General features: G+C 70.2%; 46 protein-coding genes and 2 pseudogenes (2 of these 48 running past the window's edge). 27 read left to right on the top strand and 21 right to left on the bottom strand.

Annotation, left to right across the window (positions count from 1 at the left end):
- From IQ210_RS33355 to IQ210_RS33345, 3 genes are all read right to left on the bottom strand, one after another.
- Positions 1–275, bottom strand: partial view of a GAF and ANTAR domain-containing protein gene (locus IQ210_RS33355; RefSeq protein WP_194082909.1) — the start only. 589 nt of this gene lie to the left of the window's left edge; the window shows 275 of its 864 coding nt (coding positions 1–275); its start codon is at positions 273–275; the stop codon falls past the left edge of the window.
- 72 nt (positions 276–347) lie between these two features.
- A complete protein-coding gene (locus IQ210_RS33350) occupies positions 348–1733 on the bottom strand; it encodes a DUF2252 domain-containing protein (protein WP_194082908.1) in 1386 nt (461 codons plus the stop codon).
- A gap of 198 nt (positions 1734–1931) precedes the next feature.
- Positions 1932–2240, bottom strand: coding sequence for a hypothetical protein (locus tag IQ210_RS33345; protein WP_126271494.1), 309 nt, complete (start codon positions 2238–2240; stop codon positions 1932–1934).
- Between the two features lie 150 nt (positions 2241–2390).
- Between IQ210_RS33345 and IQ210_RS33340 the strand changes: the two genes are divergently transcribed.
- From IQ210_RS33340 to IQ210_RS33330, 3 genes are all read left to right on the top strand, one after another.
- Positions 2391–2750: an arsenate reductase family protein gene (locus tag IQ210_RS33340; RefSeq protein WP_194082907.1), complete on the top strand. Its 360-nt coding sequence runs from the start codon at positions 2391–2393 to the stop codon at positions 2748–2750.
- Positions 2751–2808: 58 nt separating this feature from the next.
- Positions 2809–3600 carry a hypothetical protein gene (locus IQ210_RS33335; protein WP_194082906.1) on the top strand — a complete coding sequence of 264 codons (792 nt, stop codon included), beginning with the start codon at positions 2809–2811 and terminating at the stop codon, positions 3598–3600.
- Positions 3601–3720: 120 nt separating this feature from the next.
- Positions 3721–4374: an RlpA-like double-psi beta-barrel domain-containing protein gene (locus IQ210_RS33330; RefSeq protein WP_194082905.1), complete on the top strand. Its 654-nt coding sequence runs from the start codon at positions 3721–3723 to the stop codon at positions 4372–4374.
- 3 nt (positions 4375–4377) lie between these two features.
- Here the strand turns inward: IQ210_RS33330 and IQ210_RS33325 are convergent, their stop codons facing one another.
- Positions 4378–5238: an alpha/beta fold hydrolase gene (locus IQ210_RS33325; RefSeq protein WP_194082904.1), complete on the bottom strand. Its 861-nt coding sequence runs from the start codon at positions 5236–5238 to the stop codon at positions 4378–4380.
- A 66-nt stretch (positions 5239–5304) separates the two neighbouring features.
- Between IQ210_RS33325 and IQ210_RS33320 the strand changes: the two genes are divergently transcribed.
- From IQ210_RS33320 to IQ210_RS33285, 8 genes and pseudogenes are all read left to right on the top strand, one after another.
- A complete protein-coding gene (locus IQ210_RS33320) occupies positions 5305–5763 on the top strand; it encodes a MarR family winged helix-turn-helix transcriptional regulator (protein ID WP_194082903.1) in 459 nt (152 codons plus the stop codon).
- Between the two features lie 266 nt (positions 5764–6029).
- Entirely contained in the window at positions 6030–7058 is a 1029-nt protein-coding gene (gene glnII, locus IQ210_RS33315) for a glutamine synthetase (protein ID WP_194082902.1), read from the top strand.
- Between the two features lie 89 nt (positions 7059–7147).
- A pseudogene (locus IQ210_RS33310) lies at positions 7148–8112 on the top strand (DUF6891 domain-containing protein).
- Between the two features lie 314 nt (positions 8113–8426).
- On the top strand, positions 8427–8996 hold the full coding sequence (locus tag IQ210_RS33305) for a winged helix-turn-helix domain-containing protein (protein ID WP_194082901.1): 570 nt from the start codon (positions 8427–8429) through the stop codon (positions 8994–8996).
- A gap of 72 nt (positions 8997–9068) precedes the next feature.
- Positions 9069–10091 (top strand): SDR family oxidoreductase, encoded by a 1023-nt coding sequence (locus IQ210_RS33300; protein WP_194082900.1) that lies wholly within the window; start codon positions 9069–9071, stop codon positions 10089–10091.
- A gap of 52 nt (positions 10092–10143) precedes the next feature.
- Positions 10144–11421 (top strand): sensor histidine kinase, encoded by a 1278-nt coding sequence (locus IQ210_RS33295; RefSeq protein WP_194082899.1) that lies wholly within the window; start codon positions 10144–10146, stop codon positions 11419–11421.
- Positions 11406–12059 carry a LuxR C-terminal-related transcriptional regulator gene (locus IQ210_RS33290; RefSeq protein WP_194082898.1) on the top strand — a complete coding sequence of 218 codons (654 nt, stop codon included), beginning with the start codon at positions 11406–11408 and terminating at the stop codon, positions 12057–12059. The genes IQ210_RS33295 and IQ210_RS33290 overlap by 16 nt, the downstream gene beginning before the upstream one ends.
- Before the next feature lie 180 nt (positions 12060–12239).
- Positions 12240–13811, top strand: coding sequence for a DUF1996 domain-containing protein (locus IQ210_RS33285; RefSeq protein ID WP_194082897.1), 1572 nt, complete (start codon positions 12240–12242; stop codon positions 13809–13811).
- Positions 13812–13870: 59 nt separating this feature from the next.
- Here the strand turns inward: IQ210_RS33285 and IQ210_RS33280 are convergent, their stop codons facing one another.
- A complete protein-coding gene (locus IQ210_RS33280) occupies positions 13871–14293 on the bottom strand; it encodes a hypothetical protein (protein ID WP_194082896.1) in 423 nt (140 codons plus the stop codon).
- Between the two features lie 115 nt (positions 14294–14408).
- Here IQ210_RS33280 and IQ210_RS33275 point away from each other — a divergent pair, with 115 nt between their 5' ends.
- The 5 genes from IQ210_RS33275 to IQ210_RS33255 all read left to right on the top strand — a co-directional run bounded on the left by IQ210_RS33275 (position 14409) and on the right by IQ210_RS33255 (position 19598).
- The gene (locus IQ210_RS33275; RefSeq protein WP_194082895.1) at positions 14409–14909 is read left to right on the top strand and encodes a tetratricopeptide repeat protein; all 501 of its coding nucleotides are present in this window, start codon (positions 14409–14411) and stop codon (positions 14907–14909) included.
- Between the two features lie 49 nt (positions 14910–14958).
- Entirely contained in the window at positions 14959–16881 is a 1923-nt protein-coding gene (locus IQ210_RS33270) for a hypothetical protein (RefSeq protein WP_194082894.1), read from the top strand.
- Positions 16882–16960: 79 nt separating this feature from the next.
- Positions 16961–17839, top strand: a complete 879-nt coding sequence (locus tag IQ210_RS33265) for a metal-dependent hydrolase (RefSeq protein ID WP_194082893.1) — start codon at positions 16961–16963, stop codon at positions 17837–17839.
- On the top strand, positions 17839–18852 hold the full coding sequence (locus IQ210_RS33260; RefSeq protein ID WP_194082892.1) for a PDR/VanB family oxidoreductase: 1014 nt from the start codon (positions 17839–17841) through the stop codon (positions 18850–18852). The genes IQ210_RS33265 and IQ210_RS33260 overlap by 1 nt, the downstream gene beginning before the upstream one ends.
- Before the next feature lie 56 nt (positions 18853–18908).
- A complete protein-coding gene (locus IQ210_RS33255; RefSeq protein ID WP_194082891.1) occupies positions 18909–19598 on the top strand; it encodes a TetR/AcrR family transcriptional regulator in 690 nt (229 codons plus the stop codon).
- Here IQ210_RS33255 and IQ210_RS33250 read toward each other — a convergent pair.
- The 4 genes from IQ210_RS33250 to IQ210_RS33235 all read right to left on the bottom strand — a co-directional run bounded on the left by IQ210_RS33250 (position 19595) and on the right by IQ210_RS33235 (position 28718).
- Complete coding sequence (locus IQ210_RS33250; protein WP_194082890.1) at positions 19595–19945, bottom strand: 5-carboxymethyl-2-hydroxymuconate Delta-isomerase; 351 nt, start codon at positions 19943–19945, stop codon at positions 19595–19597. The genes IQ210_RS33255 and IQ210_RS33250 overlap by 4 nt on opposite strands.
- Before the next feature lie 66 nt (positions 19946–20011).
- Entirely contained in the window at positions 20012–21631 is a 1620-nt protein-coding gene (locus IQ210_RS33245) for a fused response regulator/phosphatase (protein ID WP_194082889.1), read from the bottom strand.
- Positions 21632–21707: 76 nt separating this feature from the next.
- Positions 21708–27110, bottom strand: a complete 5403-nt coding sequence (pulA, locus tag IQ210_RS33240) for a pullulanase-type alpha-1,6-glucosidase (protein WP_194082888.1) — start codon at positions 27108–27110, stop codon at positions 21708–21710.
- 225 nt (positions 27111–27335) lie between these two features.
- Entirely contained in the window at positions 27336–28718 is a 1383-nt protein-coding gene (locus IQ210_RS33235) for an alpha-amylase (RefSeq protein ID WP_194082887.1), read from the bottom strand.
- A gap of 223 nt (positions 28719–28941) precedes the next feature.
- On the opposite strand from IQ210_RS33235, the gene IQ210_RS33230 reads away from it, so the two are divergent.
- Positions 28942–31008, top strand: a complete 2067-nt coding sequence (locus tag IQ210_RS33230; protein ID WP_194082886.1) for a carbohydrate-binding module family 20 domain-containing protein — start codon at positions 28942–28944, stop codon at positions 31006–31008.
- A gap of 61 nt (positions 31009–31069) precedes the next feature.
- On the opposite strand, the gene IQ210_RS33225 is transcribed toward IQ210_RS33230, so the two are convergent.
- From IQ210_RS33225 to IQ210_RS33205, 5 genes are all read right to left on the bottom strand, one after another.
- Positions 31070–31636 carry a dihydrofolate reductase family protein gene (locus IQ210_RS33225; RefSeq protein ID WP_194082885.1) on the bottom strand — a complete coding sequence of 189 codons (567 nt, stop codon included), beginning with the start codon at positions 31634–31636 and terminating at the stop codon, positions 31070–31072.
- Between the two features lie 162 nt (positions 31637–31798).
- Entirely contained in the window at positions 31799–33478 is a 1680-nt protein-coding gene (locus IQ210_RS33220; RefSeq protein ID WP_194082884.1) for a glycoside hydrolase family 13 protein, read from the bottom strand.
- Positions 33479–33683: 205 nt separating this feature from the next.
- Positions 33684–34604 carry a sugar ABC transporter permease gene (locus tag IQ210_RS33215; RefSeq protein ID WP_194082883.1) on the bottom strand — a complete coding sequence of 307 codons (921 nt, stop codon included), beginning with the start codon at positions 34602–34604 and terminating at the stop codon, positions 33684–33686.
- A 13-nt stretch (positions 34605–34617) separates the two neighbouring features.
- Positions 34618–35622 (bottom strand): carbohydrate ABC transporter permease, encoded by a 1005-nt coding sequence (locus IQ210_RS33210; protein ID WP_194082882.1) that lies wholly within the window; start codon positions 35620–35622, stop codon positions 34618–34620.
- 104 nt (positions 35623–35726) lie between these two features.
- Positions 35727–36995 carry an extracellular solute-binding protein gene (locus IQ210_RS33205; RefSeq protein ID WP_194082881.1) on the bottom strand — a complete coding sequence of 423 codons (1269 nt, stop codon included), beginning with the start codon at positions 36993–36995 and terminating at the stop codon, positions 35727–35729.
- Between the two features lie 415 nt (positions 36996–37410).
- Between IQ210_RS33205 and IQ210_RS33200 the strand changes: the two genes are divergently transcribed.
- Both IQ210_RS33200 and IQ210_RS33195 read left to right on the top strand, forming a co-directional pair.
- On the top strand, positions 37411–38457 hold the full coding sequence (locus IQ210_RS33200) for a LacI family DNA-binding transcriptional regulator (protein ID WP_265680485.1): 1047 nt from the start codon (positions 37411–37413) through the stop codon (positions 38455–38457).
- 131 nt (positions 38458–38588) lie between these two features.
- Positions 38589–39452, top strand: coding sequence for a phosphatase PAP2 family protein (locus IQ210_RS33195; RefSeq protein WP_194082879.1), 864 nt, complete (start codon positions 38589–38591; stop codon positions 39450–39452).
- Here the strand turns inward: IQ210_RS33195 and IQ210_RS33190 are convergent.
- On the bottom strand, positions 39415–40305 hold the full coding sequence (locus IQ210_RS33190) for a LysR family transcriptional regulator (protein WP_194082878.1): 891 nt from the start codon (positions 40303–40305) through the stop codon (positions 39415–39417). The genes IQ210_RS33195 and IQ210_RS33190 overlap by 38 nt on opposite strands.
- A gap of 71 nt (positions 40306–40376) precedes the next feature.
- On the opposite strand from IQ210_RS33190, the pseudogene IQ210_RS33185 reads away from it, so the two are divergent.
- A pseudogene (locus IQ210_RS33185) lies at positions 40377–41150 on the top strand (DMT family transporter); the annotation flags it as partial.
- A gap of 124 nt (positions 41151–41274) precedes the next feature.
- On the opposite strand, the gene IQ210_RS33180 reads toward IQ210_RS33185, so the two are convergent.
- Entirely contained in the window at positions 41275–44253 is a 2979-nt protein-coding gene (locus IQ210_RS33180; RefSeq protein ID WP_194082877.1) for a bifunctional [glutamine synthetase] adenylyltransferase/[glutamine synthetase]-adenylyl-L-tyrosine phosphorylase, read from the bottom strand.
- A 99-nt stretch (positions 44254–44352) separates the two neighbouring features.
- On the opposite strand from IQ210_RS33180, the gene IQ210_RS33175 reads away from it, so the two are divergent.
- Both IQ210_RS33175 and IQ210_RS33170 read left to right on the top strand, forming a co-directional pair.
- Complete coding sequence (locus tag IQ210_RS33175; protein ID WP_194082876.1) at positions 44353–44862, top strand: pyridoxamine 5'-phosphate oxidase family protein; 510 nt, start codon at positions 44353–44355, stop codon at positions 44860–44862.
- 24 nt (positions 44863–44886) lie between these two features.
- Positions 44887–45321, top strand: coding sequence for a VOC family protein (locus IQ210_RS33170; RefSeq protein ID WP_194082875.1), 435 nt, complete (start codon positions 44887–44889; stop codon positions 45319–45321).
- Between the two features lie 10 nt (positions 45322–45331).
- Here the strand turns inward: IQ210_RS33170 and IQ210_RS33165 are convergent, their stop codons facing one another.
- Positions 45332–46693: a glutamine synthetase family protein gene (locus IQ210_RS33165; RefSeq protein WP_079306476.1), complete on the bottom strand. Its 1362-nt coding sequence runs from the start codon at positions 46691–46693 to the stop codon at positions 45332–45334.
- Between the two features lie 348 nt (positions 46694–47041).
- On the opposite strand from IQ210_RS33165, the gene IQ210_RS33160 reads away from it, so the two are divergent.
- The 5 genes from IQ210_RS33160 (at position 47042) to IQ210_RS33140 (ending at position 53602) form a co-directional block, all read left to right on the top strand.
- On the top strand, positions 47042–47704 hold the full coding sequence (locus IQ210_RS33160; RefSeq protein ID WP_194082874.1) for a DUF3105 domain-containing protein: 663 nt from the start codon (positions 47042–47044) through the stop codon (positions 47702–47704).
- Positions 47701–48321: a DUF305 domain-containing protein gene (locus tag IQ210_RS33155; RefSeq protein WP_194082873.1), complete on the top strand. Its 621-nt coding sequence runs from the start codon at positions 47701–47703 to the stop codon at positions 48319–48321. The genes IQ210_RS33160 and IQ210_RS33155 overlap by 4 nt, the downstream gene beginning before the upstream one ends.
- Before the next feature lie 223 nt (positions 48322–48544).
- Positions 48545–50452, top strand: a complete 1908-nt coding sequence (locus tag IQ210_RS33150; RefSeq protein WP_228048809.1) for a S53 family peptidase — start codon at positions 48545–48547, stop codon at positions 50450–50452.
- 83 nt (positions 50453–50535) lie between these two features.
- Positions 50536–52587: an NAD(+) synthase gene (locus IQ210_RS33145; protein WP_228048861.1), complete on the top strand. Its 2052-nt coding sequence runs from the start codon at positions 50536–50538 to the stop codon at positions 52585–52587.
- Positions 52588–52741: 154 nt separating this feature from the next.
- A complete protein-coding gene (locus IQ210_RS33140; RefSeq protein ID WP_228048807.1) occupies positions 52742–53602 on the top strand; it encodes a hypothetical protein in 861 nt (286 codons plus the stop codon).
- Between the two features lie 23 nt (positions 53603–53625).
- Here IQ210_RS33140 and IQ210_RS33135 read toward each other — a convergent pair whose 3' ends face one another.
- From IQ210_RS33135 to IQ210_RS33120, 4 genes are all read right to left on the bottom strand, one after another.
- A complete protein-coding gene (locus IQ210_RS33135; protein ID WP_194082870.1) occupies positions 53626–54852 on the bottom strand; it encodes an MFS transporter in 1227 nt (408 codons plus the stop codon).
- A 79-nt stretch (positions 54853–54931) separates the two neighbouring features.
- Positions 54932–55981 (bottom strand): endonuclease/exonuclease/phosphatase family protein, encoded by a 1050-nt coding sequence (locus IQ210_RS33130; protein WP_194082869.1) that lies wholly within the window; start codon positions 55979–55981, stop codon positions 54932–54934.
- 189 nt (positions 55982–56170) lie between these two features.
- Complete coding sequence (locus tag IQ210_RS33125) at positions 56171–56824, bottom strand: TetR/AcrR family transcriptional regulator (RefSeq protein ID WP_322657239.1); 654 nt, start codon at positions 56822–56824, stop codon at positions 56171–56173.
- A gap of 59 nt (positions 56825–56883) precedes the next feature.
- Positions 56884–57671, bottom strand: the final stretch of a protein-coding gene (locus tag IQ210_RS33120) for an MFS transporter (protein ID WP_194082868.1). Its footprint extends 811 nt past the window's final position; 788 of the gene's 1599 nt are visible here — the last part of the coding sequence; its start codon lies beyond the right edge, outside the window — the gene reads right to left on this strand; the stop codon is at positions 56884–56886.

The following is a 57671-nucleotide window of genomic DNA, read 5'->3' as shown; positions in this document are numbered from 1 at the left end:
AGCGGCTGCGGGGTGTCCCGTTGGTGTGTCCAGGTGGTCAGCCGGGCCACGTAGTCGTCTTGCAGCCGGGCCGCGGTGAGATGGCAGGCCGCGGTTGCCCGGTGGAGTGCCGCGACCCGCGCGTGGACGTCTCGGAGGGTCTCGGTGGGCGCCTTGTCGGCGAGGGCCGTGTGCCGTTCGGCACAGCTGGTCTCGTGCGCCGAGCGGGCGCGCGCCACAGCCGCTCTGCGCTCCGCGGAAGCCAGCAGCTCCCCGGCCCCTCCTCCGGTGGGCATAGCGGAATCGTACGCCTGGACGCCGCAGGCGGAGGCGGCCGTTCGGCCTCTGCCCCGCCACGTCCGAGCGGGTCACACCTCCGGTGCCGCCGTCACCACGCCCGCGGCGATCGCGGCGCCCAGGGTGGTGTGGTCGGTGGTGGTCTGGCCGGCGTAGGAGCGGGCGAACTCGGCGATCGCGTGGTCGAAGGTGTCGCCGCCGCCCAGGTAGGCGGCGATGGCGATGCGGTCGCCGGAACGGGCGTGGGCGCGGGCCAGGGCGGTGCCGCACAAGCGGGCGTACGTGGTGAGTTCCGCGGGGCTCATCCCGGCGACCTCCGCCGAGCCCTTCATGTCGCGCAGCTGCCGCCAGTAGTAGGCGCGTCCCTGCGGTCCGCTCATCCAGCCCAGGAAGATGTCACTGGCGGCCTGGAGCAGTCGCTGGCCGGCGACGACCCGGTGCCCGGGGTGGACGTACGGCCCGCTCGGCAGGTGCTCCTCCAGTACGGACTTCCGCGCCTCCTTGATCTGCAGGAACAGCGGGTCGTCCGCGTCCCGGCCGGCCAGCAGCACGATGAAGCAGCGGGTGCCGACGCTGCCGACGCCGACGACCTTGCGGGCGGCGTCGACGAAGCGGTAGCGGTCCAGGAGGAGGCGGCGTTCCTCGGAGAGGGTGGAGCGGTAGTCGCTGAAGATCTTGCGCAGGGCGGCCATGTCGGGGACGCCGGCGGGTTCGAGGAGCGGCGGGTCCTGGATGATCCGGCGGCGCCCGTCGACGACCTCGGTCAGCTTGCCGAGCGCCTGGAGGCTGGTGCGGCGGCGGGCCCGGGTGAGGGTCGACTGGGCGCGGCGGCGATGGCGGGTGGAGCGGACCAGGGGGAGCAGGGTGTCGGCGTCCAGACGCTCGTACCAGACGGCCAGTTCGCCGAGCCGGGAGAGCCGGCGCATCGACGTGCGGTACGCGGCGGTCGCCTCCACGGCCGCGCGGTGCGCCTTCGTCTCGCTGTGGCCGTTCTCGCGGGCGGCCACGACGACGCTCGCGGCGAGGCGTTTGACGTCCCACTCGAAGGGGCCGGGGAACGTCTCGTCGAAGTCGTTGAGGTCGAAGAGGAGTGCGCGTTCCGGGGAGGCGTAGAGGCCGAAGTTGAGGAGGTGGGCGTCGCCGCAGAGCTGCACGGTGAGGCCGGTGTGGGGCCGGGCGGCGAGGTCGGTGGCCATCACGGCGGCGGCGCCGCGCAGGAAGGCGAACGGGGAGGCCGACATCCTGCCGTATCTGATCGGCAGCAGCTCCGGCAGGCGGTCACGGCCCTGGCGTTCCAGGACGGCGACGGGGTCGGGGCGGTCGAGGGAGGGGACCCAGCCGGCGTGGGCTGAGCGGGGGACGCGTTTGCGGGCGGCTCGTCCTTGGGCGGCGCGGTCGCTCGGGCTGCCGGAGTTTCCGGCGAGGCCGGGGGCACCGGGGTTTCCGGGGGCGCTCATCCGCCGTGCCTCTGCATCGCGCCTCCCGATTTCGCCGTGCCGGCTGACCCCTGGTGTCGGACACCTCCTGATCGCAGGGAAGCGTGGGACGGGGGCGGGCGCATGTGGAGTACGGCGATCGGGTGACGGGGGCGAGGGCGGGACATGAGCGACGGGTGCCGGGGACCGCGCAGAACACGGCACCCGGCACCCCACGGCTCACCGCGCGTATCGCATCAGCGCCCGCACCATGTGGCACGTCGTGTCCGACGGCGGGTGCACGCCGATCGTCTCCGCTGTGCTCCGTATCTTCTCGTTGCGCGCCTGGTTCGGCAGGTACACGCCCGAGTCGAGCAGGGCGATGGCGAGCCGCATCGCCTTCAGGCGGCGGTTGTGCGTGATGTACCACTCGCGGGGCCGGCCCGGCGGCAGCGGGCGCTTCTCCACGGGGGCGTACGGCAGGTCGAGCAACACCGGGTGCTGGACGGTCGACTGGGTGGGCAACGGCTTCAGAGCGGCAGCGGGCACAGGCATCCTCCTGTCGCGGTGAGGGTGTCGGAACGGGGGTTCGGCAGCCCCCCAACACCCTCGAACATGTCTTCTAGTGTACCGCCAGGCACTGACAAAATGCCCTGGCCACAGGCGCTTTGAGAGGACCTCAGGGGTACCTTTGACCCCATGGAGATCTGGATCAACCCGGCCTGTTCCAAGTGCCGCAGCGCCATCAGCCTGCTTGATGCCGAGGGGGCCGACTACACCGTCCGCCGCTATCTGGAGGACGTGCCGAGCGAGGACGAGATCAGGGCCGTGCTCGACCGGCTCGGCCTCGAACCGTGGGACATCACCCGCACCCAGGAGGCCGACGCCAAGGAGCTCGGGCTCAAGGACTGGGCGCGGGACGAGACTTCGCGGGAGCAGTGGGTCAAGGCGCTCGCCGAGCACCCCAAGCTGATCCAGCGGCCGATCATCACGGCGGACGACGGCACGGCGGTGGTCGGCCGCAGCGAGGAGGCCGTCCGGGACGCTCTGTCCCGTTAAGCAACTGGATGTCGGGCGGCGGGAGTTCAGGGGCCGCACGCTGTTACCCTCCGCCGCCATGACCTTCGGTGATCAAGGAATGCCGTACGGAGCCGTGGACCCGTACGCCCAGTGGGTGGCGGAGCAGGAGCGGATACGCAGACGTCGGCGCACCCGGCGGGTGGTGGCCGCGGGGACGGGTGTCCTGCTCGTCGCGGCGATCACCGCGGGGGCCGTGCTGTACACGGACGGGGACGACCGGGGCGTAGCCGCCGCGGCCTCTTCCCCGGCGGTCCCCTCCGTCTCCGTCACGCTCCCCTCCGACGCGCCCTCCTCCCTGCCCTCGTTGCTCTCCCGGCCGGTCATCCGCCCGGAGCAGGCCTTCCCGGCGAAGAGCGTGCGGCTGGCCGACGGTTCCCGCTACGAGCGTGTCGACCTGGCCACCACCTCCGACTGCGCCGAGGGCATGGCGCCGGAGCTGGCCGCGCTGATCGCCCAGGGCCAGGGGTGCGAGCGGCTGACCGCCGCGCTGTTCACGGACGCCGACCGGCGCTCGCAGGTGACGGTGACCGTGCTGAGCTTCCGGCGCGTCGAGGACGCCTCGTCGGTGTTCGCGATGGCGTCGATGGACCCGGTGACCTATCAGGTCGTGTCGCTCGATCCGCCGCCCGAGGCCGGGCTGCCGACGGTGCCGCCCGGGTCGGCGGGGGTGTTCCGGCGGCTGATGACCGTGCGGTCCGTGGTGTTCGCCAACGGGCAGTGGGGGGACGGCTCGGAACAGGACGAGGCCGCGATCACCGAGCAGACGGAGGACCTTCTCCAGTACGTCGACGACAACGTCGTCGCCTACGAGGACCCGGACTCGGTGTGAGGCGCAAGCGAAGTCCGCTGTGACGTACGTTACTTCAGTGACTCCTGTAACCGCTGAGTAACCTCGTTCGGTATCTCGTACATAGCGGCGTACGCTCCCCTACCTCTTCAGGAGGCGCGCATGTCGCGCAGGAGAACCCTCAGTACGGGCAAGAAGATCGCGCTGTTCGTGGGCGCGGCGTCGGTGGCGGGCGGTGGGGCCTTCGTCATGGCGAGCACGTCGAACGCCTCCCAGGCACAGCAACCGCAGACGAAGGCGGCCGACTCGGGCGTCTGCCAGGGGCTCGCCACCGCCCTCGGCAACAACCAGAAGTTCATCGACGGCCAACGCGCCGCTCCGGACGCGCAGTCGGCGGCCCGGATCGCCAACCGTGAAGCGGTCATCGAGCAGATCAAGGTGCAGCAGAAGGCGTCCGGGTGCGCCGTTGGGGAGTCGGCTCAGGGCTCCCAGGCGGCGCAACCGGCGACTCCGGCCGCACCGAGCGCAGCGCCCAGTGCCGCCGCGAGCGCGCCGGCCGCCGCCTCGGGGCAGCAGGTCTGCAACGGCTCCACCGTCACCCTCTCCGGTGAGGGCGGGGCGCCCGCCGCGTCCAGCAACCAGTTCCCGGCGGGGACGAAGCTGAAGGTCACCAACCTGGACAACAACAAGTCCACGACGGTGGAGGTCACTTCGGTCTCGGGCAGCTGTGTCCTGTTGAACAACGCCGCCTTCGAGCAGGTCCGGGAACCGGGCAAGTTCCTGATCCGGCGAGCCGTGATCGAGAAGGTGGGGTGAGGTTCAACGACGTAGGAACTCCGTGAGGCGGCGGCCCAGTTCGGCGGGTGCCGACTGCGGCAGCGCGTGATGGGAGACACCGGGGACCACCACCGTCTCGACGCGCGGCATCAGTTCACCCGCCCTCGCCGTCACCTTGTACGTGTCATGTGTCCTGCTGTTCGCGGCCACGAGCAGCAGGACCGGCACGTCAAGCCCGCGCAGGGCGTCGGCCGACGGGCGCGGGCCGGTCACCGGCTTCGTCACGGAGGGGAAGCCGGCGGCCGTCTCCTGGAGGCGGAGCCAGTCGGGGTCGAGCGGCACTCCCCCGGTCTCCCACTTCAGGAAGGCCCGGACGCGGTGGGGCGCGGGCCGCAGCAGCATCGGCAGGGCGTGCAGCAGATACGCCGGGCGGTATCCGGCGAAGCACTGGGTGGGGTCCAGCAGGAACAGGCTGCGTACGCGTCCCCGCACGCGCGCGTTCAGGGCGTGGTGCAGGGCGACGAAGGCACCGTACGAGTGCCCGCCCAGGTCCGTCTCCTCGATGTCGAGGCCGTCGAGGACCGCGTCCAGCCATGCCGCCAGGTCGGCGACCGTACGGGGGTGACGGTCGGCGGCCGGGACGCTGCGGCCCGCGTCGCCGATCAGGTCGACGGCGTGGACGCGGTGGGTGCGGGCCAGGTCGGCGGCCTGGGCGTACCAGGACGCGGAGGTCGCGCCCCCGCCGGGCAGCAGGACGAGCGGGGGCGCGCCGGCCGGTCCGCACACGGTGACGTGGGTCGTACCGAAGGGCGTGGGGACCCGGACCGCCTCGCGCTCCGCGGGCCACTTGGCCATGACCTTGTCGTAGGCCGCCTGGAAAGCGTCGTCGTCGTACGTGCTCATCGAGCCCTCCCCTATTATCTCGTTGAGCGAGATGTTCGACGAGCGAGACAATAGCCGAGGAGCGGCATGAGCGGCACGACACCCCAGGGTTCCGAGATGGAGATCGTCCATCTGCTGCGCGCGGTCACCGTCGAGCTCGGTCTGCACAGCGCCCGGTTCGCGCAGCGCCACGCCATGCACCCGACGGACGTGCGGGCCCTGATCGCCCTCATGGACGCCGCACGCGCGCGTGAGGAGATGACGGCCGGACGGCTCGGGGCCGCGCTCGGCCTGAACTCGGCGGGCACGACCGCGCTGGTCGACCGGCTGGAGCGGGCCGGGCACGTCCGACGGGTGCGCGGGGAGCGGGACCGGCGCAAGGTCGTGATCGAGGTGAGCGAGGAGGCCGTCGAGCTCGGACAGGCCTTCTTCGGGCCGCTGATCGACCGGACCGTGGGACTGCTGGAGGGGTACGACGAGCGGGAGAAGGCGGCGATCCGGGGGTTTCTGCACGGGGTGCGGGACGCGGCGGCGGGGCAGGACTGAGCCGCCAACCCCATCGCATACGAGCCGGCCCGGGCGGTCCGCCTGTCGGCTTTCCGTGCCGCTCTCCTCTCACCGCCCCGCCCTCACAGCGTGAGACGCGCCACAGAACGACCAGGTAACACGGGGTTCACATTCGAGCAATGACCGGGAAATCGCCTGTTGACAGGCTCGCGCACATCAAGCGCGGCGTTTCAGTGCCGCAGCGCCGCAGCACCCCGCAGCACCCGCAAGTGCGCCTAGAGACCCACCCCCGAAGGATGTGGCCCGTGACCTTCAAGGCTGAGTACATCTGGATCGACGGCACCGAGCCGACGGCCAAGCTCCGTTCCAAGACGAAGATCCTGGCGGACGACGCCAAGGGCGCGGAGCTGCCGATCTGGGGCTTCGACGGGTCCTCCACCAACCAGGCCGAGGGGCACTCCTCGGACCGCGTGCTCAAGCCGGTCTTCTCCTGCCCGGACCCGATCCGCGGCGGCGACGACATCCTGGTCCTGTGTGAGGTCCTCGACATCGACTTCACGCCGCACTCCTCCAACACCCGTGCCGCGCTGGCCGAGGTCGCCGAGAAGTTCGCCGCCCAGGAGCCGATCTTCGGCATCGAGCAGGAGTACACCTTCTTCAAGGACGGCTACCCGCTCGGCTTCCCCAAGGGCGGCTTCCCGGCCCCCCAGGGCGGCTACTACTGCGGTGTCGGCGCCGACGAGATCTTCGGCCGTGACGTCGTCGAGGCGCACCTGGAGAACTGCCTGAAGGCCGGTCTCGGCATCTCCGGCATCAACGCCGAGGTCATGCCCGGCCAGTGGGAGTTCCAGGTCGGCCCGCTGTCCCCGCTCGAGGTCTCGGACCACATGTGGGTGGCCCGCTGGCTGCTCTACCGCACCGCCGAGGACTTCGGCATCTCCGCGACCCTCGACCCCAAGCCGGTCAAGGGCGACTGGAACGGCGCCGGCGCGCACACCAACTTCTCCACCAAGGCGATGCGCGAGGGCTACGACGCGATCATCACCGCGTGCGAGTCGCTCGGTGAGGGCTCCAAGCCGCTGGACCACGTCAAGAACTACGGCGCCGGCATCGACGACCGCCTGACCGGTCTGCACGAGACCGCCCCGTGGAACGAGTACTCCTACGGTGTCTCCAACCGTGGCGCCTCGGTCCGCATCCCGTGGCAGGTCGAGAAGGACGGCAAGGGCTACATCGAGGACCGCCGTCCGAACGCCAACGTCGACCCGTACGTCGTGACGCGCCTGATCGTCGACACCTGCTGCTCCGCGCTGGAGAAGGCCGGCCAGGTCTGAGCAGCACGCTTGTAGCTTCCTGAGGGGCGTCCACCTTCGCGGTGGGCGCCCCTCGGCGCGTTGTCAGTGGGGTCTGCCATGGTGGGGGCATGGAGATCGACGAGGGCCTGCTCGCCATCAAGGTGGAGACCGAGAACTGCCAGACGCACACCCGGATTTCGGCGGCGCGCCTGCGGGAGCTGGTGCACCGCATCGGGGGTACCGGCGACCACTTCCTGATCGTGCAGCGGATACCGGACCGGCCGGCGGTCTTCATCCAGGTCGCCCACGAGCCGGGTGGCGTCTACGAGTTCCAGCACCGCACCGGCCCCGTCCCGTACATGTGGGTCACCGAGGTCACGGACCCGGACCTGGTAGCGGACGTCATGGCGCGCTGGGCCCGGCAGGAGGACGGCTGGGACACGGGGATCGTCTGGCAGCGCGACGAACTCGGGGCGCCCCAGGAGGTGCCCACGCCGGACCCGGAGGTCGCCGCCGAGGCCGAGGAGCAGGTGCGCGAGATGCTCGCCGACGGCTACCTCGGCATCGAGGAGATCATCCGCGAGACCGCCTATCTCCTGGAGGACCGGTTGTCCGCCGCGCAGGCCCGGCCGATCGTGGAGCGGCTGTGGCTGATGGGGGTCCCCCCGGTTCGAGCGAAGCCGAGAACTGGGGGAGGGTCGAGGAGCAGGAGTCCTGGACCGAGCCGACCGACCCGGACCGGCTGGAGCGGGCGTTCGCGGCCCTGGAGCGGGCCGGCATCGTGGCCCGCGAGAACTTCACCTGCTGCCGCACCTGCGGAATGGGCGAGATCGGCGCCGAGATGGCCGACCGGGAAGGGGGCGCGCGGGGCTTCGTCTTCTTCCACCACCAGTGCACCCGCAGCGCGGCCGAAGGACACGGACTGTCCGTCTACTACGGCGACTTCGACAACACCCCGCAGGGCAAGGCCGCGGTCGGCCGTGAGATCGTCGCCGCCCTCGACTCCGTGGGACTGTCCACCCAGTGGGACGGCGATCCGTCCAAGGCCATCACCGTCACGCCCCTGAACTGGCGCAAACGCCTGGTGGGGTGACGTACGCAACGTCGGTTTCCCGTCAAGGAAGCGTCCAAGCTGTGAGAGGAGGGTCCTGTTGCGGGGCTGTGTCTGCTTCAATGTGGGCATGGCCAGCTTCCAGAACCCCACCGCGACAGGTCGCCATGACCTCGAGCCGTTCTGGCCTTCCCGTCAGCACCACGACTTCGACCGGGTGTGTTGCCGCGCGATGAACGCGCGGGCCCTCTAAAGCCGTACACACCCCGTCCGGCCTTCGGCCAGCGCGCAGTCGATCCACGTCTTGGGACGACCCGTCCCCGGGACGACCTTCTCGCGCGAAAGAGCTGACCCTCATGGCGACCACTCGTTCCCTGTCCCCCGCCCCCTTCGGCACCGCCCCGGCCGAGCACGGCCCCCGGCACCGGCTCCGGGCCGTCGGCCCCGACGACGTACTGGACGTGGCCGACTTCCTGCCGCCGGGTGCCACCTGGCTGCCCGCCCCGCAGCACGCGCTGCCCACGCTGCCGGGCCAGCCGCCGATGATCGGCTACCTGGTGCTGGTCCCGGCCGACCAGCAGCCGCCGCTGCTGCCGACCGAGCCGGACGCCGCAGGCGTCGGCGGTGCCGGCGACCCGCTCGTCCGCATCGACACCGTGCAGCGCACCGCCGAGGTGAACGGCGTCGAACTCGACCTCACGTACCTGGAGTTCGAGCTCCTCGCCCACCTCGTCGCCAACCCGCACCGGGTGCACACCCGCGACCAGCTGGTCACGACGGTGTGGGGCTACGGCCACGTGGGCGACGGCCGCACCGTCGACGTCCACATCGCCCGGCTCCGCCGCAAGCTGGGCGCCCAGCACCGGCAGGCGATCCAGACGATCCGCCGGGTGGGCTACAAGTACGCGCCGCCGACCGGCCGCTGACCTCACGGAAAGCTGTCTGCTGACGGCAGAGGCCCGTTCCGGACGGCCGCCCCACCAGGCAGAGTCTCCCCCATGAGACTTCTGGTGCTGGGCGGTACGGAGTTCGTGGGGCGGGCCGTCGTCGAGGCGGCGCTCGGGCGCGGCTGGGACGTGACCGTCTTCCACCGGGGACGGCACGCACCCGTGGCCGGGGTGCGGTCGCTGCACGGCGACCGCACCGCGCCCGACGGGCTCGCCGCCCTCGACGGCACGGACACCTGGGACGCCGTCGTCGACACCTGGTCGGCGGCGCCCCGGGCGGTACGGGACGCGGCGCGGCTGCTGCGGGGCCGCGCCCAGCGGTATGTGTACGTGTCGAGCCGCTCGGTGTACGCCTGGGCACCGGCCACCGGGCTCACCGAGGACGCTCCCCTGGTGGAGGGCGCCTCGGCCGACGCCGAACAGAGCGACTACGCCCGTGACAAGCGGGGCGGCGAGCTGGCCGCGACCGAGGCCTTCGGCGCGGACCGCTCGCTGCTCGTCCGGGCGGGACTGATCCTCGGGCCGTACGAGAACATCGGGCGGCTGCCCTGGTGGCTGAACCGGATCGCGCGGGGCGGGCCCGTGCTCGCTCCAGGGCCGCGGGATCTTCCCCTCCAGTACATCGACGTCCGCGACCTCGCCGACTGGGTGGTGGGCGCTGTGGAGCGGGAGTTGAGCGGGCCGTACAACCTGGTCTCGCCGAGCGGCCACGCCACCATGGGCGGTCTCCTGGAGGCCTGCGCGAAAGTGACCGGCGCCGACGCCGAGCTGCGCTGGACCGACCCGGAAATCGTCCTCGGCGCCGGCATCGAGCCCTGGACGCAGCTGCCGGTGTGGGTGCCGCCGGGCAGCGACCTGCACGCGGCCCTGCACTCCGGTGACGTCACCAAGGCGCTGGACACGGGGCTGAGTTGCCGTCCCGTCACCGAGACCGTCGTCGACACCTGGAGCTGGCTGCGGGAGATCGGCGGCACCGCGCCGCAGCGGCCGGACCGGCCCGCGGTGGGACTCGACCCGGCGCTGGAGGCGAAAGTCCTGGGCCTCGCGGGGGGTGTACCTGACACCACCCCCTGACCGGGTGGCCAAGCCCCGTGACCCGGCCCAGGCCCTCGGCGAGACTGCTGCCATGAGCATCGAGACACAGCACAGCGGCGCCCGCGGCGATGGGCTTACTTGGGCACGGACCTCGGGTCTGGCGGCGGTACGGGGGCTCGGGCTGGCGCTGGTCGCGCTGCCGGGTGCCATTCTGTGCTTCGTGCTGTCGCTGGTGTCGATCGCGCTCATCCCGATCGGCGTCGGGATCGTCACCACCCCGTGGGTGCTGACCGGGGTACGGGCGTTCGCGGACTGGCGCCGAGTGGTCGCCGCCGAGTGGGGCGAGGTGCGCATCCCGTCGGCGTACCGGCCGCTCCCGGCGAACGCCAACCCCTGGGGGCGCACCTTCGGCATGCTGGCCGACCCGGCGACCTGGCGGGACCTGCGCTGGCTGCCGGTCGACATGACGGCGGGGTTCCTGACCGCGCTGCTGCCGGCCGTGCTGCTGATCTACCCGGTGGAGGGGCTCGCGCTGGCCGCCGGGCTGTGGCGGGCCTTCCCGGACGGGTACTGGTACGCCTTCGTGCCGGTCACCGGGCAGGCCTCCGCGTTCGGCGCCGGTGCGCTGGGGCTGGTCTTCCTGCTGCTGTTCCGGCTGCTCCCCGCGCCCGTGCTGCGCGCCCACTTCCGCCTGACGCGCGCTCTCCTCGCTCCCAGTCAGGGTGAACTCGCCGAGCGGGTGCGGGTGTTGACGGAGACCCGGCAGGACGCCGTGGACACCTCCGCCGCCGAACTGCGGCGCATCGAGCGGGACCTGCACGACGGGGCACAGGCCAGGCTGGTCGCCATGGGCATGGACCTCGGCACCATCGAGCTGCTCCTCGACAAGGACCCGCAGAAAGCGAAGGAGCTGCTCGCGCAGGCCCGCAAGTCCTCCGTGGACGCCCTCGCCGAGCTGCGCGACCTGGTGCGCGGCATCCATCCGCCGGTGCTCGCCGAGCGCGGACTGGGCGACGCCGTGAGGGCGTTGGCGCTGCGGCTGCCGCTGCCGGCCGAGGTGACGGTGGAGCTGCCCGGGCGGGCGGACGCGCCGGTGGAGTCGGCGGCGTACTTCGCGGTGAGCGAGGTGCTCACCAACGCCGTGAAGCACGCGGACGCCGAGCGGCTCTGGATCGACCTGCACCACAAGGACGGCACGCTGCGGATCAGCGTCACCGACGACGGCAAGGGCGGCGCGGTGATCGGGGCCGGGTCGGGCCTTGCCGGGGTCGAGCGGCGGCTCGGTACATTCGACGGCGTCCTGGCCGTCAGCAGCCCCGCGGGCGGTCCCACCATGGTCACCATGGAGATCCCTTGCGCGTTGTCCTAGCCGAAGACCTGTTCCTTCTGCGGGACGGTCTTGTCCGGCTGCTGGAAGCCCATGACTTCGAGATCGCCGCCGCCGTGGAGTCCGGCCCCGAGCTCGCCCGCGCGCTGGCCGAGCTGGAGCCGGACGTCGCCGTGGTCGACGTACGGCTGCCGCCCACGCACACCGACGAGGGGTTGCAGTGCGCGCTGGCGGCCCGGCGGGCCAGACCCGGGCTGCCCGTGCTGGTGCTCTCGCAGCACGTGGAGCAGCTGTACGCGCGGGAGCTGCTCGCCGACGGCACGGGCGGGGTCGGCTATCTGCTGAAGGACCGGGTGTTCGACGCGGCGCAGTTCGTGGACGCCGTGCACCGGGTGGCGGCGGGCGGCACCGCGATGGACCCGCAGGTGATCCAGCAGCTGCTGACCCGGCGGGCGGCCGCCGACCAGCCGCTGGGCCGGCTGACCCCGCGGGAGCTGGAGGTGCTGGACCTGATGGCGCAGGGCCGGTCCAACGCGGCGATCGCGGGACAGCTCGTCGTCACAGAACGGGCCATTGCCAAGCACACCTCCAACATCTTCGCCAAACTGGACCTCGAGGTGTCGGACGACGACAATCGTCGCGTTCTGGCGGTCCTCGCCTATCTGGACCAGGGCCGGTGAGCGGCCGCTGATTTTCCGTAACTTCCGCTGCTCAAGCGGCTGTTGGGGCGCGACTGCCGAGTAATCCTCTGATTTTTATGAGAGACGCGTGAACACCCGTGGGACCGCGTCCGTATGGAACGACGCCGCTTCACTCCTGTCGGGCGCCTCGATGCCCCGCAAGGAAGTCAGAGGAGTTCCATGGGACGCAACAATCGCAAACGCCGTACGTCGATGACCACCAAGGTCGTGGCCGGATCGGCAGCCCTAGCGCTCGGTGGGGGCGGGCTTGTCTGGGCGAACTTCTACGCATCGGCTCACGAGTCGAACTCGGGGCAGAACCAGGTGAAGGCCGCCGGGGCACAGATCGCCACGATCCAGTGCCCGGACGTCGGCCAGAAGCTGACGAACGTCCCGAACGGCGCCCGGAACGGCGTGAGTACGGAGCTGGCGAACCTCGACAAGCAGATCACCGAGGCGTACGCCCGGCTGGCGTCCACGCGCCAGGCGCAGGCGGGCGACTCCGGGTTCGTGCAGAACGCGATCCTCGGCCCGCTGAAGGACAAGCGGACCGCGGCTCTGGACCGCATCCGGATCAACATCCAGCGGGCCGGCGGGCAGGTCTCGAACCTGTCGCAGCTCGCGGGATGCACCGGGGTCCCGGCCGAGCAGCCGGAGACCAACGCCGGTGAGGGTGACCAGAACCAGAACGGCGACGGCCAGCAGCAGGGTGACCAGAACCAGAACGGCGACGGTCAGCAGCAGGGCGACGGCCAGGACCAGGGTCAGGACAACGGTCAGGACCAGGGCAACGGCCAGCAGCAGAACGGCCAGGGCGGCAACGGCCCGACGGCCGACGACTTCGTGGACATCACCCAGGTGCAGGCCAACGCCCAGCTGGGCGTGGGTCAGAACGGCCTGCCCGCGAACGGGCGTTCCGGCTCCCGGGGCACGTTCACCACGAAGTGCGGCACCAACGGCAACGACAACCACAACACGGACAACGTGATCGTCGCCCCCGGTGTCAGCAACGGCGCCCACCACCTGCACGACTACGTCGGCAACCAGAGCAACGACGCCTTCGCGAGCGACCAGGAGCTGGCGGCGGCCCAGACCAGCTGCCAGAACCAGGGCGACAAGTCCTCGTACTTCTGGCCGGTGCTGCGCCTCCAGGACGGCACGCAGGACTTCGACCAGAACGCCGCCGGTGGTGGCACCGAGGGCAACGTCGGCAAGATCCTGCAGCCCGCCCAGGCCCAGCTGAAGTTCGTCGGCAACAAGAAGGGCAAGGTCGTGGCGATGCCGACGGCCCTGCGCATCATCACCGGTGACGCGAAGGCCTTCGTCAACGGCAACGCGAACGCCAACGTCAACTGGAGCTGCACCGGCTTCGAGAACAAGGTGCAGCTGCACGACAAGTACCCGATCTGCCCGCAGGGCAGCCAGGTGGTGCGCACGACCAACTTCCAGAGCTGCTGGGACGGTCAGAACATCGACAGCGCCAACCACCGTACGCACGTGGCGTTCGTCCAGGCCGACGGCTCCTGCGCCAACGGTTTCAAGGCGATCCCGCAGCTCCAGGTCCGGCTGGTCTACAACGTTCCCGCCCCGACCATCGAGAACGGTCAGGTCGTGAACCCGTACGCGGTGGACTCCTTCCCGGAGAACCTGCACAAGCCGGTGACCGACCACAACGACTTCATCAACTTCTTCTCCACGAGGACGATGAACAAGATGGTCAACTGCATCAACACCGGCCAGAAGTGCCAGTGAGCTAGCGCATGAGAGAGCCGGCGGTGGGATTTCCCACCGCCGGCTCTTTCGTGTTGTGTTCAGTGGCCGGAATGCGCGGTGTGGTCCTGGCCTTCCTCGATGTCCCCGCCGAGCGTCTTGCGCAGCGCCGCGGTCACCGTCTTCGTCTCGCCGACGGCCACCCACTTGCGGCCGACCAGGTAGTGACCGCCGTAGTCCTTGGCCCCGTTGATCCACTCGCGCTGGCCGCGATCAGTGGCGAAGGTGGCCAGGATGAACTTGCCGTCGGCGTCGCTCTTGCGGCACGAGCCCTGGCGGAGTTCGTCGGCGTCGATCTGGATGGTCGGCTTGCAGCCCACCTCGGCGGCCAGGTGTTCGAGGCTGCCGCTCGCCGTCTCCGGCACGGCGGCCTTGTCGTCACCGTCGCCGCCGGAGCCGCAGCCCGCCAGCACGAGGACCGCCGCGGCGGCCGTCGCCGCGAGCATCGGTCGGGTCAACCTCATCTGTTCCTCCGGAACCTTCCCGTGGGCCTGGGTGCCCGTCCCCTTCCATACGGCCGGGGAGCCCGGTGCGCTCAAATCGGCTGCCCCAGGGGTACGTACGTGCGAAAGTGTGCCGGTGAACGAGAACTGGGAACAGCGAGTGACGGCCACCTGGGCCGGCTTCGACGACTATCCCGAGGAGCGGGCCGCCGACTTCCGCGCGGTGATCGACGCCCTCGTCGCCGAACTCCCCGAGGACAGCCCGCTCGGCCCCTTCGAGCAGGCCTGCGCCTGGGACTCGACCGGCCACTCGGACAAGGCGGCCCCGCTGTACCGGGAGGCGCTGGCGCGCGGGCTGTCCGGCTACAAGGGGCGCCGCGCGAAGATCCAGTTGTCGAGTTCACTCCGGAACATCGGCCAGGCCGAGGAGGGCGTCAAGCTCCTGACCCCCGAACTGGACGCCCCCTCCGACGAGTTGGACGACGCCGTACGAGCGTGTCTCGCCCTGTGCCTGTCCAGCCTCGGCCGCGACCGCGAGGGCCTCTCGCTGGTCCTCGGCGCCCTCGCTCCCCATCTGCCGCGCTACCAGCGGTCGATGGCGAACTACGCGCGCGCACTGGTCGACCCCGACGACTGAGTCACCCGGTCGGCGGTGACCAACGCACGATTCGCTCGTTCTGCTGAACGTGCAGTCACAGGATGTCGCCCCGCGCCCCGCACCGTCCGCCTCCGCCGAGCCGTTCGTCGACGTCGAACAGGCCGAGGCCGCGCTCGTCGAGCACTACCCACGGCTGGTCCGGCTGGCCTACCTGGTGCTGCCGCCGGGCCTCGGCCGCAACCGGCGGGTCCTGACCGCGCACGCCCTCACCCAGCGCGCCCTGCCGCGCGGCCGGGCCTCGACGCCGGCCATCCCGGCCCAGTCGACCGGCCGCGACGGCGACCCCGGGTACGCCTTCGTCCGCCTCCAGGTGCTGCGCACCGCGCTGGAGGCGGGCCTGCCGCTGACCTACCGGGCCTGGCCCAAGCGCTCCCAACTCCCGCCGCTGCTCCCCCAGGTGTGGGGACTCCGGCTCTTCCCGCGCTCGGGCGGCGCCGACGAACTCGCCCTGGACCAGCGGCTGTCCGCGCTGTCGAGTGAGGCCCGCGCCGCCTACGTCCTGCGCGGTCTGGAGCGGCTCCCGGACGGCGACGTCCGCCGGGTGCTGACCGAGGCCGGGGTGGCGGACCCGGACGAGGCGCTGGAGGAGGCCGCCGAGGTGCCCGCGCAGTACGCCCTCCTCGACTCCCCCGAGTTCGACCCCTGCTCGCTCCAGGCCCGCCCCACCGACCTGATGCGCCGCAGGCAGCACACGAAGGCCGCGCTCGCCGCCGCCGCGGCGGTCGCCGTGTGCGGGGCGCTGCTCGGCCTGCCGGGCGACGGCTGGGGCCCCGACGGCGCCGCCGCGCCCGCGTACGCGCAGAACCCGTCCGCGCAGGCCGCCCTCGACCCCGCCAACCTGACCCGGGTCCCGGCCACCGCCTGGCAGGCCGCCTCCCGCAACGACTTCTCCGTCTGGCCCGCCCGCGGCGAACTCGCCCACGACACCGCGCTGCTGCGCCGCGCCCTCGCCGTCTGGGCCCGCCCCGGCGAGACCGTCCAGGTCTCCGCGACCCCCGGCACCCCGTCCGGCGGCCCCTCCGGCCCGCCGCAACTGCTGTACGCGGGGCTCGTCGACAACGCGCGCGTGGTGATCCTCTACGACGGTCTGCGCATCGCCCGCTACGCCGAGCCCAAGGACGGCACCAAGGGCGCCGCCCTCGACTTCGCGCGGGTCGACGGGGCGACCCCGGGCGAGGCGAGCGCGGTCGTGCTGGGCCGGGCCGACGGCAACGTCCGCTATCTGCTGGCGCCCTGGGTGAAGAAGGCCGCCGAGCGCGACCTGCTCAAGCCCAACTCCGGTGCGATGGACCTGACCCTGACCAAGGGCGTCACCTCGCCGCTGGCCGGCCCCGCCCAGCAGAACGGCGGCTGCACGTCCTGGAACGTCCTGCAACTGACGGACCGCTCCGGCACCCGCCTGATGAGCGACCTCGGCGAACTGGTCCCGGCCCGCCTCACCACCGGCCGCCCCGGCGCGGTGCACGAGGCGTCCGGCGCGGAGGCGCTGCGCACCTGGGCGCCGTACGCCTGCTCGCTGGGCGCGATGCGCTCGGCCGGCGTACGGACGGTGAACGCGTGGGCGTACGCCGAGCAGCAGCTGCCCGAGGCGGGCGGGGCGGCGGACTGGGTGTGCACGCGCGCGGAGACCTGGCGCGGCGGCGGAACCCGCGTGCTGGCGCAGTTCCGCACGCCGGGTTCGGCGTACGGGGCGGTCGCGGCGCAGGCCGAGAACGTCCCGGCGTGCGGCCCGCGCGACCCGAACGTACTGGCGGGTGTGCTGTGGAAGTCGGGGTCGGGGTCCTGGTACCTGCTGGCGGCGGGCGGCAAGAACACCGCGTCGATCAGCACGAGCGGTGCCGTGCGCGGCTCGGGCCAGGGGAACCTGCTGGCCGTGAAGGCGAAGGAAGGCGCGCAGGCCGGGCTGAAGGGGACGCTGGCCGACGGGCGGGCGATCAACGGGCTGCACTGAGGACCGCTTGCTGACACCAGTGTAAATAACAAGCAGCACAGGGGTTCCCGCCCGACCTACCCGTCAGTACATTGACGCCATGTCTAACACGCAGGACCGGGTGCACCTCAAAGCCCGCAAGGTGTCCTTCTCCTGGGACGACACCCCGCTGCACTGGGTGCCCGGCGATCCCTTCGCCGCCCACACCATCAACGTGCTCCACCTGCTGCTGCCGGCCGGCGAGCGCTGGTTCGTGCACGTCTATCAGCAGGTGCTGCCGCTCATCCGGGACGAGCGGCTGCGCGAGGACGTCATCGGGTTCATCGGCCAGGAGGCCATGCACTCCCAGGCGCACGACGAGGTCCTGCCGCATCTGAAGGAGCTGGGCCTCGACCCGACCCCGTACACCGCGCAGATCGACTGGTTCTTCGAGAAGCTGCTCGGCGACCGGACGCTGCCGCCGGGCAGGCCGCGCCGGTGGTGGCTGATGGAGCGGGTGGCGATCATCGCGGCCATCGAGCACTACACCGCGTTCCTCGGCAACTGGGTGCTGAACGCCGAGGAGTTGGACCGGCGGGGCGCCGATCCGACCATGCTGGACCTGCTGCGCTGGCACGGCGCCGAGGAGGTCGAGCACCGGTCGGTCGCCTTCGAGCTCTTCATGCACCTGGACGGCGGCTACCGGCGCCGGGTGCGCACCTGGGCGCTGGCCTTCGCGACGCTGGTGTTCCTGTGGCAGCGCGGGGCGCGGTTCTTCATGGCGAACGATCCGACGCTCGTCGACGGCAGGGCGAGCTTCAAGGACTTCTACGTCCGGGGGCGGCGGGGCGTGCTGCCCGCGACCGGCGACATGCTCCGGTCGATACCGCGCTATCTGAGCCGCGCCTACCACCCCTCCCAGGAGGGCTGCACCGAGCAGGCGGTCGCCTACCTCGCCCAGTCCCCCGCGGCGCTGGCCGCCGAGAAGGGTGCCGCCTGATGCCGAAGCCGCTGACCGTCGCGGTCGTCGCCGGGGCCGCGCTGCTCGCCCGGCGGGCCATGCGTCGCCGTATCCAGGTCTCGCCGCTGTGGCCGATGCCCGCCCTGGAGGAGCCGACCTCTGGGCGGCCCCGGTCGCGGGCGATCCGGCTGCTGGTGGCCGTGCGCGAGGAGGTCGCCGACGGGGTCGTACAACTGCGCCTGGAAGGGCGGGACTTGCCGCGCTGGGAGCCCGGTGCGCATCTCGACCTGGTGCTGCCGTCGGGGCTCGTGCGGCAGTACTCGCTGTGCGGGGACCCTGCGGACACCTCCTCGTACACCGTCGCGACCCGGCTCGTCGAGGACGGGCGGGGCGGCTCGCGCGAGGTGCACGAGCAGCTCGCCGAGGGCATGGAGATCGAGGTGCGCGGGCCGCGCAACCGTTTCCCGCTGGTCGAGGCGGAGTCGTACGTCTTCGTCGCGGGCGGCATCGGGATCACTCCCGTCCTGCCGATGCTGCGGGCCCTGCCCGAGGGCACCGACTGGCGGCTGCTGTACTGCGGGCGGTCGCGGGAGTCGATGCCGTTCGTGGCGGAGCTGGAGAAGCTGGACCGGGTGACGGTCGTGACCGGGGTGCCCGATCTCGACGCGCTGGAGGTGCCCGAGGGCGCCGCCGTGTACTGCTGCGGGCCTGAAGGACTGATGGCGGCGGTCGAAGAGCGGTATCCACAGGTGTACTTGGAGCGGTTCATGCCGCGGGCCGCCGCGCCGGGCGGTGCCTTCGAGCTCGAACTCCGGCGCACTGGACGGACGTTGACCGTACCGACCGAATCCTCTGTACTGGCCGCCGTGCGCGCCGAGTTGCCCGACACGCTCTACTCCTGCGAGCAGGGTTTCTGCGGGACCTGCCAACAGCGGGTACTGGAGGGCGAGGTCGACCATCGGGACGAGTTGCTGACCGACGCCGAGCGCGATGACTCGATGCTCATCTGCGTTTCGCGGGCACGAAGTGAGCGGCTTGTGCTGGATATGTGAACACCCATGGCCGGACCGGTCCGTTCCGGGCCGGTTCCGATCGGTAAGGTGTTCGCATGACTACCGGGGTACGGCGAAGAATGGGAGTCGAGGAGCGGCGGCAGCAGTTGATCGGCGTCGCCCTCGAACTGTTCAGCCAGCGCTCGCCCGATGACGTGTCCATCGACGAGATAGCGGCCGCGGCGGGCATCTCGCGCCCGTTGGTCTACCACTACTTCCCCGGCAAACTCAGCCTGTACGAGGCCGCGTTGAAGCGGGCGGCGGACGATCTGGCGGGCCGGTTCGTCGAGCCGCAGGAAGGGCCGCTGGGGGTGCGGCTGCTGCGGGTCATGCGGCGCTTCTTCGACTTCGTGGACGAGCACGGGCCCGGTTTCGCGGCCCTGATGCGGGGCGGCCCGGCGGTCGGCTCCTCGGCGACCAACGCGCTCATCGACTCCGTACGGCAGGCCGCGTACGACCAGATCCTGTCGCATCTGGGCATCACCAACCCGCCCGCGCGACTCGAACTGGTCGTCCGCTCCTGGATCTCGCTCGCCGAGTCGACGGCACTGATCTGGCTGGACGGCCGGCGCATCCCGCGCGGCGAGCTGGAGGCCCAGCTCGTGCACGACTTCGCGGCGCTCGCCGCGGTCAGCGCCGCGTACGACGAGGAGATGGGCGCGCTGATGCGCGTCATGCTCCGCGACGAGCCGGCCGACGGGCCGTTCGCCGACCTGGTGGGCCGGCTGATCGCGCTGGCGTCCTAGAACTTGCGGTAGGAGGCGTCGAGTTCGCGGACCTCGGCGGAGGCGTGCAGCACGATGCCCTGGTCGTCCTGGATGTGCTTGCGCAGCAGTTCGAGGACCGCTTCCGTCAGCTTCGCCTTGGTCTCGTCGGTGCGCCCGGCGAGCAGACCGAGGGTGACATGGACCACGGCGTGGCCGCCCTCCTCGTATCCGAAGGCCGTGAGCTCGCTCGCCCGGAACTGCGTCTTGCACGCCTCCGGCTTCGCGGCCGCGATCTCCACCGTCGCCTCGTGCAGCGCCCGGGCGAACCCGGCCCGGTCGAAGGCGGGAGTGATCGTCTGGGAGTAGTCGACGGTGATCTGCGGCATGGGCACTCCTGTTCTAAGGCGACGAGGTCACCCTAACCGTCGCGCCCGAAGCCTCGCGGAACCGTCTCATTCCAAGCGCAGCGCCAGCATCGCGATGTCGTCCTCGCGGTCCCGGCCGAAGCAGCCGAGCAGGGTGTCGCACAGGGCGTCCAGGCCGGGCGGGGCCTCGGCGGCGGCCTTGCGGAGCTGCTCCAGGGAGACGGCGAGGTCGGTGCCCCGGCTCTCGACGAGCCCGTCGGTGACCATCAGCAGCCGGTCGCCGGGCGCGAGGTACAGCTCGGTGGGCGCGGGACGGTCCAGGCCGAGGCCGAGCAGCGGGCCGGCCACCCTGACGTAGTCGGCGCCGCCGAGGGCGGGCACGATCAGCGGCGGCGGATGTCCGGCGTTGGAGATGCGGGTGCGTCCGGTCGCCGGGTCGACCAGGGCCAGGCAGACCGTGGCCGTGACGTCGGGGTGGAAGTGCTGGAGCATCCGGTCGAGCCGCTCGGCCAGCACCCCGGGGTCGCTGGTCTCGACGGAGTAGGCGCGCAGCGCGTGCCGCATCTCGACCATGACGGTGGCCGCCTCCAGCGAGTGCCCGACGACGTCCCCGACCGCGGTGAGCGCGCCCCCGTCGGTGCTCAGGGCGGCGTAGAAGTCCCCGCCGATCTCGGCCTGCCGGGAGGCCGGCACATAGCGTGCCGCGAGTTCGACGCCGGGCAGATGGGCGAGCCGGTGCGGCTGGGGCAGGAAGCTGTGCTGGAGGGTGAGGGCGACATGGCGCTCGGCCTGGTACATGAGCAGCGGCTCCGCGGCGAGCGCGGTCGCCTCGGCGAGGCGGGCGACCAGTCCGTCGTCCGCGGGGACGGCCGGGGCGGCCCGGCGGACGGGGGTCGCCACGCACACGGGAGTACGGCCCTGCCGGGTCGCCGCGACGGCGAGGCGGGCGTCCTCCTCGACGCCGGGCCGGAAGAAGCCTGCGGGCCACATCGGCGCGGGCACGACCAGGCTGTGCACGCCGGTCTGCCCCTCGGCGATCCGCTCGACGAGCCGGACGACCGCGTCGTGCGCGCTGCCGTCCGGCAGGGCGAGGGTGGCGCGGGCCCGGGAGGTGCCGCGGTGCAGCTCCCCCTCCGGGCCGATCACGAACACCACGGCGGGCGCCCCGGTGAGCTGGGACGCGCCGTCCGCCGCCGCGTCGGCCAGCTCGGCGACACAGCGCGCCGACTGCACGGTGACGATGGCCTCCGACAGCAGGGTGAGCCGCTGCACCAGGGTCTCGGTCCCGGTGCGCCGACGAGCCCCGCGTACCGCGGCCCGGACGACGGCCTGGATCTCCTGCGGTTCCGCGGGCACCGTGAGGTAGGCCTCCCCGCCCGCGTCCAGCCCCAGGCAGCGGTCGCGCGGGGCCACGGCCGCAGCGGAGAAGTGCACGACGGGCAGGGTGGCCATCAGCGGCTGGGCCTTGACCCGGCGGCACAGCTCGAAGCCGTTCATGTCCGGCAGCCCGACATCCACCAGGGCCAGATCGGGCAGCCGGCCCGCGTGCAGCCGTACGTCGAGTTCGAAGAGGGCCTCGCCGGCGCTCGCGACGGGCACCACGCGATGCCCGGCCCGCCGCAGCACGGCGCCCATGGCATAGCGGCTGGCCGCCACGTCGTCGACGACCATCACGGTCGTGTCCGTGAGTTCGGTGTAGCCGTCCATGTCCGGCAGCCCCTTGGAACACGATGGGGTGGGACGGCCCCGAGTCCGGGTCCGCCCCACCCAAAATAGTGCTCGATCAGGCGGTTCGGGAGAAGACGGCGACAGTGCGCCCCGGAACGGCGAACGTGCCCGATTCCTCCGCGTACGACGAGGACTTGACGGTAGAGTCCGCGCCCGTGGCCTGCACCGGGTGCAGCGCATACCCCTTGCCCGCCAGCGAAACGATCCGCTGTTCCTGCTTCTCCGGCGTCGCGTTGAACACCACGACCAAGTCACCGAGTTCCATGGTGATCACGCCGGGCGTCTCGTCCTTGCCGGACAGCGGGAAGGACAGCTTCGACTGCACCTGTGCGGCCGTGTCGAGGGAGAACACGCCCTCCGTCGAACGGATCTTCAACAGGTCCTGGTAGGCCGCCGAGGCTCCCTGGATCTGCGTGCAGCCGACCTTCACCTGGGCCAACAGGGGCTTGGCGTACGACCACTTGGACTCGTTGTCGGCCGCCATCGGCAGGCCCCGGCCGAAGCCGTTGCCGTCCGCGCAGTTCCAGTGGATGGCGTTGAACCAGTCGCCGCTGTCGTAGGAGTTGCGGTCCAGGGACTTGGAGCGCAGCAGGTCGGTGCCCGCCTGGGAGAGGGCCGGGCCCTGCGAGAGGGTGGCCGTCGCCATGGCGAGGACCTGCATCCGGGCGCGGTCGTCGGCGCCGGTCGTGGCGGGCAGCTTGTACGTCAGCGCGTCGAACAGCGACTCGTTGTCGTGCGCGTCGGCGTAGGCGAGGGCGTCGCCGGGCGCGTCCGCGTAACCGGCGGGCTGGCCGTTGTAGTCGACCTGGGCGCCGGTGACCTCCTTGCCGTCGGTGTCGGTGAAGGCGTACTTCGCGAGGTTGCCGCTCAGCCCGACCTTGATGAGGTCCTGGTAGTGCAGCAGCCGGGCCTTCTGCTCGGCCGAAGTGCCGTTGCTCTTCGAGGAGTTGGGGTCGGTGTAGAGACCGGACGCGAAGCCCTGGACGCCCGGGTCCTCGTCGAAGGGCCCGCCGCCGCGCACCGCGTCACGGGCCCGGTCGGAGAAGGTGGCGATGCCGGTGCCGGCCATGTTCTTCTGGGTGGCCTGCACGAAGCGGGCGTCGTCGGCGACCTCGCCGAAGTTCCAGCCCTCGCCGTACAGGATGATCTTCTTGCCGTCGACGCCGTCCTTGGCGAGCGTCAGCTCGTCCAGGGCCTTCCTGACCGCCAGGATGTTGGCCTTCGGGTGGTGGCCCATGAGGTCGAAGCGGAAGCCGTCGACCTTGTACTCCTTGGCCCAGGTGACGATCGAGTCGACGACCAGCTTGCCCATCATCGCGTTCTCGGTCGCGGTGTTGGCGCAGCAGGTGCTGTTGGCGACCGAACCGTCGGCCAGAAGCCGCTGGTAGTAACCCGGGACGACCTGGTCGAGGACGCTGGTGTCGGCCTGACCGCTGGCCGCGGTGTGGTTGTAGACGACGTCCATGACGACCCGCAGACCGTCGTCGTTGAGCGCCTTGACCATCTCGCGGAACTCGACGGTGCGCTCGGTGCCGTCGGGGTCGGTGGCGTACGAACCCTCGGGGACCGTGTAGTGGTACGGGTCGTAACCCCAGTTGAAGGCGTCCTTGGCGGCTATGGCGGAGACGCACTCCTGCTGCTTGGTGGAGTCGGCAGCGTAGGAGGCGAGATCGCAGTCGGTGGTCGCCTGGTCGGACTTCTTCTCGGGGATGGTGGCGATGTCGAAGGCCGGCAGGAGATGGACGTATGAAGTCCCCGACTTGGCCAGCGACTTGAGGTGCTTGGAGCCGTCGCTGTCCTTGTCGGTGAAGGCGAGGTACGTGCCCTGGTCCTTCGCGGCCACCGTCTTGTCGGCGATCGAGAAGTCCCGGATGTGCAGCTCCTGGATCTGCGCGTCCTTGAGCGGGGTCGCCTTCGGCTTGGTGTACGACGTCCAGCCCGACGGGGCCAGCGACTTGTCGTCGAGGTCGACGACGAGGCTGCGCTCGGAGTCGGTGGTCAGGGCGACCGAGTAGGGGTCGGTGACCTTGTTGGTGACGAGCTTCTGGACGCTGGGCGCCCAGACCTTGACGACGTACCGGTACTCCTTGCCCTTCCAGGACTTCGGGCCGGTGACGGACCAGACGCCGGTCTTCGCATCGCGCTTCATGGCGACGATGGAGCCGTCGAGTTCCAGCTTCACGGACTGCGCGGTCGGCGCCCAGACGGAGAGCGTCGGTCGGCCCTTGCTGAACGTCGGCCCCAGGTCGGCGTCGGTCGCGCTCGCGTACAGGTCGTCGAGGACGCCGGCGATCTGGACGCCGGTCGCCGCGAGGACGGCACCGTTCGCCGCGCGCTGGGAGGCGACGACCTGACCGCTCAGGGCCTCGCGGACGCGGTCGCGGTCACGGGGATCGACGGTCCAGGCGGTGTACGCCTTCAGGTGCGGGAACTTCTCCTTCTGCGCGTCGGTGAGGCTGGTCTTGGACAGCCGCAGCCAGCGCTCGTCGTCGCTGGTCAGCGTCCCGTCCTTGACGGCGATCGAGCCGTCGTGGCTGTAGAGGAGCTGGGTGGAGGCGGCGGCGTCGGAGCCGTTCCAGGCGACCGTGTTCCGGTCGATCCAGACCGCCTTGGAGGTGGTCAGGTCGAGGGCGGCCGCGGAACCCGCGGGCTGCGGGAGCAGGTACTTCTCCTGGCCGTTCAACAGCCACACCTCGTGCCCGTTGGCCGTGAGGTCGAGCGACTGGTCGGACGGGAGATCCTTGTCGTCGCCCTTGTGGATGATGTAACTGAGGCTGGTGGCACCGTCGGTGAGCGGTACCTCGAAAACCGCGCCATAGGCGTCAGTCTTCACCGGCTTCAACGGGTTCGACCAGTCGGTGGGGTTCGCGGCGCCCGTCCAGACGTGCAGGCCCCAGCCGTCGTAGTCGCCGTCGGCGCGGTGGTAGTGGATGACGGCCTTGGTCTTGTCCTGCGCCGGGTAGTCCGGCTTCTCGGTCAGGACGTCCGTCTTGCCCTGCTCGATCCAGACCTCGCCGGTCTTGGTGACGTCGATCGTGCGGTCGGCGGAGACGTCCTTGTTGCCGTCCTTGTCGATGACGAGGAAGCCGACGTTGGAGGCGCCGGTCTTCAACTTGACGTAGGCGAAGGCGCCGTAGGCGTCCCGGCCCGTGAAGGGGTGGCTGGCGGGCCAGTTGGTGGCCTCACCGTCGGCGAGGTCGCCCCAGGCGTACAGGCCCCAGTCGTCGTAGTCGCCGTCCGCGCGCTTGTAGTGGACGATCGCGTAGTCGCGGGAGGAGGCGGTGGGGACCTCTTCGGCGGGCGGGGTGCCGGTGGTGGAGGCGGCGAGGGCACTCGCGATGCGTCCCTGGGAGTCGACCACAACCGCCTTGTAGCGCAGGGCGGTTCCGGCCGGTACGGCCTTGCCGATCACCTGCGTGACCTTGTACGGGGCGTGGTCGGCGGAGCCGAGCGTCCGCCACTTGCCGTTGCCGACCTGGGCGGCGAAGACGACGCGGTTGAGCTGACCGCCGTCCACGTCGGCGGAGAGCTCGACCGTGCCGGTCGCGCCGGCGGCCGGGGCCTTGAGGGTGACCGTCGGCGCGGTGGCCGACTTGACGGGCTTGGCGGCCGCCTTGAGGACGATCGCGGAGCCGGCCGGGACGGTGACGGTGAGCTTCTTGTCGGCGTCGGACTTCACGGAGGCGTCGCCGCCGTAGATGCCGTTGTACGACATGGCGGCCGACCCGACCCCGAACGTCGCCGTCTTGGCCTCACCGGCGTTGTTGAACGCGACGACGTACTCCTGGCCGGTCCTGGCGTCGGTGCGGGAGAAGGCGTAGATCCCCGTGCCGTCGGCCGCGTAGCGCTCGGTCTGGATGCCGTCGGTGAGGGCCGGGTTGGCCTTGCGGAGCTTGGAGAGAGCGCTGATCTGCTGGTAGAGCGGTGCGCTCGTGTCGTAGGCGCTGCTCGCGTGGGTGCGGTCGGTGCCGATCTCGTCGTCGTCGAGGTAGTCGGCGGTCTTCGACGCGAACATCGTCTGGCGGGCGTCCTTGTCGCCGCCGGAGCCGATGAAGCCCTGCTCGTCGCCGTAGTAGACCACCGGGTTGCCGCGGCTGAGGAACATCAGCTCGTTGGCCAGCTCGTCCTTCGCGAGGAGTTCGGCGTCGGTGGCCTTCGGGTTGTCCTGGTTCAGGAAGTACCCGATGCGGCCCATGTCGTGGTTGCCGAGGAAGGTGACCTGCTCGTACGCGTTGGCCTTGTCGGTCGTGTACTTGTAGTCGTCGCCGAAGACGGAGGCCAGCTTCTGCGCGCTGCCGCCCTGAGAGGCGTACTGCCGTGCCGCCTCCTGGAAGGGGAAGTCGAGCGTGGCGTCGAGGCGGCCCTGGGTGACGTACGGCGAAGTGATCGACGTGTCGGCGGAGTACACCTCGCCGAACATGAAGAAGTCGTCGCGGCCGCGCTTGGCGGCATAGGAGTCGAGGGCGGTGGCCCACTGGGTCCAGAACTCCATGTTGACGTGCTTCACGGTGTCGATCCGGAAGCCGTCGATGTCGAAGTCCCGAACCCACCTCTCGTAGATCTTCTCCATACCGCTGACGACCTCGGGACGCTCGGTCCACAGGTCGTCGAGGCCGGAGAAGTCGCCGTAAGTGGTCGATTCGCCCGCGTAGGTCGAGTCACCCCGGTTGTGGTACATCGTCGGGTCGTTCAGCCACGACGGGACCTTGCTGTTCTTCGTGACCTGCGGCGTACGCGGGAAGGAGTCGGCGTCAACCTCGGGGAAGTCTCCGGTGCTGCCCGCGTAGTCCGCGTCGTCGAACGGCTCGCCGTCCTTCGTCAGATACGGGAACGCGCCCTTGGAGAGGTAGTCGTACGACTTCTCCTCATAGTCGACGACGTCGGCCGTGTGGTTGGTGATGACGTCGAAGAAGACCTTCATGCCCTTGGCGTGCGCCTTGGAGATGAGGTTCTCCAGGTCCTGGTTGGTGCCGAAGTGCGGGTCGACCTGGGTGAAGTCAGTGATCCAGTAACCGTGGTAGCCGGCCGAGGCGTTGGCCCCGGTGCCCTGCACGGGCTGGTTCTTGAAGATCGGCGCCATCCAGATGGCGGTGGTGCCGAGCCCCTTGATGTAGTCGAGCTTCTTGGTCAGACCCTTGAGGTCGCCGCCCTGATAGAAGCCCTTGTCGGTGGGGTCGTAGCCGGTGCTCAGACGGCTGCCGGTGAGGCCGCCCTCGTCGTTGCCGGTGTCGCCGTTGGCGAAACGGTCCGGCAGGACGAAGTAGAACTGCTCGCGCGTGGAGTCGTGCCGGGCGGGCTCGGCGGCGAGCTTGGCGTCGGACGGTGGCGGAGGCGGCGTGTCCGCCCGCGCCGCGAGGGGTTGGACGAGCGCTGCGGCCAGCGCGGTCACGGTGACCGCGGCGACCCGTCCGGCATGGGCGGTACGGCGCCTCGACGGCGTCGGCCATCTCGGTATCACAGATGGGCTCCTTGCGATTACGGCTCTACGTGGGTCCGACCCCGCGCGACCGTATCGCCGCCGTAATGCTTACAGCAAGAGTCTTGAAAGTAACGGAAAAGAATTTCAGCAGGGAAGTTGGCCTGCGTGAAGCCGGTGATCTGCCACGCGGGGTGAACCGTGAAAGCGTGAACCCCTCGTGCACCGGGCTGCACACGAGGGGTTGAGGGGTCGCGGAACTCCGCCTCAGCAGCTGGACTTGCCGCTGTAGATGGCGAGCGCGGTGTTGGCGCCCAGGGTGGCGGTGAGCTGTCCGCTGGAGTTCACCGTCACGGTCGTGTTGCTCTGGACGTCACAGTAGGTCCCGGCGGCCATGGACGTCTGGTAGGTCCGGGTCAGACTGCTGGACTCGTGGTTGATGGCGACATAGCCCTTGCTGCCCCGCCCGAAGGCGATGGCGTCGGCCCCGTTGTCCCACCAGTTGGTGACCGACTGACCGCGGGTGGCGTTCCGGAAGGCGACCATGCGGATGATCTCCGGCCACTTGTGCTGGCACTTCCAGCCGTCCTGCCAGCAGGCCGTCACCGAACCACTGTTGGGCGGTCCGGCGTCCGAATCCGACCATTCGTACCCGGAGTTGATGTCCGGGGCGCCGTACGGGTAGGCGAGCATGAAGACGTTGGCCAGCGTGTAGTTCGCGCCGTCCTTGTAGTTCAGTGTCGAGCCGTTGCGCTCGGTGTCGTGGTTGTCGACGAAGACACCGGCGACCGAGCTGCTCATGTACCCCCATCCCTCGCCGTAGTTCTTCAGATAGGCGAGGTTCTCGTTGTTGAAGACGCGCTTGAGGTCGTAGGCGTAACGGAATTCCTGGACGTCCCCGTTGCCCGTGTACTCGGTGGGCTGGACGGCCTCGCCGCTGCCGTAGATGACCTCCTGCTTCCAGTACACGGAGGTGTTCGACAGCCGCGACTTGATGTTGGCGAGGTCGGTCGCCGGGATGTGCTTGGCCGCGTCGATGCGGAAGCCGTCGACGCCGTAGCCGAGCAAGGTGTTCATATACCCGGCGATGGTGGCGCGGACGTACTCCTCGCCCGTGTCCAGGTCGGCGAGGCCGACGAGTTCGCAGTTCTGGACGTTGGTGCGGTTGGTGTAGTCGCTGATGGTGGACGTGCAGTCGTCCATGTCGTAGGAGGAGTACAGGCCGGGGTAGTTGTACTTGGTGTACGACGACCCACCCGTGCCGGTGCCGCTGCCCGCGGACATGTGGTTGATGACGGTGTCGACGACGACCTTCACCCCGGCCGCGTGACACGTGTCCACCATGCTCTTGAAGGCGGTGGCGTCACCGAGGCGACCGGCGATCTTGTAGCTGACGGGCTGGTACGACGTCCACCACTGCGAGCCCTGGATGTGCTCGGCGGGCGGGGAGACCTGGACGTAGCCGTATCCGGCGGGGCCGAGGGTGTTGGTGCACTCCTTGGCGACCGAGGCGAAGTTCCACTCGAACAGGACGGCGGTCACGTCCTTGGTGCCGGGCGGGGAGGCGGCGGCGGGAGTGGCGGGGGCGACGAGGGCCGCGGCTGCGGCGAGCGCGGTGAGGGATGCGCTGGCTGACCATCTCGATATCACGTGGGGGCTCCTTGCGTGACGGCCGGGCGTCCTTGCCCGGCGCCGGCGTGAACGTACCCCTGACGAAAGGTTTACAGCAAGAGGCTTGAAACTCACAGCAAGAACTTTCACGACTTCTCTTGACGTGCCCTTCTCAACTGCCGCACGCTCACGACTTGTTGAATCCCCGACCTCTGATCGACTTCAGCTCCCCTCTCCCCGATTCCCCCTCCCGGAGCCGCACATGACCTTCCGACCGGGTGCGCTGAGCCGCACCACAAGAGCCCTGGCGGTCGGCGCCCTGGCGCTCGCCGGTGTCACCGCCCTGCCCGCCGCGACCGCCCACGCCGACGCCACGACCTCCGGCGATGTCATCGCCAACCTGTGGGAGTGGAACTGGGACTCGGTCGCCGCCGAGTGCACCGACGTCCTCGGCCCGAACGGCTACGGGGCCGTCCAGGTGGCCCCGCCCGCCGAGTCCCTGAAGCAGTCCTCGTACTACTGGTGGGACGTCTACCAGCCGTACTCCTACAACCTCAACAGCCGCTTCGGTACGGCCTCCGAGTTCGCGGCGATGGTCTCCGCCTGCCACACCGCCGGCGTCAAGGTGTATACGGACGCGGTGATCAACCACACCGCCGCGCAGACCGGCACCGGCTACAACGGCACCACGATCACCAACAAGTACGACACCCCCGACTGGGACGCGGGTGACTACCACCAGTCGGACGACTGCTCCGACTCCGACCTCATCATCGACGACTGGTCGAACCTCACCGAGATCCAGAACTGCGAACTCCTCGGCCTGCCCGACCTGGAGACCGAGAACGACAGCGTCCGCAGCGGTATCGCGGCCTTCCTCAACAAGCAGCTCGCCCTCGGCGTCGACGGCTTCCGCGTCGACGCGGCCAAGCACATCCCGACCGCCGACCTCCAGGCGATCGAGGCCAAGCTGACCGACACGACGTCGGGCGCGGACCCGTACGTCTTCCAGGAGGTCTACCCGGGTTCGACCCCGGCGGCCTCCGACTACTACTCCTCCGGTGACGTCCTCGACTTCACCTACGCGAGCAAGCTGAAGTCGGCGTTCCAGGGCAATGTCAGCGACCTGGAGTCGCTGTCCTCCTCGGGCATCCTCACCCCCGCCAACTCGGTGTCCTTCGTGACGAACCACGACACCGAGCGCAACGGTCTGCACATGTCCTACAAGGACGGCGACACCTACAAGCTGGCCAACATCTTCCAGCTGGCCTACAAGTGGTCGACGCCGACCATCTACGCCGGCTGGGAGTTCACCCAGAGCGACCAGGCCCCGCCGAACTCCGCCGGCTTCGTCACCGACACGGACTGCTCGAACGGCTGGTACTGCCTCGACCGGGACACCGCCGTCACCGGCATGGTGAAGTGGCACAACGCGGTGGGCTCGGAGTCGGTGTCCAACTGGTCGACCAAGTCGTCGAGCGTGATCGGCTTCTCCCGCGGCACGGCCGGCTACATCGCGATCAACAACGGTTCGTCGGCGGCGACCTACACCTTCGCGACGGGGATGGCCGACGGCACGTACACGAACGTCATCGACAACGGGGCGACGACGGTGACGGTGTCGGGCGGCAGCGCGACCCTCACGATCCCGGCGAAGAGCGCGATCGCCTTCTACGACGGCGAGTTCACGCCGTGCACGACGTCCTGCGAGGACGACGGCGACGACGACTCGACGTCGACGGTGACGGCGACCTTCAACGAGTACGCGTCGACGACCTCGGGCACCAACGTCTACGTGATCGGCTCGATCTCGGCCCTCGGCTCCTGGGACACCTCGAAGGCGGTCCAGCTGTCGTCGACCGGGTACCCGATCTGGTCGGGTGCGGTGAGCGTGCCCATCAACACGTCCTTCGAGTTCAAATACATCAAGAAGGACAGCTCGGGCAATGTGACCTGGGAGTCCAACGCCAACCGGACGGCAGCCACGACCACTTCCGCCCTCTCCGTCAACAGCTCCTGGAACGTGGCCACCGCCAACTCCACCGACGTCACCTTCAACGTCACCGCCACGACCGACTGGGGCACCAACGTCTACGTCGTCGGCTCCATCGCCTCCCTGGGTTCCTGGGACACAAGCGCGGCGATCCCGCTGTCCTCGGCGTCGTACCCGACGTGGAGCAAGCTGGTGATCGTGCCGAAGAGCACGGCCTTCACGTACAAGTACATCAAGAAGGACAGCTCCGGGAACGTGACCTGGGAGTCCGGCACCAACCGCTCGTACACGACGGGCAGTTCGTCGGGCTACACCGCCAGTGACACCTGGAAGTAGCGGAGCAGCTCCGTGACGGGGCCGCCGCCGGGACGACACCCCGGCGGCGGCCCTTCCGTGCTCACCGCTGGCTGGCCGGCTTGCCCGGCAGGTCGGCGCGGCTGCCCTCACAGTCGTACACGATCTCCACCGAGCCGCCGGGCAGGGCGCGTTGGCTCCGGAAGGTCAGCCCGGTGTCGGCGCTGAGCGCGGGCGTCAGCCGGGTCCCGCCGCCGAACAGCAGGGGCAGGACGACCAGTTCGAGGCGGTCGAGGGCGCCGAGGGCGTGGAAGGTGCCGATCGTGCGCGGACCGCCGACGAGGTGGACGTCGCCGCCCTTGTTGGCCGCGCGGATCTTCTCCAGCAGCCGTACCGGATCGCTGTCGGTGGTGACATGGTCCGGGGTGCCCTCCGGGCGGTGCGAGCCGAGGACGAACACGTCGAGGTCCGGCCAGGGCCAGCGAGTGTTGTTCAGCGCCGGTTCGAAGGTGGTGCGGCCCATGAGCGCGGCCTCGCAGTCCGCGAGGAACTCCCGGATGCCGTGGCTCTCACCGGAGACGAACGCGGGGTCGGCGGTCAGGGCGGGCCAGCCGTTCGGCGTGGTGACATAGCCGTCGGCACTGGTGCTCAGGCGGGCGCGGATCTTCATGGTCTCTCCTCGGGACGGGGGCGCCGGTCGCCCTTCCACCCAAGCGTCGATCGCGGAGCGGGCGGATCGACACGCCGTCGAGGAAATCTCCGGTCACCCGGAAAAACGCCGGACCCCCGCTGCCCGAAGGCGGCGGGGGCCCGGTCGCGGGTGTGCCCTTGCTCAGGCGGTCGTCCACCACACCGTGGTGTCGGACGGGATCTTCGCGTCGCCGTCGACCTCGGCGATCTCGCCGCTCGCGAGGAGCACGCGGCCGTACGCCGGAGTCGTCACCGATTCGCCGGTGGTGTTCGCGACGCAGACGAACTCGCCCCGGCGGAAGGCCAGTACGCCCTCCGGGGCGCGGAGCCATTCCACCGAGTCGCCGGCGCCGAGGTCGGGTTCGGCGCGGCGGACGCTCAGGGCCGTGCGGTAGAGCTCCAGGGTGGAGCCGGCCACGCCGGTCTGGGCCTCCACGCTCAGGTCCGCCCACTCCGCCGGCTGCGGGAGCCAGCTGCCGCCCGTGCCGAAGCCGTACGACGAGCCCTCGCGCGTCCACGGGATCGGGACGCGGCAGCCGTCGCGGAAGCCGTCCTGGCCGGCGCCGCGGAAGTAGGCCGGGTCCTGGCGGACCTCGTCCGGGAGGTCGACGACGTCCGGGAGGCCGAGCTCCTCGCCCTGGTAGATGTACGCCGAGCCGGGGAGGGCGAGCATGAGAAGGGTGGCTGCCCTTGCGCGGCGCAGGCCCAGCTCGCGGTCGCCCGCCTCGCGGATCTGCGTGCCGAGGCCCGCCGGGTTCGCGAAGCGCGTTGCGTGGCGGGTCACGTCATGGTTCGACAGGACCCAGGTGGCCGGGGCGCCGACCGGGCGCATCGCCTCCAGGGTCAGGTCCACCACCTTGCGGAGCTCCTCCGCGTCCCAATGGGTGCCCAGGTACTGGAAGTTGAAGGCCTGGTGGAGCTCGTCCGGGCGGACGTAGTTCGCGGTGCGGGCGACCGTCGGGGTCCACGCCTCGGCGACGAAGATGCGCTCGCCCGCGTACTCGTCGAGGATCAGCCGCCACTGGCGGTAGATGTCATGGACGCCGTCCTGGTCGAAGAACGGCATGACATCGTTGCCCAGCAACTTGAGCTGGTCGCCGTCGCCGCCGATGTCCGGCAGGCCCTCCGCCTTGACCATGCCGTGGGCCACGTCGATGCGGAAGCCGTCCACGCCCATGTCCAGCCAGAAGCGCAGGATGGAGCGGAACTCGTCGCCGACGGCGGGGTGTTCCCAGTTGAAGTCGGGCTGCTCGGGGGCGAAGAGGTGAAGGTACCACTCGCCGGGGGTGCCGTCGGGCTCGGTGACCCGGGTCCACGCCGGGCCGCCGAAGATCGACTCCCAGTTGTTCGGGGGGAGTTCGCCGTGCTCGCCCTTGCCGGGGCGGAAGTGGTAGCGGTCGCGGAGGGCGGACCCCGGGCCTTCGCGCAGGGCGCGCTTGAACCACTCGTGCTGGTCGGAGGAGTGGTTGGGGACCAGGTCGACGATGATCCGCAGGCTCAGTTCGTGCGCGTCGCGGATCAGCGCGTCCGCGTCCAGCAGGTTGCCGAACATCGGGTCCACGGCCCGGTAGTCGGCGACGTCGTAGCCGGCGTCGGCCTGCGGGGAGGCGTAGAAGGGGCTGAGCCACACGGCGTCCACGCCCAGGTCGCGCAGGTACGGCAGTCGGGAGCGGATGCCCTCCAGGTCGCCCATGCCGTCGCCGTTGCTGTCGGCGAAGCTGCGCGGATAGACCTGGTAGATCACCGCGTCTCTCCACCAGTCGCTGCGCTTGGCTTGGGCAGGAGTCGGGGCCGAGGCGAGGGCGGAGTGCTGCTGGCTCATGGCGTCCTTGTACGTAACGGGGTCATGGGGTCAGGTGTGCATACAACGGTGATGACGAGGCGGCCGCGGTGACAGCGGGGTCGGATGGACACCGCAGCCGCCTCGAGTTCGGGTGCGGCACCGTCGTGGCTGGTCGCGCCCACGCGGCGGAGCCGCAAATCGATACAGCCCCGCGCCCCTGACGGGGCGCTACCGAACCGGCGTTCTAGCCCTTCGTGCCGCCCGCCGTGAGGCCGGTCACCAGGTTCTTCTGTACGAGGTAGAAGAACGCGGACACCGGTATGGCGATGAGCACCGCGGTCGCGGCCATCAGGTTGCGCTGGGCGTCGTGTTCGCTGACGAAGCTCTGCAGACCGACGGCGAAGGTGTACTTGTCGTCGCTGAGCATGAACGTCGAGGCGAAGGCGACCTCGCCGAACGCGGTGATGAAGTTGTAGAAGGCGGCGACCGCGAGGCCCGGCTTGGCGAGCGGCAGGATCAGCCGGAAGAACGTGCCGAAGGGGGTCAGTCCGTCGACGCGGCCGGCCTCGTCGATCTCGAAGGGGATCGTGTCGAAGTAGCCCTTGAGCAGCCAGGCGCTGTAGGGGACCGCGGTCGCGCAGTAGACCAGGACGAGGCCGAGGTAGCTGTCGACGAGCTGGAGATCCACGAGGATCTGGTACATCGGCACGATGAGGACGGCGATCGGGAACATCTGGGTGACCAGGAGCACCCACATGAGCTTCTTGTAGCCGGGGAACCGCATCCGGGAGACCGCGTAGCCGGTGGTGGCCGCCGCGAACACGCCGATGACGGTGGTGCCGAGGGAGACGATCAGCGAACTCTTCAGCCAGTCGAAGAAGTTGGTGTGCTGGAGGACGAACGAGTAGTTGTCCAGCGTCATCTTGTCCCAGATGCCGCCGGGGTGGAGGTAGTCGTCCTTGTCCGGGCCGAGGGACAGATAGACCAGCCAGGCGATCGGGAACAGCGCGATCAGGCTCGCGACGATCAGGATGCCGTGGGAGGCGAGGGAGGCGGCGCGGCCGCGCTGCTCACGGCCGCGGACCTTGCGCGGCCGGGAGGCTTCGAGGACCTGGGGGGTCACCGGGCGGTCCGCCTTGATCTCGGAGGGGGTTGAGGTGCTCATGGTGACTCCTGCCTCAGATCGCGAGCTGCTGGTCATTGCGGTTCAGCCAGCGGCGGTAGAAGGAGGTGAAGACGATCAGGATGGCCAGCAGCAGGATGCCGTAGGCCGCCGACTGGGCGAAGTCACGCGGCTGCTGTCCGAAGCCGAGGTAGTACGCCCAGGTGACGAGGATCTGCGCGTCGGGGGCGGTGTTGCCGAACAGCAGGAAGATGATGGCGAACTGGTTGAAGGTCCAGATGACGCCGAGGAGTACGACGGTGGAGCTGACGGACCTGAGGCCCGGCAGGGTGACGTACCGGAAGCGCTGCCAGGCGTTGGCGCCGTCCATCTCGGCGGCCTCGTAGAGCGAGGAGTCGATGGACTGGAGTCCGCCGAGCAGCGAGACCATCATGAACGGCACACCGCACCAGGTGTTGACCATGATCGCGGCGAACCGCTGCCAGAAGGTGTCCTCCAGCCAGGACGGTGTCGGCAGGTGGAGGGAGCCCAGGAAGCTGTTGATGATGCCGCTGTCGGCGAGCATGAACCGCCAGCCGAAGACGGTGACGAAGGTCGGCACGGCCCACGGCAGGATGAGGACCAGCCGGTAGAAGGTGCGGCCGCGCAGCTTCTGGTTGAGCAGCAGGGCGAGGCCGAGTCCGATGCCGTAGTGCAGGGCCACACAGGCGGCCGTCCACACGATCGTCCAGATGAAGTGCGACCAGAAGCGGTCGTAGGCGGTGTCGCCCCAGAGGATGTCGGCGTAGTTGTCCAGGCCGATGAACTTGTAGGTGGCGTCGATGTGATTGACGCCGATCGTCCGCGCCGTGTTGAGGCTGTTGGCGTCGGTGAGCGTGAGGTAGAGGCCGTACACCAGCGGGTACAGCACGAGGACGCCGAGGACGATCGCCACCGGGGCGATCATCGCGTAGGCGTACCAGTGCTTCTGGTATCCGCGCTTCAGGCGCTGGCCCAGCCCTGGCCGGGGCCCGCGGTCACCGCGGCGCTTGCCGGTCGCGCGGTCGATGGCGACTGTCATGGTTCGACACCTTCTGGGAGGTTCAAGGGGGCGTACGGCTCACAGGCCGATGGCCGCCGGGTCCCTCCCCCCATGATTCGGGGGACCCGGCGGCCGCTCGGGGCTTACTTGCTGAAGTCCGGGACCAGCTTGGCGATGGCGGTCTCGGCGTTGCTCAGCCCCTTGTCGAGGGACTCCTTGCCGCCGGCGATCTTCGGCAGCTCGGTGTCCAGCGGGCCCCACAGGGAGCTGTACTCGGGCAGGGCCGGGCGCGGCTGGGCGGCGGCGAGGACGCCCTGGTAGCCGGCGATGCCCGGGTCGGCCTTGACCTCGGCGGTGTAGGCGTCGTCACGGGTGGGCAGCGTGGAGTTCTTCAGCGCGATGGTCGCCTGGGACTTCGCGGAGGTCATGAAATTGACGAACTTCAGCGCGGCCTTCTGGTGGGCGGCGTCGGAGCCGGCGTAGACCGAGAGGTTGTGGCCGCCGGTCGGGGCGCCCGCCTTGCCGGTGGAGCCGGCCGGGACGGTGGCGATGCCGAGGTTGTTCTTGTCCTTGAACGCGGAGCCCTTGTAGAAGTTGGTGATCTCCCACGGGCCCTGGATGATCGCGGCGACCTTGCCGTTGACGAACGCGTCCTGGATGTGGGCGTAGGCGTCGGCGGTGGTGTCGGCCTTGTGCAGGCCCTTGCCGGAGAAGAGGCTCAGCCAGGTGCCGTACGCCTTCTTCGCGGCGTCCGAGTTGACCGTGATCTTCTTGGCGGTGGCGTCGACGGTGTCGGTGCCCTCGCCGTAGAGGAAGGACTGGGCGTAGTAGGCCTGGGTGGAGCCCCAGTAGCCGTCGACGCCGGTCTTGTCCTTGATGGTGGCGGCGGCCTTCTTCAGGTCGTCCCAGGTCTTGGGGGCCTCGACGCCGGCCTTCTCGAAGAGGGCCTTGTTGTAGACGAGGGCGAGGGTGTCGGTGACCAGCGGGACGCCGTAGGTCTTGCCCTCGTACTTGGCCTGCTCGATCAGGTTCGACTTGAACTTGCTCTGGTCGGCGAGGGCCTCGGTGCCGTCGAGGGGCAGCAGGTAGCTCTTCTTGGCGAAGGCCGGGGTCCAGCCGACCTCGGAGCGCAGCACGTCCGGGGCGCCCTTGGAGCCGGCGGCGGTGTCGAACTTGTTCTGCGCCTGGTCGAACTGGACGTTGACGTACTTGACCTTGACGTCCTTGTTCGCGGCCTCGAACTCCTTGATGAGGGCCTTGTACGTCGGCGCCTCGTTGGTGGCGTTGGAGGTGTCCCACCAGGTGATGGTGACCGGACCGCTCGAGTCGCTGCTGTCGTCGTCTCCGCCGCAGGCCGTCGCCGCGAGGGCGAGGGACGCCACCAGCGCGGTGGCCGCTATGCCACGCCGCATGAGTTCTCCTTGAGGGTGAAAGCCCGTGTGGTGCGAGAGGCGGTCCCGCCCGCCTTCCCGCGTGATGCGAGGGCCGGCCCCGTCAGCCGTCCTCACCGTCTTGCCGACCGCGCCGTTGCCGCCGCCGGGCGTCGCCGAACGTAACAGCGATGTAAGCGTTGCGAAAGACCTTGCAGCAAAAAAGTGCAAGACGTCATGGAAGTTATCCGGGCGTGACCTCGCGGCTACCGCCGTGAGACGCTTGTTTCCAGGGGTGGAGCGGCGAAGAGCGCCCTGTGCAAGACTCTGCAAGCTCTTGCCATCACTTTCACTAGGGAGCGCGATGACCCAGCAACTCGGACCGGGACGGTCAACAGGTCGCCCACGGCGTCCGATTGGTGTGCAAGGGGAGGGACGGCCGGTACAGTCCAATCCTGTGACCACACGGCTTGCCGACATCGCTGCTCAAGCGGGGGTCAGCGAAGCGACCGTCAGCCGCGTCCTCAACGGGAAGCCGGGCGTCGCCGCGACCACCCGCCAGTCCGTGCTGGCCGCACTGGACGTGCTCGGCTACGAGCGCCCCGTGCGGCTGCGCCAGCGCAGTGAGGGCCTGGTGGGCCTGATAACCCCGGAGCTGGAGAACCCGATATTCCCGGCGCTGGCCCAGGTGATCGGGCAGGCGCTGACGCGGCAGGGCTACACCCCGGTGCTGGCCACCCAGACCCCGGGCGGTTCCACGGAGGACGAGCTCACGGAGATGCTCGTCGACCGGGGCGTGGCGGGCATCATCTTCGTCTCCGGACTGCACGCGGACACCTCCGCCGACATGCAGCGCTACGAGCAGCTGCGCGGTCAGGGCGTGCCGTTCGTGCTGGTGGACGGTTTCTCGCCGAAGGTGCAGGCGCCGTTCATCTCCCCCGACGACCGGGCGGCGATGACATTGGCGGTCACGCATCTCGCCTCGCTCGGTCACACCCGGATCGGTCTCGCGCTCGGCCCGAAGCGGTTCGTGCCGGTGCAGCGCAAGATCGAGGGGTTCGTGCGGGCGATGCAGGACCAGTTGGGGCTGTCGGCGGAGGCCGTCGAGTCGGAGCTGGTCCAGCACTCGCTCTACACCCTGGAGGGCGGTCAGGCCGCGGCCAACGCGTTGATCGGCCGGGGCTGTACGGCGGTGGTGTGCGCGAGCGACATGATGGCGCTGGGTGCGATACGGGCCGCCCGGCAGCTCGGTCTCGAAGTGCCGCGGGACGTCTCGGTGGTGGGCTTCGACGACTCCCCCCTGATCGCGTTCACCGACCCGCCGCTGACGACGGTCCGCAAGCCGGTTCCGGCGATGGGCCAGGCCGCGGTGCGGACGTTGCTGGAGGAGATCGGCGGGACGCCCGCGCCGCACAGTGAGTTCGTGTTCATGCCGGAGCTGGTGGTGCGCGGTTCGACGGCTTCGGCGCCTGTTTCGTCCCGTACGGAGCGGGCTCGTTCCTGAGGCGGAGAACCGGGGTTCTCGGGACCTGCGCGGGGAGGAGACGGGGCGCTCGTCTCGTCGTAGAACATGCGTCCTGAACCCGACCGGGGGATGATCTGGGGGCAAGGGCTTTTCTGGCAGACTCTGTGTCCATGGGTGATTCGACCGTGACGACACTGGAAGGCCGCGAAGAGGCCGTTCCGCACCCTGTCTCGGACGACTCGGGCAGGGGCGTTCTTCGCCGCCTGCGCACCCCGCGCCGCCCCCGGCTGTGGTTCGAGATCCTGCTGATCGCGGTGAGTTACTGGACGTACTCACTGATCCGCAACGCGGTCCCGGAGCAGCGGTCCGAGGCGCTGCGCAACGCCGACTGGATCTGGCGGGTCGAGCACGATCTGGGGATCGCGGTCGAGGAGTCGGTCAACCACGCCGTGAACTCGGTGACTTGGCTGATCGTGGGCATGAACTACTACTACGCGACGCTGCACTTCGTGGTGACGCTGGGTGTTCTGGTGTGGCTGTTCCGCTACCACCCCGGCCGTTACGCGGCGACCCGCATGGTTCTCTTCGCGACGACCGGCGTGGCCCTCGTCGGTTACTACCTGTATCCGCTGGCCCCGCCCCGGCTGATGAACGGCGGCGACTTCGTCGACACCGTCGTGGTGCACCAGACCTGGGGTTCGATGGCGTCCGGCGACCTGAAGAACATGTCGAACCAGTACGCCGCGATGCCGTCGATGCACATCGGCTGGTCGCTGTGGTGCGGTCTGACGATCTTCGCGCTGGCGTCGGTGCCGTGGGTGCGGGTCCTGGGCCTGCTGTACCCGGCGGCCACGCTGGTCGTCATCGTCGCCACCGCCAACCACTTCTGGCTGGACGCGGTGGGCGGCATCCTGTGCCTGGCCTTCGGTTTCACGGTGGCGCGGCTCTGGTACGGGGCCCTGCCGTACCGCCTGCCGCAGCTGGTGCCCCCTGTCGTCAAGCAGCCTCGGCCGCAGCCCGCATCGCCGCGATGAACGCCCGCAGCGCGGGCTGCGGCGGCGCGGTCTCGCGTACGGCCGCGTGGATCGACCGGGTCGGCTCCGGCACCCGCAGCTCTCGTACGACCACACCTTCGCGCACCCCGTTCCGCAGCCCCAGCCGCGGGATCAGACTCACCCCCAGCCCCGCCGCCACGAACCCCTGCGCGGTCACGTAGTCCTCGCTCTCGACGACGAACCGCGGCCGGAAACCGGCGGCCTCGCACGCGGCGAGCTGGGCGTCGAGGCAGGGCCCGGGCCACTCACTGCCGACCCAGGGCTCCTCCGCGAGGTCGGACAGTCCCAGTTCCGGGGCGTCCGCCAGCCGGTGCCCCTCCGGCAGCACCGCCAGGTACGGATCGTCGAGGAGACGCAGAAGCCGCACCCCTTCGTGTGCCGCGGGCCCCACGACGAGCGCCATGTCCGCCCGCCCCTCCCGCACGTCCGGCAGCGGGTCCTCGGGGTCGATCAGCTTCAGCTCGATCTGCACACCGGGATGTTCGGCCCGCAGCCGCGCCACCGCCGGGGCGACCAGGGAGGCGCCGGCCGTCGCGAAGTACCGCACCGCCAGCCGTCCGGTACGGCCCGCGAGCAGGTCGGCCAGCGCGGTCTCCGCCTCGGCGACCTGGCGGCTGATGGTGTCCGCGTACTCGGTCAGCAGCAGCCCGGCGGCCGTCGGTCGCACTCCTCGCCCGACCCTTTCCAGCAACTCGGTCCGCGCCTCCTTCTCCAGCGCGGCGATCTGCTGGCTCACGGCGGACGGCGTGTACCCGAGCAGCGCCGCCGCCCCCGTCACCGACCCGCTGCTCACCACGGCCCGCAGCACCTGCATCCGACGCACATCCAGCATGTAGCACAGCTTAACAACCCATCAAGAATCCTTCACTTGTCCTCACGCGTCGCTTCCCCGACCGTTGACGCATGCCTCTTCGCATGGCCACCCTCGCCCTCCTGTGGGGCTCGGGCTTCCTCTGGATCAAACTCGCCCTCAACCACGGCCTCTCCCCCGCCCAGATCACCATCGCCCGCTGCGCACTCGGCACGCTGACCCTGTGGGCGCTGGCCCGCGCGGCAGGCCAGCGCCTCCCCCGCTCCCGCGCCACCTGGGGACACCTGGCGATCGCCGCCCTGTTCTGCAACGCGATCCCGTTCGCCCTCTTCGCGGTGGGCGAGCAGCACCTCGACTCGGGCATCGCGGGCGTCCTGAACGCCACGACCCCGCTGTGGTCCCTCCTGATCGGCGTGCTGCTGGGCACCGACCGCGGCCTGCACCCCCTGCGCCTGACGGGCCTGCTCCTGGGCTTCGCCGGCACGGTCCTGATCTTCGCCCCCTGGCACCGCTCGGGCCTGCTGAGCTGGAGCGCCCTGGCCCTCCTTGGCGCGGCGGCGAGCTACGCGGTGGCGTTCGCGTACATGGCCCGCAAGCTGACGGACAAGAGCGCGCCGATGGCGATGTCGGCGGCGCAGATGCTGATGGCGACGGGGTGGACGACGCTGTCACTCCCGGTGGCGGGCCCGGTGCACGCGGACCTGGTGGCGCTGGGCGCGGTCACGGCATTGGGTGTCCTGGGAACGGGGGTCACCTTCTACCTCAACTACCGCTTGATCGCGGACGAAGGCCCGACGACGGCGGCGACGGTGGGTTACTTGCTGCCGGTGGTGTCGGTGGCGTTGGGTGCGGCGCTGCTGGACGAGCAGGTGGGAATCCGGGTCGTGACAGGTATGGCGGTAGTGCTTACGGGGGTGGCCATGACGCGCCTAAAGGGGCGCGGGGAACTGCGCGACCAGCCCCAACGGCGCCGCACCCTCAACACAACCTCTACGCCCCGTAGAACAACGTCTCCACCACACTCCGCGCCCTACGCGCCGTACGGCGATACGCATCCAGCATGTCCCCCACATGCCCAGGCCCATACCCCAAGTACCGCCCCACAGCAGCCAGTTCACGAGCCTCGGTCGGGAAGGTATCCCCCGCCCGCCCCCGCACCAGCATCACAGCGTTACGCACCCGAGTAGCCAACACCCAAGCCTCATCAAGAATCTCGGCATCCTCCCCCGAAATGAGCCCGGCAGAACAAGCAGCCCCAAGAGCCTCCCGCGTCCGCGTAGTGCGCAACCCCGGCTCAGCCCACCCGTGCTGCAACTGAAGCAGCTGTACGGTCCACTCGACGTCGGACAACCCCCCGGGCCCGAGCTTCGTGTGGAGCTTCGGGTCCGCGCCGCGAGGCAACCGCTCCGCCTCCATCCGCGCCTTGAGCCGCCGGATCTCCCGTACGGCGTCCTCCCCGAGCCCCTCCGCCGGGTACCGCAGCGGATCAATGAGCTCGATGAAGCGCCGCCCCAACTCCTCGTCCCCGGCGACGGGTTCGGCCCGCAGCAGCGCCTGCGACTCCCAGACCAGGGACCACCGGCGGTAGTACGCCTCGTAGGACTTCAACGTCCGTACCAGCGGCCCGGACTTGCCCTCCGGGCGCAGGTCGGCGTCGATGAGCAGCGGCGGGTCGGCGCTCGGGATCTGGAGCAGCCGGCGCATCTCGGAGACGACCTTGTTGGCGGCCTCGGCGGCGGACTGCTCGGGGACGCCGTTGCGCGGCTCGTGGACGAAGAGGACGTCCGCGTCGGAGCCGTAGCCGAGTTCGTGGCCGCCGAAGCGGCCCATGCCGATGACGGCGAACCGGGTGGGCAGGGTGTCGCCCCAGGTGTCGCGGACGACCGCGCGGAGCGTGCCCGCGAGGGTGGCCGCGTTGAGGTCGGAGACGGCGCCGCCGACGCGGTCGACGAGGGCGCCCTGGTCGGCCTCGACGGGCTGGGTCTCGGTGCCGTAGGAGCCGATGATGTCGGCGGCGGCGGTGCGGAACAGCTCGCGGCGGCGGACGCCACGGGCCGCGGTGACGGCCTTCTCGGCGCTGTCCGCGCGGCTGACAGCGGCGAGGACCTCCGGTTCCAGGGAGGCCCGGTCGCGGGGCGCGAGCCCTTCCTCGTCGCCGAGGAGCGCGACCGCCTCGGGGGCGCGCATCAGCAGGTCGGGGGCGAGACGGCCGGCGGACAGGACGCGGGCGAGGTTCTCGGCGGCGGCACCCTCGTCGCGCAACAGCCGTAGATACCAGGGGGTCTTGCCCAACGCGTCCGACACCTTGCGGAAGTTGAGCAGTCCGGCGTCCGGGTCGGCGGAGTCGGCGAACCAACCCAGCAGCACGGGAAGGAGTGTTCGCTGGATGGCGGCCTTGCGGGTGACGCCGGAGGCGAGGGCCTCCAGGTGACGCAGGGCGGAGGCGGGGTCGGCGTAGCCGAGGGCGACGAGCCGCTCGCGGGCCGCCTCCGGGCTCAACCTGGCTTCTCCCGGCGCCAGTTGAGCGACGGCGTCGAGCAGCGGCCGGTAGAAGAGCTTCTCGTGCAGGCGTCGTACGACACTGGTGTGCCGTTTCCATTCGCGGTTCAGCTCGGCGACCGGATCGGTGCGCAGGCCCAGCGAGCGGCCGATGCGGCGCAGGTCGGCGTCGTCCTCGGGGACGAGGTGGGTGCGGCGCAGCCGGAACAGCTGGATGCGGTGTTCCATGGAGCGCAGGAAGCGGTAGGCGTCGTCGAGCTGGACGGCGTCGTCGCGTCCGACGTAGCCGCCGCCGGCGAGGGCCTGGAGGGCGTCGAGGGTGGTGCCGCTGCGCAGGGAGGCGTCGGCGCGGCCGTGCACCAACTGGAGGAGCTGGACGGCGAATTCGACGTCGCGGAGGCCGCCGGGCCCGAGCTTCAGCTCCCGCTCGATCTCGGCGACGGGGATGTTCTCGACGACCCTCCGGCGCATCTTCTGCACGTCGGCGACGAAGTTCTCGCGCTCGGCGGCCTTCCAGACGAGGGGTTCGAGGGCGGCGACGTACTCCTCGCCGAGCTCGATGTCCCCGGCGACCGGCCGGGCCTTGAGGAGGGCCTGGAACTCCCAGGTCTTGGCCCAGCGTTGGTAGTAGGCGAGGTGGGAGGCGAGGGTGCGCACCAGCGGGCCGTTGCGGCCCTCGGGCCGGAGGTTGGCGTCGACCGGCCAGATGGACCCTTCCACCGTCGTCTCGGAGCAGACCCGCATCATGTGCGAGGCGAGCTTGGTGGCGGCGCGCAGGGCCTTGCCCTCGTCGGCCCCGTCCACCGCCTCCCCGACGAAGATGACATCGACGTCGGAGACGTAATTCAGCTCGTGGCCCCCGCACTTGCCCATCGCGATGACCGCGAGCCGGCACAGGGCGGCGTCCTCGGGGGCGGCGGCGCGGGCGATCGCGAGGGCGGCGCGCAGGGTCGCGGTGGCGAGGTCGGCGAGCTCGGCGGCGGTCTCGGCGACGTCGGTGGTGCCGCACACGTCACGGGCGGCGATGGACAGCAGGCAGCGGCGGTAGGCGACGCGCAGGGAGACGGGGTCGGTGGCCTCGGCGAGCCCGCGTTCGAACTCCTCCACCCCGGGGTGCAGGTCGCGCGGCTCGTACATGACGAGCGCCTGCCAGTCGCCGGCGTGCCGGGCGAGGTGCTCGGCGAGCGCGGCGGAGGCGCCGAGGACGCCCAGTAGACGGTCGCGCAGCGGCTTGGCGGCTATGACCGTGTCGAGCAGCTCGCGGTCGGTCTGGGCCTCCAGGAGCCGGACGAGACCGTGCAGCGCGAGATCGGGGTCGGCGGTCGCCCCGAGGGCCTCCAGCAGCACCGGATCGTTGCGTACGGCGCTCAGCTCCGGCCCGTCCAGGAGCCGCTCGGCGGCGGAGGGATCGGTGAACCCGTGCCGCAGCAGCCTGCTGAACGTACTGCTCCTGCGCCCCGGCGCCGTCATCCCCGGCCTCCTCCGATCAAGGTCATACCTGCTTGAGCCTAACCGGAGCCGCCACGGGAAGCGCCGATGAGTTTCCGGCCGGAACGGGGTCTGCCCTGTATGACTCACGACGAACCACGGACCCGGCTGGACAAGCGCTACAGCGACCCGACCGCCACGGCGGTCCCCTGGTCACACGCCTCCGCCCTGCTGAAGTCGGCCGAACTGTTCTGGATCTCGACGGTACGGCCGGACGGGCGGCCGCATGTCACACCGCTGCCCGCGGTCTGGTCGGAGGACGCCCTGCACTTCTGCACCGGTCCGGAGGAGCGCAAGGCGCTGAACCTCGCGGCGAACCCGCACGTGGTGCTGACGACCGGGACGAACACCTGGGACAAGGGGTACGACCTGGTCGTGGAGGGCGAGGTGGTGCGCGTCACCGACGACGGCCGGCTGCGCGCGCTGGCGGCCGCGTGGGAGGCGAAGTACGGCGAGTTCTGGCACTTCGAGGTGCGCGAGGGGAGCTTCCACCACGGCGGGGGAAGCGCTCTGGTCTTTTCGGTGGCGCCGCGCACCGTTTTCGGCTTCGGTAAGGGGGAGCCGTTCAGCCAGACCCGATGGCGGTTCTGATGACGTAGACAAGGGAGTCACGCCATGGACATGAGCCTCGAAGTGATCCTGATGCCGGTCTCCGACGTGGACCGGGCCAAGGAGTTCTACCGGGACAAGGTCGGCTTCCACGTGGACCTCGACGGGGAGGTGATGCCGGGCGTACGGATCGTCCAGCTGACCCCGCCCGGCTCGGGCTGTTCGATCGCGCTGGTCGACGGCCTCCAGATCCCCACGGGCACCCCGCAGCCGGGCACGTACCACGGCATGCAGCTGTGCGTGACGGACGCGAAGGCGGCGTACGAGGAGCTGACCGCCCGCGGCCTGGACGTCACCGAACCCCAGTCCTTCGGCCCCCAGGACGGCGCCACGTTCATGTACTTCAAGGACCCGGACGGAAACGGCTGGGCGATCCAGGAGTACCGGCGCCGGGCCACGGAACCCCTCCACCAGGTGCTGGCGCAACTGGCGAAGGGGTAGCCGACGGCGCCTACAGCACCGGCAGGTTCTTCCGCAGCTCGAAAGCCGTCACCTCGGAGCGGTACTCCTCCCACTCCTGGCGCTTGTTGCGGAGGAAGAAGTCGAAGACGTGCTCGCCCAGGGTCTCGGCGACCAGGTCGCTGCGTTCCATCAGGGTCAGGGCCTCGCCGAGGTTCTGCGGGAGGGGCTCGATGCCCATCGCGCGGCGCTCGGCGTCCGAGAGGGCCCAGACGTCGTCCTCGGCGCCCGGCGGGAGCTCGTAGCCCTCCTCGATGCCCTTGAGACCGGCCGCCAGCAGGACGGCGTAGGCCAGGTAGGGGTTGGCGCCGGAGTCGATCGAGCGGACCTCGATACGGGCCGAGCCGGTCTTGCCGGGCTTGTACATCGGGACGCGGACCAGGGCGCTGCGATTGTTGTGGCCCCAGCAGATGTACGAGGGGGCCTCGCCGCCGGCGCCGGCCGTGCGCTCTGAGCCGCCCCAGATGCGCTTGTACGAGTTCACCCACTGGTTCGTCACCGCGGAGATCTCGGCGGAGTGCTTGAGCAGGCCCGCGATGAAGCTGCGGCCGACCTTGGAGAGCTGGTACTCGGCGCCCGACTCGTAGAACGCGTTGCGGTCGCCCTCGAAGAGGGAGAGGTGGGTGTGCATGCCGCTGCCCGGGTGCTCCGAGAACGGCTTCGGCATGAACGTCGCCTGGACGCCCTGCTCCAGCGCCACCTGCTTCATGACCAGGCGGAACGTCATGATGTTGTCCGCCGTGGACAGGGCGTCGGCGTAGCGCAGGTCGATCTCCTGCTGGCCCGGCGCGCCCTCGTGGTGGGAGAACTCCACCGAGATGCCCATCGACTCCAGCATGGTGATCGCCTGGCGGCGGAAGTCCATGCCGATGTTCTGCGGGGTGTGGTCGAAGTAGCCGGAGTTGTCGGCCGGGGTGGGGCGCGAGCCGTCGAGCGGCTTGTCCTTCAGGAGGAAGAACTCGATCTCGGGGTGCGTGTAGAACGTGAAGCCCAGGTCGGAGGTGCGGGCCAGGGCGCGCTTGAGGACGTAGCGCGGGTCCGCGAAGGACGGGGAGCCGTCCGGCATCAGGATGTCGCAGAACATCCGGGCCGTGCCGGGGGCCTCGGCGCGCCACGGCAGGATCTGGAACGTCGACGGGTCCGGCTTGGCGATCATGTCGGACTCGTAGACCCGGGCGAAGCCCTCGATCGCGGAGCCGTCGAAGCCGATGCCCTCGTCGAAGGCCTGTTCCAGCTCGGCCGGGGCCACGGCGACGGACTTGAGGAAGCCCAGCACGTCCGTGAACCACAGGCGTACGAACCGGATGTCGCGCTCCTCCAACGTCCGGAGCACGAACTCCTGCTGCTTGTCCATCTAGCTTCCCCATCCTTGCTGGTCAGGCCGCCTGCCTCCGGTCCCGCGAGAGACGGTCGGGCACCTGAGCATCCCACCACAACACCATTTCATCCGTGTTGCGGACCATGATCGGCAGGCCGACGCCCGGTTGAACGCCTCACGTCCGACAGGTGTACTGTTCTGCGCCCATCTTGCCTGCTCGGACCCGCATAAGTAATGCCGGGCGTGCCGCGAGCTGCCACGCCCCCGATCACCTGCGGAACCCGATCTTCGGCCATTCCTGTGCCCGCCCTACGAGAGACCCCGCCCTCCCCATTACGATCAGCGGACCCGACCGGCCCCCTTTCCCCAGAAGGACACAACCCCATGGGCTCCGCCAAGAAGAAGGAATCCGCTGAGCGGAAGGCGCGCATAGCCGAGATGCGGCGTGCCGAGCAGGCTCGCGAGCGCCGCAACCGGATCCTCACGATCGGGGCGAGCGTCGCGGTCGTGGCCGCTCTCGTCGTGGGCGCCGTCGTGCTCGTGCAGTCGCAGGACGACGACAGCAGCACCGCCTCCGACTCCAAGAACCCGGGCCACTGGACCACGGGCAAGGACGGCGTGAAGACGTGGTCGGCCAAGCTCAGCCAGACCCACGTCACCAAGACGGTGAAGTACCCGATGACGCCCCCGGCCGGCGGTGACCACAACGCGGTCTGGCAGAACTGCAACGGCGACGTCTACACCAAGGCGCTCGACGACATGAACGCGGTGCACTCGCTGGAGCACGGCGCGGTCTGGGTGACGTACACCAGCAAGGCCAAGAAGTCCGACGTGGAGGCGCTCGCGGCGAAGGTGAAGGCGACGCCGTACACGCTGATGAGCCCGTACGAGAGCCAGGCGGACCCGATCATGCTGACGGCGTGGGGCCACCAGCGGACGGTGACGAGCGCGGACGACCCGAACGTGGCGAAGTTCTTCGAGAAGTACGTCCAGGGCGAGCAGACGCCGGAGAAGGGCGCGGTGTGCACGGGCGGTAAGGCGCAGTGAGGCAGGTCGGCTGGATCGCGGGGACCGCGGCGGCCGTGCTCGTCGCGGCCGGGGCGGTCACCTACGCGGTCGCGGACGGCGACGACTCCACGGCCACGCCCGCCGCCGACTCCGCGGACGCGGGCTTCGCGCGGGACATGGCGGTGCACCACCAGCAGGCGGTGGAGATGTCGTTCATCGTGCGCGACCGCACCAAGGACGAGGACGTGCGCCGGCTCGCCTTCGACATCGCGCAGACGCAGGCCAACCAGCGCGGCATGCTGCTGGGCTGGCTCGATCTGTGGCAGCTGCCGAAGGTGTCGTCGGACCCGCCGATGACCTGGATGGACATGGGCGGCATGGCGGACGGCAAGGACGGCGCGCTGATGCCGGGCATGGCGACCAACACCGAGCTGAAGAAACTCGGGACGCTCAGCGGCAAGCAGGCCGAGATCTTCTATCTCCAGCTGATGACCGACCATCACAAGGGCGGCATCCACATGGCCGAGGGCTGTGTCGCGCGCTGCACGGTGAAGGTGGAGAAGGACATCGCGCAGGGCATGGTGAACGCGCAGGAGTCCGAGATCGACCTGATGACGGACATGCTCAAGGAGCGGGGCGCGAAACCGCGTTCATAGTCGGGCCTCGGCGGTCCATAGAGGGTTTCCCCTCGGTCCTCATAGCGTGTTAACGCTCAAATGGCCTTGTCATTAGGTTAATTGGGCTCTTCTTGGGATTCGTATTCCCCTGGCATGAACGGTTCGTCGAAAGAGTTGCCCCGGCGAGTGATCCACTCGCGACGAACCGCATACAGGGGGTTCCATGAGATCCAACCGCGCCAGAACGCGCGCCGGAGTGAGCATGGCAGCGACACTGCCCATGATCGCCGGCGCGCTGGCGCTCGGCATACCCGCGGCGCACGCCTCCGACACCCCGGCCCGTGACACGCTGGCCGGGACCAAGCCCGCGTGGGCCACCGCGAAGGCCGACAAGGGCGCCACCGCCGACAGTTCGCGGGTCTCGGCCCGCGTCTATCTGGCGGGCAGGGACGCGGCCGGCCTCGCCGCGTACGCGAAGTCGGTGTCCGACCCGTCCTCGGCGTCGTACGGCAAGTACCTGAGCGCCGGCCAGGCGCAGTCCCGCTTCGGCGCGACGAAGGCCCAGGTCGCCGCCGTGAAGTCCTGGCTGACGTCGGCCGGTCTGAAGGTCACCGGCGTCTCGCAGCACTACGTCTCCGTCACCGGTGACGTGGCCGCCGCCGAGAAGGCGTTCGGCACCCAGCTGCACAACTACGCCAAGGGCACGAAGACTTACCGCGCGCCGTCGAAGACGGCGTCCGCGCCGGAGAGCCTGAACGGTGCCGTCCTGACCGTCACCGGCCTGGACACCGCCCCGCACAAGGCCGACCACGCCGACCAACTGCCGGGTCCCGGCGCCGTGTTCAAGAACTCCGGGCCGTTCTCCTCGTACTACGGCTCCAACATCGCGAGCACGCTGCCGGACGCGTACGGCACGAAGATCCCGTACGCCGTGCAGGGCTACACCGGCAAGCAGCTGCGCGCCGCCTACGGCGCGGGCTCCTACACGGGCAAGGGGGTGCGTGTCGCCATCACCGACGCCTACGCCTCCCCGACCATCGCCTTCGACGCGGCCACCTACGCGAAGAAGCACGGCGACGCGGCCTACACCAGCGGCCAGTTGAAGCAGGTCCTGCCCAAGAACTACACGAAGACCGGCGCCGACCAGTGCGACGCGTCCGGCTGGTACGGCGAGGAGACCCTCGACGTCGAGGCCGTGCACGCGGTCGCGCCGGACGCGCAGATCACGTACGTGGGCGCCTCGTCCTGCTACGACGACGATCTGCTGGACTCGCTCAGCAAGATCGTCGACAACCACCTCGCCGACATCGTCTCCAACTCCTGGGGCGACATCGAGGCCAACCAGACGCCGGACCTCGCGGCCGCCTACGACCAGGTCTTCCAGTTCGGCGCGGTCGAGGGCATCGGCTTCTACTTCTCCTCCGGCGACAACGGCGACGAGGTCGCCAACACCGGCACGAAGCAGGTCGACACCCCGGCCAACTCGGCGTGGGTGACGGCGGTCGGCGGTACCTCGCTGGCGGTCGGCAAGGGCGACAAGTACCTGTGGGAGACCGGCTGGGGCACCGAGAAGGCCACGCTGTCCGCGGACGGCACGAGCTGGACGAACTTCCCCGGCGCGTTCACCTCCGGTGCGGGCGGCGGCACCAGCAAGACGGTCGCCGAGCCCTTCTACCAGAAGGGTGTCGTCCCGGACGCGCTGGCCAAGGCCAACAACGCGGCCGGCAACCGTGTGGTCCCGGACATCTCCGCGATCGCCGACCCGAACACCGGCTTCAAGGTCGGCCAGACGCAGACCTTCCCGGACGGCTCGGAGAAGTACAGCGAGTACCGGATCGGCGGCACGTCGCTGGCGGCGCCGGTGATCGCGGCGGTACAGGCGCTCGCCACGGAGGCGCGCGGCGGCAAGGCGATCGGTTTCGCCAACCCGTCGATCTACGCGAAGTACGGGTCGAAGGTCTACCACGACGTCACCGACAACCCGACGGGGTCGGGGCTTGCAGTGGCGCGGGTCGACTTCGTCAACGGGTATGACGCGGCAGACGGTCTGACTACGTCTGTGCGGTCGCTGGGCAAGGACAGCTCGCTGATCGCGGTGAAGGGGTACGACCCGGTGACCGGCGTGGGTACGCCCGCGAGCGGTTACGTGGAGTCGTACAAGCGGCGCTAGCAAGGCAGCCGATGGGGCGCGGGACGATCACGTCCCGCGCCCCATCGCGTCTCTCTGACGATTACACTGAGCCCGTGCCTTCACTGAACTTCTCGTCGATCTATCAGCACGGGTTCGCGCGTGTCGCCGCCTGTACGGGCCACACCGTCATCGCCGATCCGCCCGCCAACGCCGAAGCGGTGCTGCGTCATGCGCGGCGGTGTGCGGACGAAGGGGTCGCCGTCGCGGTCTTTCCCGAGATGGTGCTGTGCGGGTACTCGATCGAGGACCTGCTGCTCCAGGACGCGCTGCTCGACGAGGTCGAGGCGGCGCTCGCGACCGTGGTCGAGGGGTCCGCGGAGCTGCTGCCGATCCTGGTCGTCGGCGCGCCGCTGCGGCATCGCAACCGGGTCTACAACTGCGCGGTGATCGTGCACCGCGGCCGCATCCTCGGGGTCGTACCGAAGTCGTACCCGCCGAACTACCGCGAGTTCTACGAGCGCCGGCAGATCGGTGACGGCGCCGACGAGCGCGGCGGGTCGATCCGGGTCGGCGGCGAGAGCGTGCCGTTCGGCGTGGATCTGCTCTTCGAGGCGGCCGACGTTCCCGGCCTCGTGCTGCACGCCGAGATCTGCGAGGACATGTGGGTGCCGGTGCCGCCCAGCGCGGAGGCGGCCCTCGCCGGGGCGACCGTGCTGGTCAACCTGTCCGGCAGTCCGATCACGGTCGGGCGGGCCGAGGACCGCAAGCTGCTGTGCCGTTCGGCGTCCTCGCGCTGTCTCGCGGCGTACGTCTACGCGGCGGCCGGTCTGGGCGAGTCGACCACCGACCTGTCCTGGGACGGCCAGACGATGATCTACGAGAACGGCGTGCTGCTCGCCGAGACCGAGCGGTTCCCGCTCGGGGACGAGTACGCCGTCGCCGACGTCGACCTCGACCTGCTGCGGCAGGAGCGGCTGCGGATGGGCACGTTCGACGACAACCGCCGTACGCACGCGGCACGGACGCGCGACTTCCGCACGGTGTCCTTCGAACTCGACCCTCCGCTCACCGACCTGGGACTGCGTCGGCGTCTGGAGCGCTTCCCGTTCGTGCCGGCCGACGCGGACCGGCTCGCCCAGGACTGTTTCGAGGCTTACAACATCCAGGTCCAGGGCCTCCAGCAGCGGCTCGCCTCGATCGGCGGCTCGAAGGTCGTCATCGGTGTCTCCGGCGGTCTGGACTCCACGCACGCGCTGATCGTCGCCGCCCGCGCGATGGACCGCGCCGGGCGCCCGCGCAGTGACATCCTCGCCTGGACGCTGCCCGGTTTCGCCACCAGCGACCACACCAAGGACAACGCGCACGCCCTCATGCGGTCCCTCGGGGTCACCGCGGCCGAGCTGGACATCACGCCGACCGCGCGGCTGATGCTGGCCGAGATGGGGCATCCGTTCGCGTCCGGTGAGCCGGTGTACGACGTCACGTTCGAGAACGTCCAGGCGGGCCTGCGCACCGACTACCTCTTCCGGCTGGCCAACCAGCGCGGCGGCATCGTGCTCGGCACCGGTGACCTCTCCGAGCTGGCGCTCGGCTGGTCGACGTACGGCGTGGGCGACCAGATGAGCCACTACAACGTCAACGGCGGCGTCCCGAAGACCCTGATCCAGCACCTCATCCGATGGGTCATCAGCAGCGGCCAGTTCGGCGACGAGACCGGCAAGACGCTCGCCGCGATCCTCGACACCGAGATCAGCCCGGAGCTGGTGCCGGGCGAGGAGATGCAGTCGACGGAGTCGAAGATCGGCCCGTACGCGCTGCACGACTTCACGCTTTTCCACGTCCTGCGCCACGGGTTCCGGCCGTCGAAGATCGCCTTCCTCGCCTGGCACGCCTGGCGGGACGCGGACGCCGGTGAGTGGCCGCCGGGCTTCCCGGACGCCAAGCGGGTGGCGTACGACCTGCCGGAGATCGCCAAGTGGCTGGAGGTCTTCTGCCGCCGCTACTTCGGCTTCGCCCAGTTCAAGCGCTCGGCCATGCCGAACGGCCCGAAGGTCTCGGCGGGCGGCTCGCTGTCACCCCGCGGCGACTGGCGTGCGCCGTCGGACAGTTCGGCGCGGGCGTGGCTGCGGGATCTGGAACGGTTCGAGGAGCTGCGGGCGGCGGCCTCGTCGTAATCGCGGCAGCCTCGTCGTGGTCGACGTCCACCCGTTGGCCAGCCGTTGGCCCACGACCACCGCCGTCCGGCCAGAAGTACGCCTTGGTCGTAGCCACTGCCGTCCGGCCAGTACGCCTCGGCCGCAACCACCGCCGTCCCGCCAGGAGTACGCCATGGTCCGCAGCATTCCGCCGTGCCCGTTCGCCGTGGAGGAGCTGATACCCGAGCTGGCGGGGCACGCCCGGACCACGACGCTGCTCTACCCGCGCGCGGGCAGTCCCGGCGTACGGGACAGCTCCGTCGGCGGTCCGCTGCTGTGGCCCGCCGACGAGCCCTGGCCGGTGTGCCCCGGCGCGGGGCACGACGCCATGGTGCCGGTCGTGCAGCTGTTCGCCCGGGACGTCCCCGAGCTGCTCTTCCCCGCGGGCACCGACCTGCTCCAGATCGTCTGGTGCCCTTGCCTCCACGACGACCGTGACGAATGGGTCGCGCTGCCTCGGCTGTACTGGCGGGACGCGGCCGACGTGAGCGCGACCGGCCTGCTCGCCGACCCGCCCCGCCCGTCCGCGTACGACGAGGACTTCCTCCCCCGCCCCTGCACGGTCTCCCCCACGCCGGCGCTGGAGTACCCGAACTGGGACATGCCCGAGGGCCTCTCCGGCACCCTGGGCGAGCGGTTCGAGGAGATCGAGGCCGCGACCGGCCACTCGTACTACGACGTGGCCACCACCATCCAGAGCAAGGTCGGCGGCTACCCGGGCTGGACCCAGCCGCCCGACTGGCCGGACTGCGCGTGCGGGCGGCGGATGGAGCATCTGCTGAGCATCACGGCGACGGAACCGGCCCACGGCCGATGGCTGCCGTACGACGACCATGCCGCCGGCGGCGACCGGCCGGTGTGGCTGACCGAGGCCGACCCTGCCGTCGAGGACGGGATCGGGCACGGGATGGACATGGGCGACCTGGGCGGCATCTACTTCTTCGTCTGCCGCCACTGCCCGGACACGCCGTACGCGTACCGCTACGACTGCTGAGCCGCCGTTGGCAACGCCAAGCCTCAGCGGGTGAGGCTCACGTCCAGGGCCTCGGGTACGTGCGAGGCGATGACGCGTTCTCGTGCGGACACCGGTACGGTCGCGCGCCGCCGGTCCACCACCGCCGCCGTGCCCGCCACGCCGAGGCCCAGGACGGCGAGCGCCGCACCCGCCAGGGCCGGGGAGGTGGCGCCGAAGCCCGCGGCCAGCGCCAGGCCGCCGATCCACGCTCCCCCGGCGTTCGCCAGGTTGAAGGCGGCCTGGTTGGCGGAGGAGGCCAGCGAGGGGGCCGAGGAGGCCTTCTCCATGACCATCAGCTGGAGCGGCGAGCCGGTGACGAAGGCGGCGACGCCGAGCAGGACGACCGCCACGGCCGCGCTCACCGGCGTGCTCATCAGCAGCGGGAACGCGCCGAGGACCACGACCAGCGAGACCAGGCCGCCGAACAGCGTCGCCCGCATCGCGTGGTCGGCCAGCCGGCCGCCGACGAGGTTGCCGACCGTCGCGCCCACGCCGAACAGCGCGAGCAGCAGCGTGACGCTGGCGTCGGCGTACCCGGCGGAGTCGGTGAGCATCGGCGTGATGTAGCTGTACGCGGCGAAGAGCGCGCCGAAGCCGGCGACGGTCGTGCCGAGGGCCAGCCAGACGGGGAGGGACTTCAGGGCCGCGAGCTCGCCGCGCAGGCCGCCGTGCGCCGGTGCCACCCGGTCGTGCGGGATCAGCGCGGCCAGGGCCGCGATCGCGGCGAGGCCGATGGCGCTCACGCCGAGGAAGGTGGCCCGCCAGCCGAGGTGCTGGCCCATGAGCGTGGCGACCGGCACGCCCGCGATGTTGGCGACGGTGAGCCCGAGGAACATCAGCGACACCGACCGGGCCTTGCGCTCGGGCGCGACCATGGTGGTGGCGACGACCGCGCCGACGCCGAAGAAGGCGCCGTGCGGCAGGCCGCTGAGGAAGCGGGCGGCCAGCAGCCAGTGGTGGTCGGGCGCGAAGGCGGAGGCCGCGTTGCCGGCCACGAACAGCGCCATCAGCGCGATGAGGACCGTACGGCGGGACATGCGCGCGGTGGCGGCGGCGAGCAGTGGGGCGCCGATGACGACGCCGAGCGCGTACGCCGAGACGAGGTGGCCGGCGGTCGGGATGGAGATGTTCAGGTCGTCCGCGACCTCGGGCAGCAGGCCCATCATGACGAACTCGGTGGTGCCGATGCCGAATGCGCCCACGGCGAGGGCGAGCAGGGCGAGGGGCATGAAGGGCCTTTCGGGGTTGTTCCGGGGTGCTTATGTTCACCAACGGAACAAAGCCTTGCAGGCCCAGTATTCCAGACGGTTACGACGAGGTGTCCACCATCAGGCTGGCGGCCACGGGGAGGTGGTCGCTGCCCGTCTCCGGCAGGGTCCACGAGCTCTCCGGCTCGACGCCCTTGACCAGGATCTGGTCGATCCGCGCCATCGGGAACGAGGCCGGCCAGCTGAACCCGAACCCGCTGCCGGCCGCGCCCTGCGTGGAGCGCAGCTGGGAGGTGACGGCGTTGAGGGCGCGGTCGTTCATGGTGCCGTTGAGGTCGCCCAGCAGCACGACCCGCTCCAGCGGCTCATCGGCGATCGCCTCGCCCAGCGCGTCGGCGCTCTTGTCGCGCTGCCGGGCGGTGAAACCGGCCTCCATCTTCACGCGGACCGAGGGCAGGTGGGCGACGTAGAACGCGACCTGCCCCTCGGGCGTGGTCACGGTGGCCCGCATGGCGCGGGTCCAGCCCAGCTTGATGTCGACGGGCTTGACCCCGCTCAGCGGGTACTTGCTCCACAGCCCGACGGTGCCCTGCACCGAGTGGTACTTGTACGTCCCCGCCAGCGCCTTCTCGTACGTCGGCACCGCCGCGGAGGTCAGCTCCTCCAGGGCGACGACGTCCGCGCCGGAGGCCGCCACGTCACGGGCGGTGTCGGACGGGTCGGGGTTGTCGGCGTTGACGTTGTGCGTGGCCACCGTGAGGTCGCCGCCGGCGCCGGCCTTGTCGGTGAGCAGCCCGCCGAAGAGGTTGAGCCAGACGACGGCCGGGAGGATCACCGCGATCAGGGCGGTCGCCGACTTCCGTACGAAGCCGAGGACCAGCAGCACCGGGATGGCGAGGCCCAGCCAGGGCAGGAAGGTCTCGGTGAGGCTGCCGAAGTTGCCGATGCGGTTCGGGATGCGGGAGTGCATCAGCATGATCAGCGCGAGGACCAGGGCCAGGGCGGCGAGGACGAGGCCGCGCCGCCAGATCCGCGGGTCACCGCGCCAGGGGCCGGTCAGTCTGTCCAGCAGGCGTCGGAACCTGGAGTCCCGGCGCTCGGGCCCCGAGCCGCCGTTGTCCGTCTCCTCCATGTACGCCTGCTGCGCCATACCGCGTCGCCTCACTGCCTGCCGTGCATCCGTCCGTCCCCCGACGTAACTCAAGACCCTAGGGGATGATCGGTTCCGATCCTGCCGTCCCATGACGGCCGTACCCGCACGAGGACGTACAAGTCGCCGTTCGGAGTTCCGGACACGGCCGGGGAAAGCGCCGTCTGTGACGAAACGCGCACATCGGGGTTACGAGGTCGGCGAACTGACGGTCGATGAGCTGACGGGCCGTAGGCCTTCCAGGAGAGCGTCGACCATCTGCTCGGAGAGCCCCTCGGGCAGGTCGGCGTCCGGGCGCATGATGGCGCGCACCAGCATCGGGCCGACGAACAGGTCGTTGACGAATTCCAGGTCGAGGTCGGCGCGGAGTTCGCCGTTCTCCCGGCCGCGGCGCAGGACGTCGAGGCCGACGCGGCGCCGGGGGGCGATGACGGCCTCGTGGTAGGAGGCCCAGATCTTCGGGCTCTGCTTCATCTGCGCGTAGACGTTGTGCAGGATCGCCGAGGACCGGTTGAGCAGCCCGCGCTGCCGCAGCGACTCCAGCAGGACGACGAGGTCGTCGCGCATGGAGGTGCCGGGCAGCGGCGGGTCCGGCGGCTCGGCGGTCCGCACGACGTCGACGAACAGCTCCTCCTTGCCGCTCCACCGCCGGTAGATGGCGGCCTTGCCGACACCGGCGGTACGGGCGATCCGCTCGATGGACAGCTCCGCGAGCGGGACCCCGTCCTCCAGCAGCTTCATCACCCCTTCGACGATGGCCCGCTCGACGGCTTCGCTGCGGGGGCGCCCGCGGGCGGGGGTGGTGGGGCGGGGGGTGCCTCCGGCTTCGGCGAGGCTGGTCACGTCGCTGCGTCCCTTCTGTGGTCCGAGGTGATTCTCTCCCCCCTGGCGTCGCCCCCCGGCTACTCCGCCGCCGTCACCAACTCCCGCCCCTGCTCGTCCTTCTCGTCGGCCGGCGGCTTGCCCGGCAGGAACACGGCGACCACGACCGCGCCGACCACCGCGACGCCCGCGCCCCACAGTGCGGTGATGTGCATGGCGTGCAGGAAGGCGTCGTGGGCCGGGGCGATGAGCGCCTTGCCCTGGGGGCCGAGCTTCTCGGCGACGCCGAGGGTGGCCTCGATGGACTCGCCCGCGGTGTGGCGGGCGCCTGCCGGGAGCACGCCGAGCTTGTCCTCGATGCCGTTGCGGTAGGCCGTGGAGAGGACCGAGCCGAGGACGGCGATGCCGAGGGCGCCGCCGACCTGCCGGAAGGTGTTGCTCAGCGCGGACGCGGAACCGGCCTTCTCGCGCGGCAGGGCCTGCATGATGACGACGCTGACCGGGGTCATGACGTGCGCCATCCCGGCGCCCATGAGGAAGAACATCACCTCCAGGGCCCAGACCGGCGTGTCCGACTCCAGCGCGGCGAAGGCGGCCAGCGTCGCGGCGAGGATCAGCAGGCCGCCGGTGGTGGTGGCCTTGTTGCCGAAGCGGTTGACGACCAGCCGGGCGCGCGGCGCGAAGATCAGCTGGGCGGCGGCCAGCGGCAGCATCAGCAGACCGGTCTGGAGCGGCGAGTACCCGCGCACGCTCTGGGTGTAGAAGACCGAGAAGAAGGTCACGCCCATCAGCGCGAAGAAGACCAGCGCGAGAGCGGCGATCGCGGCCGAGAAGACCTTGTTCTTGAAGTACGTGACGTCGATGGACG

It is taken from the genome of Streptomyces justiciae (assembly GCF_015163075.1).
Classification (GTDB): Bacteria; Actinomycetota; Actinomycetes; order Streptomycetales; family Streptomycetaceae; genus Streptomyces; species Streptomyces justiciae.
The sequence above is the reverse complement of the archived record's forward strand: the minus strand, read 5'-3'. Positions and strand labels throughout refer to the sequence as shown.

What these genes read in the sequence shown, in the direction of transcription:
- IQ210_RS33350 (WP_194082908.1), bottom strand. Translation starts at nt 1,733, where the DNA reads ATGAGCGCCCCCGGAAACCCCGGTGCCCCCGGCCTCGCCGGAAACTCC.
- IQ210_RS33340 (WP_194082907.1), top strand. Translation starts at nt 2,391, where the DNA reads ATGGAGATCTGGATCAACCCGGCCTGTTCCAAGTGCCGCAGCGCCATC.
- IQ210_RS33335 (WP_194082906.1), top strand. Translation starts at nt 2,809, where the DNA reads ATGACCTTCGGTGATCAAGGAATGCCGTACGGAGCCGTGGACCCGTAC.
- IQ210_RS33330 (WP_194082905.1), top strand. Translation starts at nt 3,721, where the DNA reads ATGTCGCGCAGGAGAACCCTCAGTACGGGCAAGAAGATCGCGCTGTTC.
- IQ210_RS33325 (WP_194082904.1), bottom strand. Translation starts at nt 5,238, where the DNA reads ATGAGCACGTACGACGACGACGCTTTCCAGGCGGCCTACGACAAGGTC.
- IQ210_RS33320 (WP_194082903.1), top strand. Translation starts at nt 5,305, where the DNA reads ATGAGCGGCACGACACCCCAGGGTTCCGAGATGGAGATCGTCCATCTG.
- IQ210_RS33305 (WP_194082901.1), top strand. Translation starts at nt 8,427, where the DNA reads ATGGCGACCACTCGTTCCCTGTCCCCCGCCCCCTTCGGCACCGCCCCG.
- IQ210_RS33300 (WP_194082900.1), top strand. Translation starts at nt 9,069, where the DNA reads ATGAGACTTCTGGTGCTGGGCGGTACGGAGTTCGTGGGGCGGGCCGTC.
- IQ210_RS33295 (WP_194082899.1), top strand. Translation starts at nt 10,144, where the DNA reads ATGAGCATCGAGACACAGCACAGCGGCGCCCGCGGCGATGGGCTTACT.
- IQ210_RS33285 (WP_194082897.1), top strand. Translation starts at nt 12,240, where the DNA reads ATGGGACGCAACAATCGCAAACGCCGTACGTCGATGACCACCAAGGTC.
- IQ210_RS33280 (WP_194082896.1), bottom strand. Translation starts at nt 14,293, where the DNA reads ATGAGGTTGACCCGACCGATGCTCGCGGCGACGGCCGCCGCGGCGGTC.
- IQ210_RS33265 (WP_194082893.1), top strand. Translation starts at nt 16,961, where the DNA reads ATGTCTAACACGCAGGACCGGGTGCACCTCAAAGCCCGCAAGGTGTCC.
- IQ210_RS33260 (WP_194082892.1), top strand. Translation starts at nt 17,839, where the DNA reads ATGCCGAAGCCGCTGACCGTCGCGGTCGTCGCCGGGGCCGCGCTGCTC.
- IQ210_RS33255 (WP_194082891.1), top strand. Translation starts at nt 18,909, where the DNA reads ATGACTACCGGGGTACGGCGAAGAATGGGAGTCGAGGAGCGGCGGCAG.
- IQ210_RS33250 (WP_194082890.1), bottom strand. Translation starts at nt 19,945, where the DNA reads ATGCCGCAGATCACCGTCGACTACTCCCAGACGATCACTCCCGCCTTC.
- IQ210_RS33245 (WP_194082889.1), bottom strand. Translation starts at nt 21,631, where the DNA reads ATGGACGGCTACACCGAACTCACGGACACGACCGTGATGGTCGTCGAC.
- IQ210_RS33230 (WP_194082886.1), top strand. Translation starts at nt 28,942, where the DNA reads ATGACCTTCCGACCGGGTGCGCTGAGCCGCACCACAAGAGCCCTGGCG.
- IQ210_RS33225 (WP_194082885.1), bottom strand. Translation starts at nt 31,636, where the DNA reads ATGAAGATCCGCGCCCGCCTGAGCACCAGTGCCGACGGCTATGTCACC.
- IQ210_RS33220 (WP_194082884.1), bottom strand. Translation starts at nt 33,478, where the DNA reads ATGAGCCAGCAGCACTCCGCCCTCGCCTCGGCCCCGACTCCTGCCCAA.
- IQ210_RS33215 (WP_194082883.1), bottom strand. Translation starts at nt 34,604, where the DNA reads ATGAGCACCTCAACCCCCTCCGAGATCAAGGCGGACCGCCCGGTGACC.
- IQ210_RS33210 (WP_194082882.1), bottom strand. Translation starts at nt 35,622, where the DNA reads ATGACAGTCGCCATCGACCGCGCGACCGGCAAGCGCCGCGGTGACCGC.
- IQ210_RS33205 (WP_194082881.1), bottom strand. Translation starts at nt 36,995, where the DNA reads ATGCGGCGTGGCATAGCGGCCACCGCGCTGGTGGCGTCCCTCGCCCTC.
- IQ210_RS33195 (WP_194082879.1), top strand. Translation starts at nt 38,589, where the DNA reads ATGGGTGATTCGACCGTGACGACACTGGAAGGCCGCGAAGAGGCCGTT.
- IQ210_RS33190 (WP_194082878.1), bottom strand. Translation starts at nt 40,305, where the DNA reads ATGCTGGATGTGCGTCGGATGCAGGTGCTGCGGGCCGTGGTGAGCAGC.
- IQ210_RS33180 (WP_194082877.1), bottom strand. Translation starts at nt 44,253, where the DNA reads ATGACGGCGCCGGGGCGCAGGAGCAGTACGTTCAGCAGGCTGCTGCGG.
- IQ210_RS33175 (WP_194082876.1), top strand. Translation starts at nt 44,353, where the DNA reads ATGACTCACGACGAACCACGGACCCGGCTGGACAAGCGCTACAGCGAC.
- IQ210_RS33170 (WP_194082875.1), top strand. Translation starts at nt 44,887, where the DNA reads ATGGACATGAGCCTCGAAGTGATCCTGATGCCGGTCTCCGACGTGGAC.
- IQ210_RS33165 (WP_079306476.1), bottom strand. Translation starts at nt 46,693, where the DNA reads ATGGACAAGCAGCAGGAGTTCGTGCTCCGGACGTTGGAGGAGCGCGAC.
- IQ210_RS33160 (WP_194082874.1), top strand. Translation starts at nt 47,042, where the DNA reads ATGGGCTCCGCCAAGAAGAAGGAATCCGCTGAGCGGAAGGCGCGCATA.
- IQ210_RS33150 (WP_228048809.1), top strand. Translation starts at nt 48,545, where the DNA reads ATGGCAGCGACACTGCCCATGATCGCCGGCGCGCTGGCGCTCGGCATA.
- IQ210_RS33140 (WP_228048807.1), top strand. Translation starts at nt 52,742, where the DNA reads ATGGTCCGCAGCATTCCGCCGTGCCCGTTCGCCGTGGAGGAGCTGATA.
- IQ210_RS33135 (WP_194082870.1), bottom strand. Translation starts at nt 54,852, where the DNA reads ATGCCCCTCGCCCTGCTCGCCCTCGCCGTGGGCGCATTCGGCATCGGC.
- IQ210_RS33130 (WP_194082869.1), bottom strand. Translation starts at nt 55,981, where the DNA reads ATGGCGCAGCAGGCGTACATGGAGGAGACGGACAACGGCGGCTCGGGG.